50 protein-coding genes, 3 tRNA genes and 2 pseudogenes (1 of these 55 running past the window's edge) are annotated in these 56,264 nt (G+C 70.0%); 23 read left to right on the top strand and 32 right to left on the bottom strand.

Going from position 1 to position 56,264, the window contains the following annotated elements:
- A protein-coding gene (locus tag AC6EUL_RS03815) for an acetamidase/formamidase family protein (protein WP_056349096.1) crosses the window boundary here: on the top strand, window positions 1-639 show its 3' portion. The gene continues 318 nt to the left of window position 1, outside the view; only the last 639 of its 957 coding nucleotides appear in the window; its start codon lies beyond the left edge, outside the window; the stop codon is at window positions 637-639.
- An 87-nt stretch (window positions 640-726) separates the two neighbouring features.
- Here AC6EUL_RS03815 and AC6EUL_RS03810 read toward each other — a convergent pair whose 3' ends face one another.
- The 3 genes from AC6EUL_RS03810 to AC6EUL_RS03800 form a co-directional block, all read right to left on the bottom strand.
- Complete coding sequence (locus tag AC6EUL_RS03810) at window positions 727-1,923, bottom strand: FAD-dependent monooxygenase (protein WP_499868952.1); 1,197 nt, start codon at window positions 1,921-1,923, stop codon at window positions 727-729.
- Between the two features lie 410 nt (window positions 1,924-2,333).
- A complete protein-coding gene (locus AC6EUL_RS03805) occupies window positions 2,334-3,209 on the bottom strand; it encodes a trypsin-like peptidase domain-containing protein (protein WP_499868951.1) in 876 nt (291 codons plus the stop codon).
- Window positions 3,210-3,252: 43 nt separating this feature from the next.
- Complete coding sequence (locus AC6EUL_RS03800; protein WP_499868949.1) at window positions 3,253-3,552, bottom strand: hypothetical protein; 300 nt, start codon at window positions 3,550-3,552, stop codon at window positions 3,253-3,255.
- Window positions 3,553-3,935: 383 nt separating this feature from the next.
- On the opposite strand from AC6EUL_RS03800, the gene AC6EUL_RS03795 reads away from it, so the two are divergent.
- The 17 genes and pseudogenes from AC6EUL_RS03795 (at window position 3,936) to AC6EUL_RS03715 (ending at window position 19,012) form a co-directional block, all read left to right on the top strand.
- A complete protein-coding gene (locus AC6EUL_RS03795; protein ID WP_056215682.1) occupies window positions 3,936-5,819 on the top strand; it encodes a methanol/ethanol family PQQ-dependent dehydrogenase in 1,884 nt (627 codons plus the stop codon).
- Window positions 5,820-6,135: 316 nt separating this feature from the next.
- Window positions 6,136-7,002 (top strand): methanol oxidation system protein MoxJ, encoded by an 867-nt coding sequence (moxJ, locus tag AC6EUL_RS03790; RefSeq protein ID WP_056270035.1) that lies wholly within the window; start codon window positions 6,136-6,138, stop codon window positions 7,000-7,002.
- A gap of 164 nt (window positions 7,003-7,166) precedes the next feature.
- A complete protein-coding gene (gene moxG / locus AC6EUL_RS03785) occupies window positions 7,167-7,760 on the top strand; it encodes a cytochrome c(L), periplasmic (protein WP_056217638.1) in 594 nt (197 codons plus the stop codon).
- A gap of 95 nt (window positions 7,761-7,855) precedes the next feature.
- Entirely contained in the window at window positions 7,856-8,146 is a 291-nt protein-coding gene (locus AC6EUL_RS03780) for a methanol dehydrogenase [cytochrome c] subunit (protein ID WP_056270032.1), read from the top strand.
- 171 nt (window positions 8,147-8,317) lie between these two features.
- Window positions 8,318-9,349 carry an AAA family ATPase gene (locus AC6EUL_RS03775; RefSeq protein WP_056270259.1) on the top strand — a complete coding sequence of 344 codons (1,032 nt, stop codon included), beginning with the start codon at window positions 8,318-8,320 and terminating at the stop codon, window positions 9,347-9,349.
- Window positions 9,346-10,200 (top strand): DUF58 domain-containing protein, encoded by an 855-nt coding sequence (locus AC6EUL_RS03770; RefSeq protein WP_056217650.1) that lies wholly within the window; start codon window positions 9,346-9,348, stop codon window positions 10,198-10,200. Before AC6EUL_RS03775 ends, AC6EUL_RS03770 begins: the two co-directional genes overlap by 4 nt.
- An 8-nt stretch (window positions 10,201-10,208) precedes the next feature.
- The gene (locus AC6EUL_RS03765) at window positions 10,209-11,135 is read left to right on the top strand and encodes a nonribosomal peptide synthetase MxaA (protein ID WP_499868946.1); all 927 of its coding nucleotides are present in this window, start codon (window positions 10,209-10,211) and stop codon (window positions 11,133-11,135) included.
- Window positions 11,132-12,187, top strand: a complete 1,056-nt coding sequence (locus AC6EUL_RS03760) for a vWA domain-containing protein (RefSeq protein WP_056270028.1) — start codon at window positions 11,132-11,134, stop codon at window positions 12,185-12,187. Before AC6EUL_RS03765 ends, AC6EUL_RS03760 begins: the two co-directional genes overlap by 4 nt.
- Window positions 12,184-12,828: an MxaK protein gene (locus AC6EUL_RS03755; RefSeq protein WP_244476290.1), complete on the top strand. Its 645-nt coding sequence runs from the start codon at window positions 12,184-12,186 to the stop codon at window positions 12,826-12,828. The genes AC6EUL_RS03760 and AC6EUL_RS03755 overlap by 4 nt, the downstream gene beginning before the upstream one ends.
- Window positions 12,825-13,814, top strand: coding sequence for a vWA domain-containing protein (locus AC6EUL_RS03750; protein WP_499868944.1), 990 nt, complete (start codon window positions 12,825-12,827; stop codon window positions 13,812-13,814). The genes AC6EUL_RS03755 and AC6EUL_RS03750 overlap by 4 nt, the downstream gene beginning before the upstream one ends.
- Window positions 13,815-13,817: 3 nt before the next feature.
- Entirely contained in the window at window positions 13,818-14,351 is a 534-nt protein-coding gene (locus tag AC6EUL_RS03745; protein ID WP_056349115.1) for an SRPBCC family protein, read from the top strand.
- Window positions 14,348-15,322 (top strand): YncE family protein, encoded by a 975-nt coding sequence (locus tag AC6EUL_RS03740; RefSeq protein ID WP_499868942.1) that lies wholly within the window; start codon window positions 14,348-14,350, stop codon window positions 15,320-15,322. Before AC6EUL_RS03745 ends, AC6EUL_RS03740 begins: the two co-directional genes overlap by 4 nt.
- Window positions 15,319-15,831, top strand: a complete 513-nt coding sequence (locus AC6EUL_RS03735) for a hypothetical protein (RefSeq protein WP_056379304.1) — start codon at window positions 15,319-15,321, stop codon at window positions 15,829-15,831. Before AC6EUL_RS03740 ends, AC6EUL_RS03735 begins: the two co-directional genes overlap by 4 nt.
- Window positions 15,828-16,466 (top strand): response regulator, encoded by a 639-nt coding sequence (locus AC6EUL_RS03730; protein ID WP_499868941.1) that lies wholly within the window; start codon window positions 15,828-15,830, stop codon window positions 16,464-16,466. The genes AC6EUL_RS03735 and AC6EUL_RS03730 overlap by 4 nt, the downstream gene beginning before the upstream one ends.
- A gap of 723 nt (window positions 16,467-17,189) precedes the next feature.
- Window positions 17,190-17,339: a hypothetical protein gene (locus tag AC6EUL_RS03725; RefSeq protein WP_244479918.1), complete on the top strand. Its 150-nt coding sequence runs from the start codon at window positions 17,190-17,192 to the stop codon at window positions 17,337-17,339.
- 69 nt (window positions 17,340-17,408) lie between these two features.
- Window positions 17,409-17,742: pseudogene (locus tag AC6EUL_RS03720) on the top strand (transposase); the annotation flags it as partial.
- Window positions 17,743-17,906: 164 nt separating this feature from the next.
- Window positions 17,907-19,012 (top strand): annotated as a pseudogene (locus tag AC6EUL_RS03715) (IS3 family transposase).
- 30 nt (window positions 19,013-19,042) lie between these two features.
- Here AC6EUL_RS03715 and AC6EUL_RS03710 read toward each other — a convergent pair.
- The 12 genes from AC6EUL_RS03710 to xseA form a co-directional block, all read right to left on the bottom strand.
- Complete coding sequence (locus tag AC6EUL_RS03710; RefSeq protein ID WP_499868939.1) at window positions 19,043-19,528, bottom strand: transposase; 486 nt, start codon at window positions 19,526-19,528, stop codon at window positions 19,043-19,045.
- Window positions 19,529-19,741: 213 nt separating this feature from the next.
- Window positions 19,742-19,818: transfer RNA gene (locus AC6EUL_RS03705), tRNA-Met, on the bottom strand.
- 111 nt (window positions 19,819-19,929) lie between these two features.
- On the bottom strand, window positions 19,930-21,171 hold the full coding sequence (gene trpB / locus AC6EUL_RS03700; RefSeq protein WP_056213099.1) for a tryptophan synthase subunit beta: 1,242 nt from the start codon (window positions 21,169-21,171) through the stop codon (window positions 19,930-19,932).
- Between the two features lie 147 nt (window positions 21,172-21,318).
- On the bottom strand, window positions 21,319-21,960 hold the full coding sequence (locus AC6EUL_RS03695; protein ID WP_056380957.1) for a phosphoribosylanthranilate isomerase: 642 nt from the start codon (window positions 21,958-21,960) through the stop codon (window positions 21,319-21,321).
- Between the two features lie 31 nt (window positions 21,961-21,991).
- The gene (locus tag AC6EUL_RS03690; protein ID WP_499868936.1) at window positions 21,992-22,366 is read right to left on the bottom strand and encodes a lipopolysaccharide assembly protein LapA domain-containing protein; all 375 of its coding nucleotides are present in this window, start codon (window positions 22,364-22,366) and stop codon (window positions 21,992-21,994) included.
- 34 nt (window positions 22,367-22,400) lie between these two features.
- The gene (ihfB, locus tag AC6EUL_RS03685) at window positions 22,401-22,712 is read right to left on the bottom strand and encodes an integration host factor subunit beta (RefSeq protein ID WP_056212948.1); all 312 of its coding nucleotides are present in this window, start codon (window positions 22,710-22,712) and stop codon (window positions 22,401-22,403) included.
- Between the two features lie 46 nt (window positions 22,713-22,758).
- Window positions 22,759-23,745, bottom strand: coding sequence for a signal peptide peptidase SppA (gene sppA, locus AC6EUL_RS03680; protein WP_056212946.1), 987 nt, complete (start codon window positions 23,743-23,745; stop codon window positions 22,759-22,761).
- A gap of 450 nt (window positions 23,746-24,195) precedes the next feature.
- Window positions 24,196-25,926, bottom strand: coding sequence for a 30S ribosomal protein S1 (gene rpsA, locus AC6EUL_RS03675; protein WP_056212944.1), 1,731 nt, complete (start codon window positions 25,924-25,926; stop codon window positions 24,196-24,198).
- 336 nt (window positions 25,927-26,262) lie between these two features.
- Complete coding sequence (locus AC6EUL_RS03670) at window positions 26,263-26,973, bottom strand: DUF1013 domain-containing protein (protein WP_056212942.1); 711 nt, start codon at window positions 26,971-26,973, stop codon at window positions 26,263-26,265.
- A 187-nt stretch (window positions 26,974-27,160) separates the two neighbouring features.
- The gene (locus AC6EUL_RS03665; RefSeq protein WP_055959118.1) at window positions 27,161-28,105 is read right to left on the bottom strand and encodes a ribose-phosphate pyrophosphokinase; all 945 of its coding nucleotides are present in this window, start codon (window positions 28,103-28,105) and stop codon (window positions 27,161-27,163) included.
- A 135-nt stretch (window positions 28,106-28,240) separates the two neighbouring features.
- Window positions 28,241-28,468 (bottom strand): DUF4170 domain-containing protein, encoded by a 228-nt coding sequence (locus AC6EUL_RS03660; RefSeq protein WP_056212940.1) that lies wholly within the window; start codon window positions 28,466-28,468, stop codon window positions 28,241-28,243.
- A gap of 172 nt (window positions 28,469-28,640) precedes the next feature.
- Window positions 28,641-30,362 carry an exodeoxyribonuclease VII large subunit gene (gene xseA / locus AC6EUL_RS03655; protein ID WP_499868932.1) on the bottom strand — a complete coding sequence of 574 codons (1,722 nt, stop codon included), beginning with the start codon at window positions 30,360-30,362 and terminating at the stop codon, window positions 28,641-28,643.
- Between the two features lie 445 nt (window positions 30,363-30,807).
- On the opposite strand from xseA, the gene purD reads away from it, so the two are divergent.
- Window positions 30,808-32,091, top strand: a complete 1,284-nt coding sequence (gene purD, locus AC6EUL_RS03650) for a phosphoribosylamine--glycine ligase (RefSeq protein ID WP_499868930.1) — start codon at window positions 30,808-30,810, stop codon at window positions 32,089-32,091.
- Between the two features lie 10 nt (window positions 32,092-32,101).
- Here purD and rsgA read toward each other — a convergent pair whose 3' ends face one another.
- The 6 genes from rsgA to AC6EUL_RS03620 form a co-directional block, all read right to left on the bottom strand.
- Window positions 32,102-33,100, bottom strand: coding sequence for a ribosome small subunit-dependent GTPase A (gene rsgA, locus AC6EUL_RS03645; RefSeq protein ID WP_499868928.1), 999 nt, complete (start codon window positions 33,098-33,100; stop codon window positions 32,102-32,104).
- Between the two features lie 40 nt (window positions 33,101-33,140).
- Window positions 33,141-35,873, bottom strand: coding sequence for a valine--tRNA ligase (locus tag AC6EUL_RS03640; protein ID WP_499868926.1), 2,733 nt, complete (start codon window positions 35,871-35,873; stop codon window positions 33,141-33,143).
- Window positions 35,874-35,988: 115 nt separating this feature from the next.
- Window positions 35,989-36,594, bottom strand: a complete 606-nt coding sequence (locus AC6EUL_RS03635; RefSeq protein WP_082501193.1) for a PopZ family protein — start codon at window positions 36,592-36,594, stop codon at window positions 35,989-35,991.
- A gap of 189 nt (window positions 36,595-36,783) precedes the next feature.
- Window positions 36,784-38,151: a TolC family outer membrane protein gene (locus AC6EUL_RS03630; protein WP_244472546.1), complete on the bottom strand. Its 1,368-nt coding sequence runs from the start codon at window positions 38,149-38,151 to the stop codon at window positions 36,784-36,786.
- 299 nt (window positions 38,152-38,450) lie between these two features.
- Window positions 38,451-39,101: a protein-L-isoaspartate O-methyltransferase family protein gene (locus AC6EUL_RS03625; protein ID WP_056493678.1), complete on the bottom strand. Its 651-nt coding sequence runs from the start codon at window positions 39,099-39,101 to the stop codon at window positions 38,451-38,453.
- Window positions 39,102-39,374: 273 nt separating this feature from the next.
- Window positions 39,375-39,448, bottom strand: a tRNA-Cys gene (locus AC6EUL_RS03620).
- A 346-nt stretch (window positions 39,449-39,794) separates the two neighbouring features.
- Between AC6EUL_RS03620 and AC6EUL_RS03615 the strand changes: the two genes are divergently transcribed.
- Window positions 39,795-39,870: transfer RNA gene (locus tag AC6EUL_RS03615), tRNA-Asn, on the top strand.
- Between the two features lie 238 nt (window positions 39,871-40,108).
- On the opposite strand, the gene AC6EUL_RS03610 is transcribed toward AC6EUL_RS03615, so the two are convergent.
- From AC6EUL_RS03610 to AC6EUL_RS03560, 11 genes are all read right to left on the bottom strand, one after another.
- Window positions 40,109-40,750, bottom strand: coding sequence for a DedA family protein (locus AC6EUL_RS03610; RefSeq protein WP_499868923.1), 642 nt, complete (start codon window positions 40,748-40,750; stop codon window positions 40,109-40,111).
- 843 nt (window positions 40,751-41,593) lie between these two features.
- Complete coding sequence (locus tag AC6EUL_RS03605) at window positions 41,594-42,715, bottom strand: branched-chain amino acid ABC transporter substrate-binding protein (RefSeq protein WP_056212923.1); 1,122 nt, start codon at window positions 42,713-42,715, stop codon at window positions 41,594-41,596.
- Between the two features lie 86 nt (window positions 42,716-42,801).
- Window positions 42,802-43,167 (bottom strand): DUF6867 family protein, encoded by a 366-nt coding sequence (locus AC6EUL_RS03600; protein ID WP_056212921.1) that lies wholly within the window; start codon window positions 43,165-43,167, stop codon window positions 42,802-42,804.
- A 2-nt stretch (window positions 43,168-43,169) separates the two neighbouring features.
- Window positions 43,170-43,952, bottom strand: coding sequence for an ABC transporter ATP-binding protein (locus AC6EUL_RS03595; protein ID WP_056271855.1), 783 nt, complete (start codon window positions 43,950-43,952; stop codon window positions 43,170-43,172).
- A complete protein-coding gene (locus tag AC6EUL_RS03590; protein WP_244476333.1) occupies window positions 43,949-44,773 on the bottom strand; it encodes an ABC transporter ATP-binding protein in 825 nt (274 codons plus the stop codon). Before AC6EUL_RS03590 ends, AC6EUL_RS03595 begins: the two co-directional genes overlap by 4 nt.
- Window positions 44,774-44,877: 104 nt before the next feature.
- Window positions 44,878-46,263 (bottom strand): high-affinity branched-chain amino acid ABC transporter permease LivM, encoded by a 1,386-nt coding sequence (livM, locus tag AC6EUL_RS03585; RefSeq protein WP_499868920.1) that lies wholly within the window; start codon window positions 46,261-46,263, stop codon window positions 44,878-44,880.
- A 3-nt stretch (window positions 46,264-46,266) separates the two neighbouring features.
- Complete coding sequence (locus AC6EUL_RS03580; RefSeq protein ID WP_055959172.1) at window positions 46,267-47,184, bottom strand: branched-chain amino acid ABC transporter permease; 918 nt, start codon at window positions 47,182-47,184, stop codon at window positions 46,267-46,269.
- A 237-nt stretch (window positions 47,185-47,421) separates the two neighbouring features.
- A complete protein-coding gene (gene lanM, locus AC6EUL_RS03575) occupies window positions 47,422-47,835 on the bottom strand; it encodes a lanmodulin LanM (RefSeq protein ID WP_056349262.1) in 414 nt (137 codons plus the stop codon).
- 133 nt (window positions 47,836-47,968) lie between these two features.
- Entirely contained in the window at window positions 47,969-48,433 is a 465-nt protein-coding gene (locus tag AC6EUL_RS03570; protein WP_499868918.1) for a hypothetical protein, read from the bottom strand.
- An 82-nt stretch (window positions 48,434-48,515) separates the two neighbouring features.
- On the bottom strand, window positions 48,516-48,863 hold the full coding sequence (locus tag AC6EUL_RS03565) for a hypothetical protein (RefSeq protein ID WP_499868916.1): 348 nt from the start codon (window positions 48,861-48,863) through the stop codon (window positions 48,516-48,518).
- 52 nt (window positions 48,864-48,915) lie between these two features.
- Complete coding sequence (locus AC6EUL_RS03560) at window positions 48,916-49,563, bottom strand: DNA-binding protein (protein ID WP_499868914.1); 648 nt, start codon at window positions 49,561-49,563, stop codon at window positions 48,916-48,918.
- A 165-nt stretch (window positions 49,564-49,728) separates the two neighbouring features.
- Here AC6EUL_RS03560 and AC6EUL_RS03555 point away from each other — a divergent pair, with 165 nt between their 5' ends.
- The 3 genes from AC6EUL_RS03555 to AC6EUL_RS03545 all read left to right on the top strand — a co-directional run bounded on the left by AC6EUL_RS03555 (window position 49,729) and on the right by AC6EUL_RS03545 (window position 56,015).
- On the top strand, window positions 49,729-50,397 hold the full coding sequence (locus AC6EUL_RS03555) for a response regulator transcription factor (protein WP_056212909.1): 669 nt from the start codon (window positions 49,729-49,731) through the stop codon (window positions 50,395-50,397).
- Complete coding sequence (locus AC6EUL_RS03550) at window positions 50,394-51,905, top strand: sensor histidine kinase (RefSeq protein WP_499868912.1); 1,512 nt, start codon at window positions 50,394-50,396, stop codon at window positions 51,903-51,905. The genes AC6EUL_RS03555 and AC6EUL_RS03550 overlap by 4 nt, the downstream gene beginning before the upstream one ends.
- Window positions 51,906-52,214: 309 nt before the next feature.
- Window positions 52,215-56,015, top strand: coding sequence for an EAL domain-containing protein (locus tag AC6EUL_RS03545; protein ID WP_499868910.1), 3,801 nt, complete (start codon window positions 52,215-52,217; stop codon window positions 56,013-56,015).
- Window positions 56,016-56,264 lie beyond the last annotated feature (249 nt).

The following is a 56,264-nucleotide window of genomic DNA, read 5'->3' as shown; positions in this document are numbered from 1 at the left end:
GCGATCCTGCCGCTCCTCGGCACCCTGCCGGACGAGTTCACGGACTACGAGACCATCCACCCCGACATCGACCTCGCCCGCGGCGTCGCCGTGCTGCCCTGGGGCACGGAACTCCCCCTCGATCCGTTCTTCGGCATCATGGGCACGGCGCCCCCCGCCGCCTGGGGGCGGGTCGGAACCCCGGTCCCGCGCGGGTTCGGCGGGAACATGGACAACAAGGAGCTCCGGGTCGGCACCACCCTGTACCTGCCGGTCTATAACCCGGGCGCCGGCTTCTACGCGGGCGACGGACACGGCGTGCAGGGCGACGGCGAGGTCTGCATCACGGCCCTGGAGACCGGCCTCACCGGCACGGTCCGCCTCACCGTGCGCAAGGATCTCGGCTACGCGTGGCCCTTCGCCGAGACGCCCACGGACCTGATGTCGATCGGCCTGCACGAGAGCCTGGACGAGGCGATGCGCCAGGCCGTGCGCGAGATGGTGCGCCACGTCTGCGACCGCACGGACCTGACCCGCAACCAGGCCTACATGCTCTGCTCGCTGGCCGGGAACCTGCGCATCACCCAGACGGTGGACGGCAACAAGGGCGTGCACATGCTGATGCCGAAGCGCGCTCTGAAGCCGAAGCGCGCGCTCTGACGTCGAAGCGCGCGTCCCGAAGGCGGCCCTGCCTCGGCCGCCAGACACCGGAGGCGCGGGCTGGAATGGGACCGTCCGGTTGGGGCCTCAACGCACCGGACGGTCGTACGCCGAGAGATCGGGCCCCTTCGGGGGACGCGCGAACAGCGTTCCCGAAGCCCGACGAACCCAGCGCGTGCTGGCCACGCGCAGGGCGCCATGGAGCAGCCGGATCCCGAGCCGGCTCTGCGGGTTGGCCAACCGGGGCGCGATCTTCGGAACGCCCTGGCCCGCCTCGACCATCGGACGCATGGCCCGCTCGTAGGCGGCCAAGCCTGCCCGGACATCGGAGGTCCGCGACAGCTCCTGGGCGAGGACGAAGGCGCCGGTGATGGCCAGGGTGGTGCCGATGCCGGCGAGCGGCGTGGCGCACCAAGCGGCGTCCCCCGTCAGGGCGATGCGGCCCTTCGACCAACGCGGCATTCGCACTTGCCGCAGGACATCGAAGTAGAAGTCCTCGGTGGTGTCCAGGCCCGCCAGGACGCGCCGGGCCTGCCAGCCGGCATCGGCGAACCGCTCATGCAGGAAGGCCTTTTGTCGGCCGACATCCCAGGCCTGCTCGCCCGCGGGCGGCTGCTGGAGGGACAGCATCGCCCGCGTGGTGCCTTTCCGGTCGGGGCGCAGCGACACGCTCCGGCCCCCGGGCGCATTGTACCAGCGCCACAACCGATCATCGTCGGCGACCCGCGGAACGGTGAAGTAGGCGATGGTCAGATCCATCCAGCGCGGGTCGTTCTCCCCGGGGAAGACGAGTTCGCGCGTCGCCGAGCCCACGCCCTCCGCGACCACAACGGCGTCGTACCGCTCCGTGAGGCCGCTGGCGAACGTCACGGTCGCGGCATCGCCGTCCTCGTGGAGGCCCGTGATGCTGTCGCCGAAACGGACGCTTACGGTGTCCCGCGCCGCGTCGAACAGGAGACGCGCCAGGTCCCCGCGGAGGATCTCCATCTCGGCCGTCGGCCCGTCGCCGCCGAGGTCGTCGGTCATGAACGTCGCGACGATCCGGCCGTCGCCGTCGACCCAAGCCGTCCCCGTTTCTCCCGTGCCCTGTTCGAGGGCGGTCTCGTCCAGTCCCATCCGGCGCAACACCGCGCGGCCGACGCCACGCACGTCGATGTTCTGACCCCCGTCCCGGAACGCGGGCGCGCGCTCCACCACCGTGACCTCGTTTCCCAGACGCGCGAGCCACCAGGCGAGGGCTGAACCGGCAACGCTGGCGCCGGTGACCAGGATACGATGGGCCATGGATCCTTCCGGGCGCGGAAAACGGCCGCGACCTCCGCCTATATGCGTCGCCGTCTGGCAGCGGACCAGGGCACGTCCAGCCCATCCGGTCATCGAGCGGACCGGCGGGTCCCGACCTCGCCGTGGGTGGCCAAACCGGGGCGTCTCGAACGCGGTCGTTCGGCGATGGGCGTCGTCTGGGTCGGAGCGCCTCTCGGTTCCGTATCGGGCCTTGCGTCGCGTGCCTCAATGGCCGGTGCGGTGGGCGCGGCCGGGAACCGGGTGGCGGTCGAGCGAAGCGCGGCATGGAACCCCGGGGGCATGGAACCCCGGGGGCATGGAAACCCGGGGGCATGGCGGTGCGGGAAGAAACCGGTGCCGGCGCGGAACGCGACCTCAACGGCCGCCGCGCCCTCCGCTCCGCCCGCCGGTCAGCGGACCGTCGGATCGGCGGCGAGGCGCGCCCGGATGGCATCCGTGAGCCCGCCCTCGAACAGCAGGGCCGAGCCGTAATGGTACTCGATGTCGAAGGCCCGGCGCGAGTTCATGGACAGGGAGGCGCTGTGCAGGGCGAGGAGGCGGCCCTCGGCGTCGAACAGGCCCGAGCCGGAGCCGCCATAGCCGTTGTTGCAATCGTGCCGGACGCGCCGGATCGCGTCCTCGCTCGGCGGGTCGATCCGGTGGATCGTGCAGGGCTCGAGGCTGCTCTGGCCGGGATAGTTCGCGTGGCCGCCGGGGGAGACCATGACGACCGGGACCGGCACGGACCCGGTCGGCAGGTCGGGGAAGGCCGGCACCGGCTGCGGGCGCACGCCCTCGGCCGGCTCCGCCAGCTCGACCAGGGCCCAGTCGTCCGTGATGTGGAGCGACATCGCCCCCGGCACGGTGCCGAGGCGCAGGGTCCCCGGGGCGAAGGCGTAGTTCCGGCCCCCGATCTGGAAGAAGCAGTCGGCGATGTCGCGCGTGGGCTCCAGGTGCCGGCTGCGGAAGTTGTGGGCGTTCAGGACCACGAGGCGCGGGCTGCCGATCAGCCAGGCGGCGGCCGCCTTCCGGGGAATGCCGTCCGACCGGCAGTAGAGCACGCCGGCGCCGGGATAGCGGGCGTAGTCCGCCCCCGCCAGTTCGCGCCGGTCGTCCTGCGGATAGAGCGCCGCCCATCGCTGCGGACCCTCCGCCCGACCCGCACCGCTCCCGCCGAGGTGCAGGAGCCCGGCGCCCACGAGCCCGGCACCGGCGAGCGCGAGGCGCCAGAGCGCCCTGCCCCCTGGGACCCGGGTCCGCGTGAGTCTGGCCCGACCCGACCGCACCGGTCCGCCGCTCCCCTGACCTAAGGGTACCTGGCCCAAGCGCCTACTCGTCGGCGGTCTGGCGGACGGAGACGCAGATCTTCACCGCCTGCTCCAGCTTGGTCTCGCGCGGATTGCCGATGTTGGCCGTCTCTTCGAGGCAGCGGACGAAGTAGTCCCGGTCGAGCTGGGGCGAGAGGCTCGAGAACGCCTTGCCCATCCGGGTCGCGAAATCGACCCGGTCGGCGGTCGGGGTGCGCGACCAGATCGCCACCGGATCGTCGAGCGTCAGGCGCGCGGCCTCGGCGGTCGACGCCGCGCCGACAGCACAACATAATAATATACTAAGACGGCGGATCATCATCGCAAGTCTCTCTCTGGGCGCCCAAGCCTACCGCTGGGCGGCACCATCATTCCACTGGGGAGGCCGTGTCAATTGTCTTGCAGAAATTCATCGGATTGCCGGATCAAAGCTTTCTCAATACCGGATTTCAACCGAATGATTGCCGATTGATCCCGATAAAAAAGTGCCAACTGGCCGCAGACAGCGGGAAAGACAAATGCTTTTATGAATAGCCAGCCGATCAGTAATAAAACTTTCATAAGAAGCTCTATATCTCAAGATAGTCTTATGAATGCGACGGGCTCCTGGGATCAATACAGGAGCTTGTCCTGATCCGGCGAAATCAAAGGCTGTGCCGGACCGGACGGTCGACGGACGCGGCCATCAGGGTAGGAGACGTTGGGATGAACAGGTTTCTGGCTTCGGTCTCGGTGATGGCGCTGGGCGCCCTGGCGCCGATGGGTCTGCCGAGCATGGCCGCCGCGAACGACAAGCTCGTCGAGATGGCGAAGGACGACGCCAACTGGGTGATGCCCGGCAAGAACTACGACTCGGACAATTACAGCCCGCTCAAGCAGATCAACACCAGCAACGTGAAGGACCTGAAGGTGTCCTGGACGTTCTCCACCGGCCTGCTCAACGGCCACGAGGGCGCCCCGGTGGTGGTGGACGGGAAGATGTACGTCCACACCTCCTTCCCCAACAACACCTTCGCGCTGGGCCTCGACGATCCGGGCAGGATCCTCTGGCAGGACAAGCCCAAGCAGAACCCGGCCGCCCGCGCGGTGGCCTGCTGCGATCTCGTGAACCGCGGCCTCGCCTACTGGCCCGGCGACGGCAAGACCCCGGCGCTCATCCTCAAGACGCTCCTCGACGGCAACGTCATGGCCCTCAACGCCGAGACCGGCGAGACGGTCTGGAAGGTCGAGAACTCCGACATCAAGGTCGGCTCGACGCTGACGATCGCGCCCTACGTGGTCAAGGACAAGGTCATCATCGGCTCCTCCGGCGCCGAGCTCGGCGTGCGCGGCTACCTCACCGCCTACGACGTGAAGACCGGCGCCCAGGTCTGGCGCGCCTACGCCACCGGCCCGGACAAGGACCTGCTGCTGGCCGACGACTTCAACATCCGCAACGCCCATTACGGCCAGAAGGGGCTCGGCACCTCCACCTGGGAGGGCGATGCCTGGAAGATCGGCGGCGGCACGAACTGGGGCTGGTACGCCTACGATCCCGGCACCAACCTGATCTACTTCGGCACCGGCAACCCGGCGCCGTGGAACGAGACCATGCGTCCGGGCGACAACAAGTGGACGATGACGATCTTCGGCCGCGACGTCGACACGGGCGAGGCCAAGTTCGGCTACCAGAAGACCCCGCACGACGAGTGGGACTACGCGGGCGTCAACGTGATGATGCTCTCCAACCAGAAGGACAAGGACGGCAAGGACCGCAAGCTCCTGACCCATCCGGACCGGAACGGCATCGTCTACACCCTGGACCGCACGGACGGTTCGCTGGTCTCGGCCAACAAGATCGACGACACCGTCAACGTCTTCAAGTCGGTGGACCTGAAGACCGGCCAGCCGGTGCGCGACCCGGAATACGGCACCCGGATGGACCATCTCGGCAAGGACATCTGTCCCTCGGCGATGGGCTACCACAACCAGGGCCACGATTCCTACGATCCAGAGCGCAAGGCGTTCTTCATGGGCATCAACCACATCTGCATGGATTGGGAGCCCTTCATGCTGCCCTACCGCGCGGGTCAGTTCTTCGTCGGCGCGACGCTGAACATGTATCCGGGTCCGAAGGGCGACCGGCAGAACTACGAGGGCCTCGGCCAGATCAAGAGCTACAACGCCATCACGGGCGCGTTCCAGTGGGAGAAGATGGAGCGCTTCGCGGTCTGGGGCGGCACGACGGCCACCGCCGGCGGGCTGGTGTTCTACGGAACCCTCGACGGCTACATCAAGGCGCGCAACTCGGACACCGGAGACCTCCTCTGGAAGTTCAAGATGCCCTCCGGCGCCATCGGCTACCCGATCACCTACACCCACAAGGGTGAGCAGTACGTGGCGATCTACTACGGCGTCGGCGGCTGGCCGGGCGTCGGCCTGGTCTTCGACCTGCAGGACCCGACCGCCGGCCTCGGCGCAGTGGGCGCCTTCAAGAAGCTCGCCAACTACACCCAGATGGGCGGCGGCGTGATGGTGTTCTCGCTGGGCGGCAAGGGCCCCTACGACGACCCGAACGTCGGCGAGTACCAGACGGCGGCCGCGAAGTAGGCGGCACGACGAGGCCGCGCCCGCAGCGTGCGCGTGTCCCCCTCCCCCCCTGTGGGGAGGGGTCAGGGGTTGGGGGTGGCTCCGCTGGCCTTCGTCCGTCGCGGGGCCTCCGGCCACCCCCACCGCCAACGCCTCCCCGCGCGAGTTGGGTGATCGCATCCGCGATCTGCCTGTCGGCGGCTCTGAATTCCGGGCTCGCCGACGGCGACCCGGAATGACGGTGTGCCTCATCTGTGATCGCCCTGCCGCAACGGGCCGGGGAGCCGCGTCCCGGTCCCACAAGACTCCGACCAACGAGAACAACGGAAACGCTCCCATGTCCTTCGCCACAGGATGCTCCTTCGCCGCAGGATGCCTGTCCGCTGCGGTTCTTCTCGCCCTCGGCGGGGCCGCGCTCGCGCAAGGCGACACGAAATCCGCCCCCGACGACAGGACTCTGCGGGTCTGCGCCGCGAACCAGCCGCCGCTCTCGCTGAAGGACGGCAGCGGCCTCGAGAACCGCATCGCCGCGGCGATCGCCGACGCCATGGGGCGCAAGGCCGAGTTCGTCTGGTCGGACAAGGCGGCGATCTACCTGGTGCGCGACAGCCTCGACAAGAAGCTCTGCGACGTGGTCGTGGGCCTCGACAGCGACGACCAGCGCGTGCTGACCACGAAGCCCTATTACCGAAGCGGCTACGTGTTCGTGACCCGCGCCGACCGCGACCTCGACGTGAAGTCCTGGGCCGACCCGCGGCTCAAGACCGTCGACCACATGGTGGTCGGCTTCGGCACGCCCGGCGAGGTCATGCTGAAGGATATCGGCCGCTACGAGGAGGACATGGCCTACCTCTACTCGCTGGTGAACTTCCGCGCCGCCCGCAACACCTACACGCAGATCGATCCGGCCCGGATGATCAGCGAGGTCGCCACCGGCAAGGCCGACGTGGCGGTCGCTTTCGGCCCGGACGTCGCCCGCTACGTGAAGGACTCGGCCCAGCCCCTGCGCATGACCCTGGTGCCCGACGACACCACCCGCAGCGACGGCCGCAAGATGCCGCAGAGCTTCGACCAGTCCATGGGCGTGCGCCGGGACGACACCGCCCTGAAGGCCGCCCTCGATGCGGCCATCGTCAAGGCGAAGCCGAAGATCGAGGCGATCCTGAAGCAGGACGGCGTGCCCCTGGTCCCCGTCACCAACTGATCCGGTTCCGCCCCGCGCGGCCCCGGTCCGACATCCCCGCTTCCGAGGCGGAGCCCGACGCGGGCGCGCCGGGCTCCGCCCCAAACCCCTCGCCGGCGCCCCGATGGGCGCCCGGTCCAGCCCCGCCCGGCCGGTCAGCCGTCCGGCGTCATCAGGTCGAATTCATGCGTGATTCCCATGGCATCCTGGCCATCTGTTTCAGCCTCGCCGCCGTCCTCGGTGGCGTCGCCGCCCTGGCGCAGCCCGCCGCCGGCCCCCAGACCGGCTTCGTCTTCCGCAACACGGTCACGGGCGAGCAGCTCGACGTCGCCGAAGGCAAGGCGGGCGGCCGCGACACCCCGGCGGTGAAGCAGTTCTTCCAGACGGGCAAGAACAGCTACATCGACGACAAGTCCTGCCTGCGCAACGGAGAGTCCCTCTTCGCGACCTCGTGTTCCGGCTGTCACGGCCACCTGGCCGAGGGCAAGCTCGGGCCGGGCCTCAACGACAACTACTGGACCTATCCCTCGAACACCGAGGACACCGGCCTGTTCGCCACGATCTTCGGCGGCGCCAACGGCATGATGGGCCCGCACAACGAGAACCTGACCCCCGACGAGATGCTCCAGGTCATCGCCTGGATCCGGCACCTCTATACCGGTCCGGTCCAGGACGCCGTCTGGCTCAACGACGCGCAGAAGAAGAATTACACGCCCTACAAGCAGGGCGAGACCTTCCCCAAGGACGTCAAGGGCCAGTGCCCGCCGCTGGAAGACTGACGCCCGAGGAAGTCACGGCGCCATCCGTGAGGCACCACCGCGCGCGAGCCGCGACGCCGATCCACAGACAAGAACGATCAACAGAGGAGACGACCATGCGGACTTTCATCACAGCCCTGGCGATCGGTGCGGGCGCGCTGCTCGCGGCTCCGGCGATGGCCTATGACGGCACCAAGTGCAAGGCGGCCGGCAATTGCTGGGAGCCGAAGCCCGGCTTCCCCGAGAAGATCGCCGGCACGAAGTACGACCCGAAGCACGACCCCAAGGAACTCAACAAGCAGTCCGAGTCGATCAGAGCGATGGAAGAGCGCAACAAGAAGCGCATAGAGGCCGCCAAGAAGACCGGCAAGTTCGAGTACGACGTCACCAAGCTGTCGTCGAACTGATCCCGTCGTCCTGATCCTGGCGGATCGGGGTCGCCCGCCGCGCGGCGGGCGCGCCCCGATGGCGCCGCGACCCGGCGGGGCGACCTCTGGACGCTCCGTCCCGGGTCGCGGCCGTCGGTGGCGCCGGGCCTTCCGGTCCCCCGGGTCTCCGTTTCCTCAAGGCTGAGCATGATGAACCAGGTCCGCTCCGGCGATGCGATGCTCACCGACTGGCGCGCGGCGGCCACCCGCTTCGAGGCGACGGTGGGCGCGGCCGTGCTCGGACAGGCCCGGGCGATCCGGCTCCTCACCATCGCGCTCTTCGCCCGCGGCCACGTGCTGCTGGAGGGCGATGTCGGCGTCGGCAAGACGACCCTGCTGCGCGCCGTGGCGCGGGCGGTCGGCGGCGCCTACGCGCGCGTCGAGGGCACCGTCGACATGATGCCCACCGACCTCGTCTACCACACCTACCTCGCCGAGGACGGCCGCCCCCGGGTCGAGCCGGGCCCGGTGCTGCGGCAATCCGAGGACCTGTCGATCTTCTTCTTCAACGAGATCAACCGGGCCCGGCCCCAGGTCCACGCCCTGCTCCTGCGCCTGATGGCCGAGCGCACGCTCACGGCCTTCGACCGCGAGTACCGGTTTCCCAACCTCCAGGTCTTCGCCGACCGCAACCGGGTCGAGCGGGAGGAGACCTTCGAACTGCCCGCCGCCGCCCGCGACCGCTTCCTCATGGAGATCGGGCTGGAGGCGCCCCAGGACGCCGCGAGCCGGCGCGCCCTGGTCTTCGATCCCCGCTTCCACGACACCGACGCGCTGATCGCCGGCCTCGACGGCGGCGTCCTCGACCACGCCGCCCTCCCGGGCATCGCCGCCGCGATCCAGCACGGCATCCAGGCGAGCCCGGCCATCGAGGCCTACGTGATCGGGCTCTGGGCCGCGCTGGTGCGGCCGGGGGAGGCCGGCATCCGCCTGCCCGGCCTCGACATGGAGGCCCTGGTCCAGGGCGGGGCCTCCCCCCGCGGCGTCGCCTTCCTGGTCCGCGCCGCCCGCGTCCGCGCCTGGCTTGAGGGCCGCGACTGGATGGTGCCGGAGGACGTCCGGGCGGTCTTCCCCGAAGTCATGGCCCACCGGGTCTTCCTGGAGCCGATCTACGAACTGCGCCGGGCCGCCATCATGCCCGACCTCTGCCGGGCCGTGTTCGAGACCGTGCCGGCGCCATGACGGAGACGGCGCAACCCGACATCGTCTACCGCCCGCGCGGGCGCCTGCCCGGGACCCGCCCCGGCGCCCATCGCGGCCGCGAGGCCGGCGGCCTCGGCACGTTCCGCGATCAGGTGCCGTTCCTGCGGATGCCCGATGCCCGGCGCATCGACGTCCGCGCCACCCTGCGCGACCCCTTCGAGGGCACCGTCGTGCGCCGCTTCGAGGCGCGGACCCCGATCGAGGTCTGGGCGCTCCTCGACCTCTCGGCCTCCATGCGCTTTGCCGGAGCGGCCGACCGCATGGCCCTGGCCTGCGCCTTCTGCACCGGCCTCGCCGCCTCGGCCACCCGGATCGGCGATCCCTTCGGCCTCATCGGCTGCGACGAGGACCTGCGGGACGACGTGTTCCTGGCGCCCAGCCGCGCGCCCACCCGGGCCGCCGAGGTGGCGCGGCGCCTCGCGGCCGCCGCCTGTTCCGGCCGGGGCGCCGGAGGCATGGCGGCGGCGGCCCGCCGCCTCGCCGGGCGCCCGAAGATCGTGTTCCTGCTCTCCGACTTCCGCTGGCCGGAGGCGCAGATCGCCGAGGTCTTCGCCGCCCTGAGCCGGCACGACCTCGTCCCGGTGCTCCTCGGCGACGCCGCCGAGGCGGAGGGCCTGCCGGACTGGGGGTTGCTCGAACTCGACGATCTCGAAGGCGCCGGGCGCCGGCTGGTCTTCATGCGCCCCGCCCTGCGCCGGCGCTGGATCGCCCGCGAGGCCGCCCGGATCGAGACCCTCCGGCGCCTCGCGACGGCTCATGGCCGCCCGCCCTTCCGCCTCGCCGGCCGCTTCGATCCCGACGCGGTCAGCCGCCACCTCCTCGGCGCCTGAGGCGGCTCATGCGCATCCGCTTCCTCGCCCCCCTCCTCGCCGGCCTCCTCCTGTCGGGCCCGGCCGGGGCCCAGGTCCGCTCCGTCGAGATCCGCACGCCGCGCCCCTTCGGGTACTTCCTCGGGGACCTCGTCCGGGCCGAGGTCGACCTCGTGGTCGAGCCGGGCTTCCGGCTCCAGGCCGCGTCGCTGCCGCAGCCGGGGGCGCTCACCTACTGGCTCGACCTGCGCGACCTCGACGCGACCGCGTCGGTATACGGCGACGCCCGGCGCGTGCGCCTCGCCCTCACCTACCAGACCTTCTACGCCGCCCTTGATGCCCGGGCCCTGGAGATTCCGGGCTTCACCGTCACCTTCGTGAGCGAGAGCGATCACGGCGCCACCACCGTGAAGGCCGAGGTGCCGGCCTGGTCGTTCAATGTCTCGCCGCTGCGCGAAGTCCAGCCGCCCGCCCGGGACGACCCCCGCGACTACATGCGCCCCGACGGGCAGGTCGGCCCCGGCGATCCGCGGCCCCTGCTCCTCGGTGCCGCCGGCTCGGCCAGCCTCGCCCTCCTGGCGCTGGCGGGCCTCGCCCGGGACCGGAGCTGGTGGCCGTTCCGGGCCCGGCGCGGCCGTCCCTTCGGCCGCGCGGCCCGTCGGATCCGCGTCCTGGCGCGCCGGCCGGACCCGATGCTCCACCACCGCGACGCGCTGCTGGCGCTCCACGACGCCCTCGACACGGTGGCCGGCCGCCGGCTGCTCGCCGACGATCGCAGTGATTTCCTGAAGACCCACCCGGCCTACGCGGCCGAGGGGCCGGACCTCGCCCGGTTCTTCGAGGCGTCCCGCCGGACCTTCTTCGGGCCCGGCCCGGAGGACGGCCTCGCCGTGCTCGACCTCCCCGCCCTCGCCGCCCTCGCGCGGCGCCTCGCCCACGCGGAGCGCGCCGCATGATCGATGCGCTCGCCCGCCTCTCCGCCGACCATCCGGCCCTGCTCTGGCTCCTGCCCCTCGCCCTGCTGCCGCTCCTGGCCTCGGCCCAGCGCAGGGTTCCCGTGGCCGCCATCGCGGCGGCCCCGGCCGACGGCCCGTCGCGGGCGATCGGCGCCCTCCTGCGCACCGCCGGGATCGTCGCCATCGCGGGCCTGATCCTGGCCCTGGCCGGCCCCTACCGTCGGGGCGAGACCCTGACGCGCACCGGGATCGGCGCCCAGGTCTCGATCCTGATCGACCGCTCCGGCAGCATGAACGAGACCTTCGCCGGGCGGCAGCCCTCCGGCCTCGAGGAATCGAAGGCCGCCGCCTCCCGGCGGCTGCTCGCCGCCTTCGTGGGGAGTCGGGCGCACGATCAGTTCGCCGTCACGGCCTTCTCGACGGCCCCCATGCTGGTGGTCCCCATGACCGACCGGCATGCGGCGGTCCGGGCCGCCATCGCGGCGATCGACCGGCCCGGCCTCGACTACACCAACATCGCGCGGGGCCTCGCCATGGGTCTGGCCCAGTTCGGGCCCGCGAGCCCCACCACGTCCCGAGCGCTCCTCCTCGTCTCGGACGGAGCGGCCGTGATCGATCCGCGCGTGCAGGACACCCTGCGCGCCGCGTTCACCCGCCTGCGGCCGAACCTGTACTGGCTCTTCCTGCGCACGAAGGGCTCCCCCTCCATCGCCGACCGGCCGGCGGGTGAGGACACCCCGCAGGCGGCGCCCGAGCGCCACCTCGACCTGTTCTTCCGGAGCTTGCGGACACCCTACCGCGCCTTCGAGGCCGAGGGAGCGGAGGCGGTGGCCGAGGCGATCGCCCAGATCGAGCGGCTGGAGCGCGATCCGATCCCCTACACCGAGCAGCGCCCGCGCCGGGACCTCGCCGGGCTTGCCTATGCCGCCAGCCTTGTCGGGCTCGTGATCCTCGTCGCGGCCAAGCTCGGAGAGGCGGATCTGTCCCGGAGCGGCCTCTCGGCCGCCCGGTCCCGGGCCACCGCGTCCGACCCCGCGAGGCGCGCCGCATGACGACGACCGTGATCCGGCCCGGGCGTACGGCGCCCCGTTCGGCCACCGACCGAGCCCGGTCGCGTGGCACGGGCCTGCGCGTGGGATGGCGGCGGGCCCGGCCGCGCCTCCTCATCCTGTTGCCGATCCTGCTCCTCGGCGCCGCCCTGGGCTGTGCCTCCGGCGCCTGGCGGATCGCCCGCGACACTGCCACGATCCAGGCTCTCGCCGCGGGCCGGGACGTCGCGGTTCCGGTCGATGCCGCTCCGTCCCTCCTGCTCGCCCGCGTCCAGCACCTCGCCCGGCGCGGCGCCGTGGAGGCGATCGAGCCGCTGATCGCGGCACTCGAAGCGCAGGGCGCGCGCGACCGGGCCGCCCGCGCCCGCTTCGCCCTGGCCAACGCCCATCTGCGACAGGCCTTCGACCACCTGGAGCGCGGCGACCTCGACCCGGCCGGACCCCGCATCACCCTGGCGCGCCAGGAGTACCGGCGCGCGCTCCAGGGCCGTCCGGACTACTGGGATGCCAAGTTCAACCTCGACGTGGCGTCACGCCTGTTGCGCGACTTTCCCGACTTCGATCGCAAATCCGGCGATGCCCTCGCGGCGGAGCCGAAGACGATCTGGACCGACATTCCCGGCCAGCCGCGGGGCGAGCCGTGACGCCCCACGGCCTGATCCTGCGGAACCTGACGGACGGACGCCTGCGCCTCCTCGCCGGGGCCCTCGGGCTGGTGGCGCTGGCCCTCGTGATGCGCCCGTTCCCGCTCACCCGCCACGGCGTCGCCATCCTGGCGATCGTCGACATCACCGGCAGCATGAACGTCCGCGACTACGTCGGCGCCGACGGGATGCCGGCGAGCCGTCTCGACACCGCGAAGGCGGCTTTGCGCGACCTCGTCGCCGGCCTGCCCTGCGGATCGCGGGTCGCTTTGGGCCTCTTCACGGAGCGACGGCCCTTCCTCCTGTTCACCCCCATCGAGACCTGCGCGGGCTTCGCGCCCATCGACGGGGCGCTGGCGGCCCTCGACTGGCGCATGGCCTGGGAAGGCGACAGCCGGATCTCCGCCGGGCTGTTCCGCAGCCTCGCCATGGCGGAGGAACTGGGCACCGACCTCGTGTTCATCACCGACGGGCAGGAGGCCCCGCCCCTGCCGAGCCGTGGCGGACCGTCTTTCGAGGGCAGGCCCGGTGCCGTGCGGGGCCTCATCGTGGGGGCCGGGGCACCCGGCCTGTCGCCGATTCCGCGCTACGACGACCGGGGACGCGAGACCGGCTTCTACGCCGCGGGCGACGTCCAGCAGGAGAACCGCTTCGGACCGCCCCCGGCCGATGCCGAGCACCGCGAGGGCTATAACCCGCGCAACGCGCCCTTCGGCGCGACCGCCGCCCGTGGCACCGAGCACCTGTCCTCGGTGCGCGAAGCCTACCTACGCACCCTCGCCGGCGAGACCGGCCTCACCTACGCCCCTCTCGAAGGATCGGCCAGGCTCGTCGCGGCGCTCGAGGGCGCCGCGACGCCACGCCCGGTCCCGGGCCGCTTCGACCCGCGCCCCATACTCGGCGCGTCTGCGCTGCTGCTCCTGCTCGCGACCTTCCTTGCACCCCTGCTCCGCGCCCGCGGAATCCCGACTTGGAAAAAGGCCTGATCGATGCGTCTCGGTGTTCCCGCCCTCGTCCTGATCCTCCTCTCCGGGGCGGCCCTCGCCCACGGCCCGACGCCGCAGAAGGTCGACCAGAGCATCGTCATCGCGGCCAAGCCCGATGCCGTCTGGAAGGTGGTCGGCGAGTTCGCCGGTATCGGGACCTGGCACCCGGATGTCGCCAGAAGCGAGGGCAGCGGCGGCAACGCGTCCGGGGGCCAGCGGAAGGTCACGCTCAAGGCGGGCGGTACCCTGAACGAGGGACTCGACGAGATGAACGCCGCCGGGCGGAGCTATTCGTACCGCCTGTCCGACCCCGACCTGAAGGCGCTTCCGGTCTCGTCCTACTCGGCGACCCTCACGGTCTCCCCCGAGGGCGATGGCGCGAGGGTCGAGTGGCTCGGTCGCTTCTATCGGGGGGATACCGGCAACGAGCCGCCGGACGACCTCAGCGACGAGGCCGGCCGCACCGCCATGAACCGCTACTTCGCGGAGGGTCTCAAAGGCCTGAAGGCGAAGGTCGAGGGGAAAGCCGCGCCATGACGGGCGGCCCGGTGACCGGACGCTTCGTCCTGGCCGCGCTGCTCGTAGGATTCGGACCAGCCCTCGGACCCGGCCCCGGTGCCGCCGCCGCGCGGACCGTGTACGTGGCGAGCCAGGGGGCCGGGACCCTGGTCGCCCTGGCGCCCGATGCGACGGCGGCCGGCGCGTCCCTCCCGGTCGGGCGCAGCCCCGCCCAGGTCGTGGCTGGTCCCGAAGGGCGGCTCTATCTCACCCATCCCGATACGGGGACCATCACGGTCGTCGGTAGCGCCGACGGATCGATCCGGCAGACCTATTCGGTACCCGGTCAGCCGTTCGGGATCGCGACCTCTCCCGACGGTGCGCACCTCTATGTCGGGGACTGGGCGGGCCACCGAGTGATGCACCTGTCCGCCAGGACCGGCGCCCTCGAGGGGGCGGTGGCCGTCGGCCGCGAACCGGCCGGCCTCGTCCTCGACCGGGACGGAACGCTCTACGTGGCCGACCGGGAGAGCCGACAGGTCAGCGTCGTCGACACCCGGACCATGACCCGGAAAGCCACGATCGCGGTGGGGACGGGGCCCTTCGCCCTGGCGCTGAACCCGGCCCGGGACCGTCTCTACGTTGCCAACGTGCGCAGCGGCGACGTGAGCGTCATCGACACGGTCGCGCGCCGGGTCGTCGCAACCTTCACGGTGGGTGGCATGCCCTACGGGGTCGCCGTGAGTCCGGATGGCGGCCGGATCTACGTCACCGACCAGCGCGGCGGCAATCTCGTCGTTCTCGATGCGGAGGACGGCGCGCTGCGCGCGACCGTGCCGGTCGGCCGCTATCCGGAGGGCGTCGCGATCACCGGGCAACAGGCCTACGTCGCCAACTGGTTCTCGGATTCCGTCTCCGTCGTCGACCTCCGGAGCCTTCGCGAGACGGTCCGTATCGCCGTGCCCGACGGCCCCCGCAGCCTCACGGTCGTGCCCGAGGACGAGCGATGAGGTTCCGCACCGCGCCGACGCTCGCTCTCCTTCTGGTTCTGGGGGCCTGCGATGGCGGCGAGCCCGCTCAGGACACGGCCGTCGTGGCCACGAAGTCCGATGCCGAGGTCCCGACATGGCTCTCGCCGACGGACGGGATGGAGCCGGCGGTTTGGCTTGCGCGGCGCGAACCCGGCCAGCCCGTGGCGCGCGCCGCCGCGCGCAGCGATCACCTGCGCCACAGCCTCTCTCGGGCGAAAGAGGTCTTCATCGAAGATCCGCGCATGATCGCCAATCGAACGGTACAGCTCGGACAGATGCTGGCCGAGGCCGGCGAGCCCGAGAGCTACACCGATCTCCTCGAGGGCCTCGAAGGCGCGGCCTCCCCGACCCATCGCAAGCAGCTCTACGGCGAGCTGTGCCAGCATTACTACAACAGCCGACAGCAGGGGTTGGACCGCGCGCAGGCCCTTGCCCGCCTCACCGAACGCTATGCCGCGCAGCCTGCCGCGCCGGATGTCGCCCCATGACATCCGGCGCGACGAGCATCCTCATCGCGGACGACCACCCGGTGATCCTGAGGGGGTTCCGGACCCTCATGGAGGATGCGGGGATGACGGCGATCCACGAGGCGACGACCATCGTGGAGGCCTATCGGGCCTTCTACCGGCAACGCCCGGGCATGGTCGTTGCCGATCTCACGTTCGGCGATCAGGGCTTGAGCGGACTGTCCTTGATCCAGCGCATCCGGACCCTGGAGCGCAAGACCCGGATCCTCGCCTTCAGCATGCACGACGATCCGACGATCATCGCGCGTGCTCCGGCGAACGGAGCGACCGGCTATGTGCTCAAGGATGCGCCGGCCACGGCGTTCCTCGCGGCTTTCGACCAGGTCCGCCACGGAAAAAGCTACCTCGATCACGACATCGCCCTGCGTGTGGCCATGCTCAACGCAACCAGCGAACGGTCGTCGACCGTGAATTTCTCGGAGCGGGAACGACAGGTCCTCTCGCTGATCAAGGACGGAAACTCCTATCAAGCCATCGCTGAAAAGTTGTCGATGAAGTACAAGACCGTTGTAAACGTCATCTCGACGATTCGTCGAAAATCGGGAACCCATAGTCTTGCCGAGCTGATCAATTTCTCGATGTCGATCGATATTTGAGTCTCATCGGACAACAATCGTCGTTCAGGCCGACGAACGGTCGACGGGCCGGCGGAGCTCGCAGTCGCGCAGGCCCGGCCCCGATCCGCTGACCTCCGGGGCGCCGGCCTCCCCGAGGCCGAGGACACGGGCAACGAGGCGTCCGTCGCCGGTGCCCTGCCCTGGGGGGCGCCTCGGGGTTCGAGTGATGCAGGGCGCGGCGCGATCAGGGCGTGAGGCCCGGACAGGGGCGGTCGCTCGCGACGCGTCCACCGGTCAGTTGGTGTCGGCTGCAGGGCCGTCGATGCGGATGGTCGCGCGCGCCGGGTCCGGTCCGCCGGACTGCCGGCAGCTCTGCGCGATCGGGAAAACGGTGCCCTCGTGCGGGACGATGCGGGCCCGGCACTCCCCGGCCTTGGAACTCCCGAGGCCCCGTGGCGCAGCGGAAGTGCGTCGGCGCGGGCCTGGCCGGCGACCAGAACCGAAGCGCATGCGGTCATCGTTCGTGGAAGCGAGCGACGCATCGTCCTTCTCCGACCGGGGCGGCCCATGCCCATTCGTCAGGCCGGGACGCTGACCGTGGAGAGCCAAGCCGCGTACCGGACGGGCCCGTGCGCGCTCGGGGTCCCCGGCCTCCTCATGCCGAAGCCGTGGCCGCCGGGCGCGAGCGTATGGGGCGGCGTCGCTGCTGAAGACCGTGCGCAACGCCGGCTACATCCTAGCCGCAACGGCGAGGCCGGCGCCGTGATGGCCCGCGTCGGCCTGCTCGGGCGCATCATGCTGCTCCTGCTGGGCGCGCTCTCGCTGCTGGTTCTTGCCACCGTCGCGGTGGACACCTGGCAGCGTCGCCAGGAGCGCTCGCCCCACGGCACGCTCTTTCCCCGCGTCGACTAGGCCGCCAGGATCGCGACCCTGAACCGCGCTGGGTTTTCCGGAGGCTCCCAATTTCGAGAGGATGGAGCCATGACGAAGCGAACAGCACCGTATTCCCCTGAGGTCCGTGCCCGCGCGGTGCGGATGGTCCTGGACCATCAAGGCCGAGCATGCTTCGCACTGAGCGGCGATCACCTCGATCGCGGCTCAGATCGGCTGCGCGGGCGAGACGCTCCGGAATTGGATCCGGCAGTCCGAACGGGACACGGGACAACGGAGCGGCCCGAGCACGGACGAGCGCGAGCGGATTTAAGGTGCTGGAGCGGGAGAACCGCGAGTGGCGTCAGGCCAACGAGATCCTCCGGAAGGCCAGCGCGTCTTTTGCGATGGCGGAGCTCGACCGCCCTTTCCAACGATGAAGGCGGTCAAGGAACCGTCGCCCAGATGGTTCGATTAGTTCAACGCTCCATCGCGTCGTCACTCCGATGACCTGACCGGCTGGCTTTGGACCGGGCTGATTGAGAGGATCAGCCAGGATCAAAGGAGTTGGATATGCGGTGAGGCCAGAAGACGAACGCGGAGCAGGTCGTGCTCAAGCTGCGTCAGATTGAGGTGCAGACGACCCAGGGCAAGAGTTTGGCCCTTGCATGCAGGGAGGCGGAGATCTCCGAGCAGAGTTACTACCGCTGGCGCAAGGAGTACGGCGGCCTTTAGGTCGATCAAGCCAGGAAGATGAAGGATCTGGAGCGCGAGAGCGCTCGGCTGCGCCGGCTCGTCGCCGACCTTTCCCTAGAGAAGCAGGTGCTGGCGGACGTTGCCTCGGGAAACTTGTAGCCCCCGAGCGGCGCCGGCAGGCAGTCGACGGCATCCGTGAGAAGTACGGCCCCTCGGAACGTCACGCCTGCCGGATCGTCGGCCAGCACCGGGGCACGCAGCGCTACGTGCCCACCGTACTGACCGATGAGGATGAGCTGACCCAGGCCATCATCGCCTTGGCGTTTGAGTACGGACGCTACGGCTACCGCCGCGTCACCGCGCTGCTTCAGGCAGCTGGCTGGCAGGTAGGCAAAGACCGGGTTCAGCGCATCTGGCGTCGCGAGGGGCTGAAGGTCCCCAGCCGACATAGACCCCGCAGCCGCCTGTGGCTGAACGACGGCTCCTGCGTGCGGCTACGACCACTTCACCGCAATCACGTCTGGAGCTTCGACTTCGTGCAAGCCCAGACGCACGATGGCCGCAGCCTGCGCATCCTGACTCTGATCGACGAGCACAGCCGGGCTTGCCTGGCGCTGAAGGTGGCGCGGCGCATCAACAGCCTCGGTGTGATCGAGGCGCTGGCCGACGCGATGTGCCTGCACGGCATCCCGGAGAACATCCGCTGCGACAATGGTCCTGAGATGATCGCAAAGGCGTTACGGAAGTGGGTCGCCAAAACCGGCTCGCAGATCCAGTACATCGCGCCAGGATCCCCGTGGGGGAATGGTTATTGTGAGAGCTTCAACGGCAAGCTTCGTGATGAGTGTCTACGCCAGGAGATCTTCTACTCGCTGAAGGAAGCGCAGATCGTGATCGGTCTCTGGCAAACCACCTACAACCGCGTCCGACCGCATTCTTCGCTGGGCTATCGGCCGCCCGCGCCCGTCAGCTACCCGGATCTGGCTTTCCGGCTACCCATGGCCGCGACCATGCAGTAGCCTCTCAATTGGCTCGGTCCAAAATACCGGTCAGGTCAGTTGGGCGTTGGCGAGGCTGCGGCGACGACGTTGGCGCTCGTCGTCCATGAGTTGGTGACCAACTCGTTGAAGCACGGAGGACTCTCTCATTCCATCCAATGACGCGGAGCCACGATTTGACGGGGATCCCACGGCGCGTCCGAAGTAGACTTCGGCGGGCGTGAGATTGCCGAGGCTCTCGTGAAACCGGCAGTGCGTGTCATGCTCGACGAAGCCTTCGATCCGCGCTTCGAGTTCGCCGGGAAAGTCGGCGTGTTCGAGCAGGATGCGGGTCTTGAGCGTCTGGGGCCAGCCGTAATGCAATGAGGCGGCGATCCTCACACGGCGGCACAACTCGGCGACGCTGTCCCCGCCGCGCAAGCCTTCCAGCACCACGCGGATCTTCTCCTCGGAGGAGAACTGACGACGGGTGGCCCGGTGGATATCCTTGATCACCGCTTCTGCCGGCGTCTTGGCTGGTCCGGATGGCTGCTTCATCGTCGCTCCTCAGGGGCTACGATGAACCAGCCCTCCACCGTTCGTGAAGACCCTCAATCGGTTCCACGGAGGCTGACGTCGAACCGAAGGAATGGAACCTCGGAAGACATGCGCCGCGACCGACTCGGGACCAAGTCGGTACAGAGAAATTCGTCGCGCCGCCGGGAGACAAGAAAAAGCCCGCTAAGTCATTGACCTAGCAGGCTTAAATCTTGGTAGCGAGGGAGGGATTTGAACCCCCGACACAAGGATTATGATTCCTCTGCTCTAACCAGCTGAGCTACCCCGCCGAACCGCGGCCGCCGAAGATCGTGGCCGCGATGAGATCGGCGGTATAGGGAACCCCGCCGTGACGTGTCAACGGGGTCGGACCGGGGAAAATGGCCGGCCCCGCGTGAAGGTCAGAGCCGGGTGCCGAGGATCTCGGCGACCTGGGGGATGTCCTTGTCGCCACGTCCGCACAGGTTGACGACGAGGAGGTGATCCTGGGGCTTCTGCGGGGCCAGCTCCCCGACCTTCGCGAGGGCGTGGGCCGGCTCCAGGGCCGGGATGATGCCTTCCAGCATCGAGCACTGCTTGAAGGCGTCGAGCGCCTCCTGATCCGTCGCCGAGAGGTAGGTGACGCGGCCGGCCTCGTGCAGCCAGGCGTGCTCGGGGCCGATGCCCGGATAGTCGAGGCCGGCCGAGATCGAATGCGCATCCGCGATCTGGCCGTCGGCGTCCTGGAGCAGGTAGGTGCGGTTGCCGTGCAGCACGCCGGGTTTGCCGCCCGACAGCGAGGCCGCGTGCAGGCCGCTGGAAATGCCGTGACCCGCCGCCTCGACGCCGTACATCGCGACCTCGGGATCGTCGAGGAAGGGATGGAACAGGCCCATGGCGTTGGACCCGCCGCCGATGCAGGCGACGAGGGAATCCGGCAGCCGGCCCTCCATCTCCAGCATCTGCTGCTTGGTCTCGCGGCCGATGATCGACTGGAAGTCGCGCACCATCGCCGGGTAGGGGTGCGGGCCCGCCACCGTGCCGATGCAGTAGAAGGTGTCGGCGACGTTGGTGACCCAATCGCGCAGGGCCTCGTTCATCGCGTCCTTGAGGGTCTTGGTGCCGGACTGCACCGGCACCACCTCGGCGCCCAGCATCTTCATGCGGAACACGTTGGGCGCCTGCCGCGCCACGTCGACGGCGCCCATGTAGACCACGCATTTCAGGCCGAAGCGGGCGCAGAGGGTGGCGGTGGCGACGCCGTGCTGGCCGGCGCCGGTCTCGGCGATGATGCGCGGCTTGCCCATGCGGCGGGCCAGCATGATCTGGCCGAGCACGTTGTTCACCTTGTGCGAGCCGGTGTGGTTCAGCTCGTCGCGCTTGAAGAAGATCTTCGCGCCCTGCCCCGGGGCGGCCTGCGCGCGCAGGTGCTCCGTCAGGCGCTCGGCGTAGTAGAGCGGGCTCGGCCGGCCGACATAGTGGGTCAGGTGGCTGTTCATCTCCGCCTGGAAGGCCGGATCGGCCTTCGCGGCCGTGTAGGCGGCCTCTAGGTCGAGGATCAGCGGCATCAGCGTCTCGGCCACGAAGCGTCCGCCGAAGATGCCGAAGCGGCCGCGCTCGTCCGGGCCGTTGCGGAACGAGTTCGGAGGGGGAGCGATGGTCACGGGCATGGTCCTTGTCAGCTCTGCGTTTGTCGATAGGCCTAGACCCGCGCGGGGGGCGGCGACAATGCGGCCAACGCGTCGAATCGCGAAATCCGGGCCTTTGGGCGCGGAAAGCGAGGGGTTCCCGGCCGGGAGCCCCCTGCCCCCTCAGCCCCGGGCCGCCGCGATGAAGGCGGCGATCCGGTCCGGCGACTTCTCGCCCGGCCGGGTCTCGACGCCCGAGGACACGTCGACGGCGCGCGCGCCGGTGCGGGCGAGCGCCGCCGCCACGGTGCCGGGGGTGAGGCCGCCCGAGAGCATGTAATCCGCCGGCAGGACCGCGCCGTCGAGGAGATCCCAGTCGAAGGCATGGCCGTTGCCGCCGGGCAGCAGGGCCTCCGGGGGCGCCTTCGCGTCGAGGAGGATGCGGTCGGCCACCCCCGTATACAGGGGGACCGCGTCGAGATCCGCCGAGGTGGCGACGCCGATGGCCTTCATCACCCGGCGACCGGTCACGGCGCGGATGGCCGCGACGCGCTCCGGCGTCTCGTGCCCGTGGAGCTGGATCCACTCGGGGTCGAGGGCCGCGACGGCGGCCGCCAACGCAGCGTCGTCCGGGTCGACGAGGAGCACCACCCGCTCGGTCCGGCCCTTCGCGCGCGCCGAGAGGGCACGGCCGGTCTCCAGGTCCACGTGCCGGGGGCTCTTGGGGAAATGCACGAACCCGACGAGATCGGCGCCGGCCTCCAGGGCGGCGTCGAGGGTCGCCGCCGTGCTCAGCCCACAGATCTTGATCGCGATGGTCGCCATGGGTGCCGCGGCTCGGGGCGTGCCGCCGGCCTCAGTGCGGCGCCGACAGGGCGACGCGGTCGGGGGCGTTGCGGTAGATGCCGTTCGGACCCTCGTTGGTCGGCGCCGGCGCGTAGGTCTTCAGGCGGGCGGTCTCGCTCTCCAGGCGGCGGATCTCGCGGCGGCGCGCGGCGCTGGTGCGGCGGGTGCCCGCCTGCCCGAGCCAGGCGCCGCAGCCGCCCAGAAGGACGCCGATCGCCACCGCGATGAACAGCAGCAGGTAGAGCGGCAGCGCCGCGCTGAACACCGGCATGTCGGGCGAGACGGGATCGAAGGACACCCGCACCACGTCGCGGTTGGCCACCGCGAAGGCGACCACCAGGATCGCCACGGGAAGCAGCACCAAGCCCTTGAGGAAGCGGATCATCGAGAGGAACTCCGAGCGTTGGGGACGGGGCGGATCAGGACGCGGCGGCCGCGCCGTCCCCGATACCGGCCTCGTTGAGGCGCAGGCGCATCTCCTTGCCCGTCTTGAACACGGGGATGGCCTTTTCCGAGACGGCAACGGCCGCACCCGTCCGCGGGTTGCGCCCGCGCCGCGCATCGCGGCGCTTCACCGAGAAGGCCCCGAAGCCGCGCAGCTCGACCCGGTCGCCGCGGGCCAGGGCATCCGCGATGGTGTCCAGGATCGCGTTCACCAGGGTCTCGACGTCCCGCTGGTAGAGATGCGGGTTCTGCTCGGCGATCTTGAGCACGAGCTCCGACTTGATCATGCGAGGGCCTTCACGAAGTCATGCACGAATGGGGTGGCGCGAACCCTCAGCGGGCGGCGTCCGCGGGCCCGGGCCGCCAGAGGACCAGGAGTCCGCCCTGGGCCAATCCCGCCGTCTCGTCGCCGACCTGGCGCAGACGCGCCGCGACGCCGTCGAGCCCGACGAGGTCGGCCCCGAGGCCGAGGGCGGACCACAGGCGAAAATCGCTCTTGGCCGTCGGCTTCCAGTCCAGCACCGGCAGGTCCTTGGCCACGCCGCGCTCGGATTCGAGCCAGGCGATGGCCTGCCGTTCGCCGCCGAGACCGTCGACGAGCTTCAGGGGCACGCTCTGGCGGCCGCTGAACACCCGGCCGTCGGAGACGGTGGCGAGTTCCTTCTCGGTCATCTTGCGCCGGTCGGCCACGAGCCCCTTGAACCACGCATAGGTGTCGCCGACGACCGCCGCGAGGGCGGCGCGGGCCTCGGGCGAGGTGGGCGTGAAACCCGACGGTTCGGCCTTGAGGGGGGCCGACTTCACGGATTCGACCTTGACCCCGACCTTGTCGAGGAGGCCCGACAGGTCCGGATACTGGAACAGGACGCCGATGGAGCCGACCAGCGCGGTCTCGCGGGCGACGATGTGGTCGGCGGCGATGGCCGCGATGTAGGCACCGGAGGCGGCGGTGCCGTCGACGAAGGCCACCATGGGCTTCTTCTCGGCGAGCGCCCGCAGGTTGCGGTAGAGTTCCTCGGAGCCCGTGGTGGTGCCGCCCGGCGAGGAGATCGACACCACGACGCCCTGAACGGCGCTCGCGTCGCGGACGCGCGCGATCAGCTTGGTGGTGGATTCGCTGCCGGCGATGAAGCCGCCCACCGAGATCCGGGCGATCTGCGGACGGACGCTGCCGAGGCCCAGGGCCTCGCCGCCGCTGCGAACCCGCAGGCCGACCGCGCCGACCGCGACCACGAGACCGCCGATCCCGAGGACGCGCCAGAGGGAGAGCTTGCGGCGCAGGCGCCGGCGATCGATCAGAAGTTCGGCATCCGCGGCCATGCGCTGGTTACGCTCCCTCACGTGCCGGCTCGGCCGGCTGATGTTTCCGGACGCCGAATTTCGGACGCCCGGTTCCGGGCGCCCGGGTCCGAACGCTCGGCCGGTACGCGCCGGCCTCCGCCTGCGCGCCGAACCTTGTCCCACACTCCCCGCCGATTTGCATCAAGCCTTTGGCAGCTATCGGCCTTTGGCAGCGATCGGCTTCGACACATCCCGGCCCTGGATGCCTCACGCGTCCTCCGGCGTGAGGCCGCGCCCGATCCGTCACGGGCTCGTGTTCTAGCCTTGCCGGACACGGACCGACAAGGGGCTGGCGGCGGCTCCGCGCGGCTCCGGGGGAACGGGGTCCGCGCACGAAAAAACGCCCGCGCGGGAGGCGATCCCGCGCGGGCGTCGATGGAGTCTGCGAGGATCCCCGGTCCCAAGGGACCGGGGGAGACGCGGGACGGATCAGTCCTGCGACTCGTCCTTGTCGTCGCTGGTGCGGGCCTTCTTGAAGGCGGCGCCCAGGATCTCGCCGAGCGAGGCACCCGAATCGGTCGAACCGAACTGGGCCATCGCCTCCTTCTCTTCGGCCATCTCGAGGGCCTTGATCGAGAGCTGGACCCGGCGCGCCTTGCGGTCGAACTGGATCACGCGGGCGTCGAACTTCTCGCCGGCGGCGAAGCGCTCGGGGCGCTGGTCGCCACGGTCGCGGGCGAGCTCGGCCCGGCGGATGAAGGTCGTCAGGTCGGTGTCGACGATCTTCACGTCGACGCCCGAATCCTTCACGTCCACCACTTCGCAGGTCACGATCTGACCCTTCTTGAGGTCGCCGGCTTCCGTGAAGGGGTCGCCGCCGAGCTGCTTCACGCCGAGCGAGATGCGCTCCTTCTCGACGTCGACGTCGAGAACCTGGGCGCGCAGCATGTCGCCCTTCTTGAACTCCTCGATGACCTGCTCGCCGGGACGGTTCCAGTCGAGATCCGACAGGTGGACCATGCCGTCGACATCGCCGTCGAGGCCGATGAACAGGCCGAACTCGGTCTTGTTCTTGACCTCGCCCTCGACCTCGGAGCCCACCGGATGCTGCTCGGCGAAGGCCTCCCAGGGGTTCTGGAGGGTCTGCTTGAGGCCGAGCGAGATGCGGCGCTTGACCGGATCGACCTCGAGGATCTGCACTTCCACTTCCTGCGAGGTGGAGACGATCTTGCCCGGGTGGACGTTCTTCTTCGTCCAGGACATCTCGGAGACGTGGATCAGGCCTTCGATGCCCGGCTCCAGCTCCACGAAGGCGCCGTAGTCGGTGATGTTGGTCACGCGGCCCTTGAGCTTGGCGTCGACCGGGTAGCGCTGGGCGATGCCCTCCCACGGATCGGCCAGCAGCTGCTTGATGCCGAGCGAGATGCGGTGGGTCTCGTGGTTGATCTTGATGATCTTGACCTTGACCGTCTGGCCGATGGTCACGACCTCGGACGGGTGGTTCACGCGGCGCCACGCCATGTCGGTGACGTGGAGCAGGCCGTCGATGCCGCCGAGATCGACGAAGGCGCCGTACTCGGTGATGTTCTTGACGACGCCGTCGATGACCTGGCCTTCCTCGAGGTTGGCCACCAGCTCGGAGCGCTGCTCGGCGCGGCTCTCCTCGAGGACGGTGCGGCGCGACACGACGATGTTGCCGCGGCGGCGATCCATCTTGAGGATCTGGAACGGCTGCGGGGTGCCCAGCAGCGGGGTGACGTCGCGCACGGGGCGGATGTCGACCTGGGAGCGCGGCAGGAACGCCACGGCGCCGTCGAGGTCGACGGTGTAGCCGCCCTTGACCTGGTTGAAGATCGCGCCGGTGACGCGCTCGTTGGCCTCGAAGGCCTTCTCGAGCTTGACCCAGCTCTCCTCGCGGCGCGCCTTGTCGCGCGAGATGACGGCCTCGCCGAGGGCATTCTCGATGCGGTCGACATAGACCTCGACCTCGTCGCCGACGGCGAGTTCGCCTTCGCGGCCGGGGCCGTTAAATTCCTTGAGGGCGACACGGCCTTCCGTCTTGGCGCCGATGTCGATGACGGCCACGTCCTTCTCGATCGCGACGACGCGACCCTTGACGACGGACCCTTCGGTGATCTCGTGTTCGAGGAAGGACTCCTCGAGAAGAGCGGCGAAATCGTCGCGGCTCGGGCTACGCTGCAGGGCGTTACCAGCGGTCATTCTGTCTCCTGACAGGCCTCATCGGGAGGCCGGCATCGGCGGCTCGTGTGACGGGACGCCCTCGACGTCGCCACCCGGGGTCACGGACCCGACGGGCTCAACCTCCCGGAGGAGGGCCGACGCATTCTCAAACGATGGTCGAGAGCGATCCTCCAAACGGAGCGTGGCCCGGCGGGACGGCCGAGCCTCGTGGAATCCATTCGGAGAACGCCGGTTGCATAGCGGATTGCCGACCATCCGGCAACTGGCTGCCGGCCCTCCGCCCCGGAGCCCGGAAACGAAAAATCCCCGCGGCGGGGCCACGGGGATCGGTCGGCGCGGCGCGTGCGGGGCGCCTCAGTCCTCGTCGTCGTCCTCGGTGCTGCGCATGCCCTTGAGCTTCGCGAACACCGAATCGGCGTTGAGCTTCTCGTCGCGGGCGCTGCGGTGATGCGCGTCGGCCTCGGTGTAGTCCGTGGCCGTCGACACCTCGGTCGGCAGCAGCGTCGCGCCGCCATCCACCGGCATGTTGGCCGGACGGTCCTTGGCCGAGCGCTGAACCTCGAAATCGAGGTCGATCTGGGTGCAGAGGCCGAGGGTCACCGGGTCCATCGGCTGAAGGGAGCCGGAATTCCAGTGGGTGCGCTCGCGGATCTGCTGGATCGTCGACTTCGTCGTGCCGACGAGGCGGATGATCTGCGCGTCCTTGAGTTCGGGGTGGTTGCGCAGCAGCCAGAGGATGGCGTTCGGCCGGTCCTGGCGGCGGGAGAGGGGCGTGTAGCGCGGCCCCTTGGTGGTGCGCTTGACCTCGGGCAGCTTCACCTTCGAGACCGCGACCTTGAGCTTGTAGTTGGGGCTCTTCTGCGCCTTCTCGATCTCGTCGCGGGTGAGCTGGCCGGTGGTGATCGGATCGAGGCCCTTGATGCCCGCGGCGACCTCGCCGTCGGCGATCCCCTTTACCTCGAGGGGGTGCAGCTTGCAGAAATCGGCGATCTGCTCGAAGGCCAGCGAGGTGTTCTCCACCAGCCATACGGCGGTGGCCTTCGGCATCAGCGGGCCTTGCGACATCGGGCTACTCCAACTGGTTCGTGCGGGACGGGTCCGGGGCGCCGCCGACAGGGCGTCGCTCGCTCCGGCCTCGACTGGCCGGCAGCATCCCGTCTCAACGCTGCAATAGGGAAGCGCCGTCTATACAGGTTCCGATGGGGTCAGCGCAATTGCGATCCGCTGGTCCCGGACATCCGGGACGCGCGCGTCAGGTGAAGAGGCTCGACACGCTGGATTCCGTCGCCGTCCGTCCGATGGCCTCGCCCAGGAGCGGCGCGATGGTGGCGACCCGGATGTTGCGGGCGAGCTTGACCGCCTGGGTCGGCTGGATCGAGTCGGTGATGACGAGCTCCTTCATCCGCGAGGCGGCGATGCGGGAGACCGCGCCGCCCGAGAGCACCCCGTGCGTGATGTAGGCGGAGACGTCCTTGGCGCCGGCGTTCAGGAGGGCCTCGGCGGCGTTCACCAGGGTGCCGCCGGAATCCACGATGTCGTCGACGAGGATGCAGGAGCGTCCCTCGACCTCGCCGATGATGTTCATCACCTCGGACTCGCCCGGACGCTCGCGGCGCTTGTCGACGATGGCCAGGGTCGCGTCGATGCGCTTGGCGATGGCACGGGCGCGGACGACGCCGCCGACATCCGGCGACACCACCATCCAGTCCCGGGGGTCGAGGCGCTCCTTGATGTCGCGCACCATCACGGGGGCGGCGAACAGGTTGTCGGTCGGGATGTCGAAGAAGCCCTGGATCTGCCCGGCATGGAGATCGAGGGTCATCACGCGGTCGGCCCCGGCCTCGGTGATGAGGTTGGCCACGAGCTTGGCGGAGATCGGGGTGCGGCCCGAGGTGCGCCGGTCCTGGCGGGCATAGCCGAAATACGGGATCACGGCGGTGATCCGCCGCGCCGAGGAGCGGCGCGCGGCGTCGATCATGATGAGCAGTTCCATCAGGTGATCGTTGGCCGGGAACGAGGTCGACTGGACGATGAACACGTCCTCGCCGCGCACGTTCTCCTGGAGTTCGACGAAGATCTCCATGTCGGCGAAGCGCCGCACCATGCACTTGGCCAAGGGCAATTCGAGGTAGGCCGCGATGGCCTCGGCCAGGGGGCGGCTCGCGTTGCCGGCGATGATCTTGATCGAGGACTTCATGCCGGGGTCTTCATCTCGCGATCCTGGAGGGCCGAGCCCGTGCCGAGGTTGAGGCCGTCGTTGCGGCGCTGCATAACAGCCGCAACCCCGGCGTCACAATGCCTTCACGTCCGTTCCGAAGTCAGGTTTCGCACATCAGGGCTCGAGCAGCCGGTGCAGATGCACGATGAAGTAGCGCGTCTGGGCGCTGTCAACCGTCGACTGTGCCTTGGCCTTCCAGGCGGTCTGGGCCGAGGCGTAGTCCGGAAAGATGCCGACGATGTCGAGATCCTTGACGTCGCGGAAATTCACGCCGTCGAGACTCTCCAATTCGCCCCCGAAGACGAGATGCAGTCTCTGTGCGCTGTCGATCGTCGTCGTCATTCCCGCATCTCCTTCCGCCCGGATCCGGCGCCATCCCGGAAGGCACGAGGCGTGCCGCCGGTGCGGTCGCAAACGCCGCCGGGTTCGTCAACCCGATCCGCGTGCCGCGCAACACGCAGGCCCCCTCCCCGCCGGCCACGGTGCACAGGCGTTGCCGCCCGGCAACCGGTCCTCAGAGGTCGAACAGGCTTCCCTGCCGGGCCGGGGGCGCCGGGACGTCCGCCGGCGGCGCCGTCCCGGCAGCCGTCGTCGGGGCGGTCTTGGTTGCCTCCTTGGTCGCGGGGGTCTTGGTTGGGGCGGTCTTGGTCGGGGCGCCCTTCTTCCGCGCGGCCTTCGGGGGAGCCGCCGCGGCGGGGGCCGCGGCGTCGCGGGGCGCGACCTCGACGAAACCGTCTGTGAATTCCAGGGTCATGTGCGGCACGGCCTGCGCCGCCGCGCGGATCGCCCGCCCGTCGGCGTCGCGCACCAGGGCGTAGCCGCGGGCCAGGACGGCCCGGTAGCCGAGCGAGCCGAGGAGGCCGGAGAGGCCTGCCAGGCGGTCGGCGCGGCGCTCCGTCGAGCGGATCCCGGCCCGGACCAGCCGCGCCTGCAGGGCGTCGAGGCGATCGCGGCTGCGGACCTGCTCCGCCCGTGCGCGGCTCACCGTTCCCGCCCGGGCGATGACGAGGCGGCGACCGAGATAGGACAGCCCCTCCCCCTTGCGCGCCATGTCGTGGCGCAGGGCCGCGCCGGGACGGTCGCCGATGCGGGCGACGCGTCCCCGCGCCTGGGCGAGGGCCAGGGTGGGCGGATGCCGGGCGAAGCGCTCGACGAGGTGCGAGACGCGCAGCCGGAACACCCGGGCGTTGCCGGCCAGCGCCGGGCCGAGCCGCGCTTCGGCGAGGTCGAGGCGCTGGTGCTTGGCCGCCAGGAAGGCGTCGACGTCCGGCATCGCCCGCACCAGGGCGCGCAGGTCGCTGCGCTCCCGGTCGAGGCGACGCTGGACCGCCTCACGCTGGCGCCGTCCGAGATCGACCACTGCGGCGACGAGGTCGGCCCGCACCGGAACCGCCATCTCGGCGGCCCCCGTCGGGGTCGGAGCCCGGCGGTCGGAGACGAAGTCGATCAGGGTGGTGTCGGTCTCATGGCCCACCGCGGAGATCAGCGGGATCGTCGAGTCCGCGGCCGCCCGCACCACGCATTCCTCGTTGAAGGCCCAGAGATCTTCGATCGAGCCGCCACCCCGCGCCACGATGAGGACGTCGGGCCGGGGAATCGCGCCGCCGGGCGCCAGCGCATTGAAGCCCCGGATCGCCCCCGCGATCTCCTCGGCCGCCCCCTCCCCCTGAACCCGCACGGGCCAGACCAGGACCGGCCGGGCGAAGCGGTCCGCGAGCCGGTGCAGGATGTCGCGGATGACGGCGCCGGTGGGCGAGGTCACCACGCCGACCACGCGCGGCAGGTACGGGATCGGCCGCTTGCGCTCGGGCGCGAACAGGCCCTCGGCGGCGAGCACGCGCTTGCGCTCGTCCAACAGCGCCATCCAAGCCCCGACGCCGGCGGGTTCCAGGGTCTCGATGACGATCTGGTACGAGGATTTGCCCGGGAAGGTCGTGATCCGCCCGGTGGCGACCACTTCGAGCCCTTCCTGAGGCCGCTGGCGCAGGCGGTTGAAGGTGCCCTTCCAGACCACCGCGTCGATCCGGGCGCTGCCGTCCTTGAGCGAGAAGTAGGCGTGGCCGGAGCTGTGCTGGCCGCGAAAGCCCGAGATCTCCCCGCGCAGGCGGACGTGACCGAAGGCATCCTCCAGCGTCCGTTTCAGCGCGGAGGCAAGGTCTCCGACGGACCATTCCGGCACGTTGGAGACGGGTCCGGATTCGGAGGCGGCTTTGGCGGGCGGAGGAGGAACGGCCATGGCGGCGGACGCTAGGGCCGGCGTCGCCTCAGGTAAAGGGATTGGCCGCGCCACTCCAAGTCACACCCGGCGCATCACATCAGGATGGAGAGGATGACCAGCACGGATGCCACGGGTACGGCGCAGATCGCCAGGGCCATGCGCCAGATCGGCAGATTGTCGAGGTTGCCGTTGTCGTTGCAGGCGCGCACGGGAACGCGTCCGTGCGTGACGTAATGCGCGAGGCTGACACTCCGGGAAGGAGTCGGCGCCACCAAAAACGGAACGGATTTGCGACAGCCTGGCATAATCCTCACAACGTCGTCCGAAGCGGTTCGTTCCATGCGGAAAGTCCGAGAACACACGGAGGCCGAACCCGGTTCGCGGACCGCTTCCCGTGCACAGCGCGAGTGTCGACGGCGAATCGGACTTTTCAACGAACGGCTTTTGGGGAACATCACCCCTCATGAACATCCTCCTCATCGGTTCGGGCGGGCGCGAGCACGCCCTCGCCTTCGCCCTCGCCAAGAGCCCCCTCTGCACCCGCCTGTTCACCGCACCGGGCAATCCCGGCACGGCCGCCTTCGGCGAGAACCGCCCGGAGCTCGACGTGTCCGACCATGCCGCCGTGCGGGCCTTCTGTTCGGGCGAACGCATCCGCCTCGTGGTGGTCGGGCCCGAGGCCCCCCTGGTGGCGGGCCTCGTCGACGACCTGCAGGCTGCGGGCGTCCGGGTGTTCGGCCCGACGAAGGCCGCCGCCCAGCTCGAGGGCTCCAAGGGCTTCACCAAGGACCTGTGCGCCGCAGTCGGCATCCCCACCGCCGCCTTCGCGCGCTTCCAAACTCTCGAGCCGGCCCTGGCCTACCTCGCCGCGCAGGGCGCCCCCATCGTGGTGAAGGCCGACGGTCTGGCTGCCGGCAAGGGTGTGGTCGTGGCCGAGACCCGCGAGCAGGCGGAGAGCGCCGTTCGGGCCTTGTTCGAGGAGCCCGGCGCCGAGATCGTCATCGAGGAGTGCCTGTTCGGCGAGGAGGCGAGCTTCTTCGCCCTGTGCGACGGCACCCGCGCGGTCCCGGTGGGCACGGCCCAGGACCACAAGCGTGTCTTCGACGGCGACCGCGGTCCCAATACGGGCGGCATGGGCGCCTACTCGCCCGCAACCATCCTGACCCCGGCCCTGGAGCGGGAGGTGATGGAGACCATCATCGCTCCGACGCTCGACGGCATGCGTGCGCGGGGCATCCCCTTCACCGGCATCCTCTATGCCGGGCTGATGCTCACCGCCGACGGGCCGAAGCTGATCGAGTACAACACCCGCTTCGGCGACCCGGAGGCCCAGGTGCTAATGCCGCGCCTCGCCTCCGATCTCGTACCGGCGTTGCTGGCGGCCTGCGAGGGCGACGTATCCGGGATCAGCCTTGAATTCGACGAGCGGCGTGCCGCGCTCACGGTGGTCATGGCGGCGGCCGGTTATCCCGGAGCGGTTCTGCGCGGCTCGGAGATCCGCGGGATCGAGGCCGCGGGCGTGAGCGACGAGGTCCTGGTGTTCCAGGCCGGCACCCGCGCCGAGGGCGGGCGCCTGCTCGCCGACGGGGGCCGGGTGCTCGCCGTCACGGCCCTGGGCGAGAGCATGATGGAGGCCCAGGCACGCGCCTACGCGGCGGTGGCCCGGATCGACTGGCCAGAGGGCTTCTGCCGGCGCGATATCGGCCGCCGCGCCGTCGCCCGCGAGGTCGCGGGCGGCGGGATCTGAGGTTCGGCGGTCAGCGCCGCTTGTTGCCGCGGGGGCCGGTGGGCACCACCGTGTTGCCCCGGTTCTCGGCCCGCAGGATGCGCCAGCGCGCCACCCGTTCCGGGTCGAGGCGTCCCTCGGCCACCGCGTCCTGCACGGCGCAGCCGGGCTCGTGGGCATGGGTGCAGTCGCGGAAGCGGCACGCGGGAGCCAGCTCGGTGATCTCGGCGAACAGGGTGTCGATCCCCTCGGCCGCATCTCCGAGCTGGAGCGAGCGGATCCCGGGCGTGTCGATCACCCAGCCGCCGCCCGCGATGGCATGGAGCGAGCGGCTCGTCGTGGTGTGTCGGCCCTTCGCATCATGCTCCCGAATGCCCCCCGTCGCCTGCGGCGCCGCGTGGCCCGGGCCCGCCAGGGTGTTCACGAGGGTCGACTTGCCGACCCCCGAAGAGCCGACCACCGCCACGGTGCGGCCGGGGCCGCACCAGGGGCCGAGCCGCGCCGCTGCTCCAGATTCGCGGGGGTTCACCAGCACCACGGCGAGATCGCGCTGCAGGGCCTCGGCTTCGCGGCGATAGCGCTCCGCATCCTCGCAGACATCCGCTTTGGTCAGGACGATGACCGGCTCGGCGCCACCCTGGTTGGCGAGGGCAAGGTAGCGCTCCAGCCGCGTCGGATTGAAGTCCAAATTGCAGGACGTGACGATGAAGAGCGCGTCGACATTGGCCGCCGCGAGCTGCGGCGCGGCGCTCCCTTCCCGCCGCCGCTCCAGGACGGTGCGGCGGTCCAGGCGTCGGCGCAGCATCTGCGTCCCGGCCTCGACCAGGACCCAGTCGCCGACCGCGTAGTCGCCGGTGTTGGTGTGGACCGGCAGCATGAGTTTGAGCGGCCCCGCCTCCGCGAGGGCGCCCATGCGGGCGCGGTGCACGGTGGCGACGCGCTGGGGCACGAGGGCCGCCTCGTCGGGCCGGCACTGGTCCGCGAAGAAGGCGGACCAGCCGAGTTCGGCCAGGGTATGGACGACCGTCACGACGCGCGACCCAGTCGCGCGCCGAAGGCTCGCGACCCGCTCAAGCGGCGAGCCGCGCCAGCGCCTCCGTGATCTTCTCCAGGCGGGCGGCCTCTGCATCGCGACGCTCGCGCTGCTCGTCCACCACCTCGTCGGGCGCGCGGGCGAGGAAGTCGGCATTGCCGAGCTTGCCCTCGATCTTGGCGATCTCGGCGCCGGCCTTCGCCGCCTCTTTCTTCAGGCGGGCGACCTCTGCGGCGAGGTCCACGATGCCCTCCAGCGGCAGGGCCGCCACCGAGCCGCGCACCAGGAGCTGCACCGAGTTCTTCGGCGCGGCCGCCTCGAAGCGGATCTCGGAGAGCCGCGCCAGCCGCACCAGGGTGTCGCCCCAGCGGATCGCCCGGGCCTGCAGATCCGCATCGGCGCCGACCACCACGAGGGGGATCTGCGCCGCTGCCGGCACGCTGGTCTCGGAGCGGGCCGAGCGAATTTCCGAGACGAGGTCGACGAGCCAGCCGATCTCGGCCTCCGAGGCCGAGTCGTTAAGGGCGGCCAGATCCGGCCAGGGCGCAAGGGCGAGCAGGCCCCGCTCCGGCAGGTCTGCGCCCTTGATCGCCCAGAGCTCTTCCGTGAGGAAGGGCATGAAGGGGTGCAGCAGCTTGGCGATCTGGTCGATCAGGAAGGCCACGGTGGCCTGCGTCTCGGCCTTGGCGGCCGCCGCGACGCCCTCCCCCTGGAGTACGGGCTTGGCCAGTTCCAGGTACCAGTCGCAGAAGATGTTCCAGACGAAGCGGTAGGCTGCCGCCGCCGCGTCGTTGAATCGGTAGGCCTCGAGGGCCGTCGTGACCTCGGCGACCGCTCGCGCGGCCTCGCCGAGGGCCCAGCGGTTCAGGGTCTCGCCAGCGTTTTCCGGCCGGTAGTCGGCCCGCAGGGCGCAGCCGTTCATCTCGGCGAAGCGCGAGGCGTTCCAGAGTTTCGTCGCGAAGTTGCGGTAGCCTTCGACCCGGTTCACCGCCAGCTTGATGTCGCGCCCCTGGGCGGCCATCGCCGCAAGGGTGAAGCGCAGGGCGTCGGCCCCGTACTGGTCGATGAGTCCGAGCGGATCGACGACGTTGCCCTTCGACTTCGACATCTTTGCGCCGGAGGCGTCGCGCACCAGCGTGTGCAGGTAGACGGTGGAGAACGGCACCCGGTCGGTGACGTGGAGCCCGAGCATCATCATCCGGGCGACCCAGAAGAAGATGATATCCTTGCCGGTCACCAGCGTGTCGGTCGGGTAGTAGCGCGCCAGTTCCGGGGTCTCGTCCGGCCAGCCCAGCGTCGAGAACGGCCACAGGGCGGAGGAGAACCAGGTGTCGAGGACGTCCTCGTCCCGACGCAGGGGCGCGGGCGCCCCGCGCTTCGCATCGGCCTGGGTTTGCGCCTCCGCCTCGCTCATGGCGACGTAGATGCCGCCCGCCTCGTCGTACCAGACCGGGATCTGGTGGCCCCACCAGAGCTGGCGCGAGATGCACCAGGGCTCGATGTTCTCGAGCCACTGGAAGAAGGTCCGCTCGTAATTTTCGGGCACGAAACGGGTTTTTCCATCGCGCACCGCCTGCAGGGCGCGCTCGGCCAGGGGCTTCACGTTCACGTACCACTGGTCCGTGAGGTAGGGCTCGATGACGACGTTCGAGCGGTCGCCGTGCGGGACCGCGTGGGTGTTCGGTTCGGTAAGACGCAGGCGCTCGCGCGCCTCCATCAAGGCAACGACCCGCTTGCGCGCCTCGAATCGGTCGAGGCCGTGCAGGGCTAGGGTCTCCGGCTCGGGATCCGAACCGCTCAGGAAAGCCGCATTGCCGTCGAGGCTTATGCGGGCTTCCGGATCCAGAATGTTAATCGGCGTGCAGCCGGCGCGACGGCCGACCTCGAAGTCGTTGAAGTCGTGGGCGGGCGTGATCTTGACGGCACCCGTGCCCTTCTCCGGGTCGGAATAGCTGTCCGCGACGATCGGGATCAGGCGCCCGACCAGGGGCAGGCGCACGCGCCTGCCGACCAGATGGGTGTAGCGCTCGTCCTCCGGATGGACCGCGACCGCGGTGTCGCCCAGCATGGTCTCGGGCCGGGTCGTGGCGACCGTGATGATCTCGCCGGTCTCGGTGCCGCCTGCGTCGACGACCGGGTAGTCGAAGTGCCAGAGATGGCCCTTCACCTCCACCTGCAGGACCTCGAGGTCCGAGATCGCGGTCTGGAACTTCGGATCCCAGTTCACCAGGCGCTTGTCGCGGTAGATCAGGCCCTGGGCGTGGAGGTCGACGAAGGTCCGGGTGACGGCACGGACCATCTGGTCGTCCGGCGCCCCCGAGACGCCCATGGTGAAGCGCTCCCGCGACCAGTCGCAGGAAGCGCCCAGGCGCTTCAATTGGTTGACGATCGCACCGCCCGATTCCGCCTTCCAGGTCCAAACCTTCTCGACGAAGGCCGCGCGGCCGATCTCCCGCCGGCCCGGCTCGTTCGCCTCGGCGAGGCGGCGCTCCACCACCATCTGGGTGGCGATGCCTGCGTGGTCGGTGCCCGGCTGCCAGAGCACGTCGCGGCCGCGCATGCGCTCGAAGCGGCAGAGGATGTCCTGCAGCGTGTTGTTGAGGGCGTGCCCCATATGAAGGCTGCCGGTCACGTTCGGCGGCGGGATCACCATGGTGAAGGGCTTCGCCCCGGCCCGTTCGGGGCGCCCGGCCTTGAAGGCCTCGCCCGATTCCCAGGCGGCGGCGATGCGCGCCTCGACGGCGGCGGGATCGAAGGTCTTGTCCATCATGGGCGGGGTCGGGTCACTGATCGGGGAAAGCGGAGGTTGGTCCGCTTTCAACCCGTCGGGCCCCCTGCGTCAACACGCGAGCCCGGCGATTCGGCCCTGCGACCGCGTTCGGGCCTCAGCGGCCCCGGGCCACCCGCTCGATCTCGGCGCGCACCAGACGCTCGACCATGCCGGGCAGGTTCTCGTCGAGCCAGCCCTTCAGCATGGGCCGGAGCATATCCTGCACGAGGTCCTCCAGGGTGCGGGCCTGGCTGCTCATCACCGTGTTCGAGAGCATGTGGAAGGCCTGGGCGACGCTCGCATCCGTGACGGCCGAGGTCAGGCGCTCGGTGGGTGTCGGCTCCGGCTCGCGCATCGCGGACTGGGGAGCCGGACGCGGCGGCTCGATGGGGGCAGCGGCACGGAGAGGCGGCAGCGGCTCCAGCTCCGGCTCGTCATCGTCGAAGGAGATCGCATCGAAGTCGATCTGCCCGTCCTCGATTGGCTCCTTGCGGAACGCGATCTCGGGCTCGTCGAGGGGGATGGGCTTGCGGACGGGCTGGGCGACCTCGGCGAGGTCCAGCACATCGTCGTTCTCGGGCTGCGGGGCGGATGCCCGCGGCGGGACCACCTCGGCCTTGGCGATCTGATCGTCGGCGATGATGCGCCGGATCGACGCCAGGATCTCCTCCATGGAGGGTTCCTGCGCCTTGTCCGACACCTTGGGGCTCGCTGCACTCATCCGGACGATGCTCGGGATCTGGGGGAAACGGTTGCGACGTGCGGCGAGTATTTCATGCTCCCGCCCCGACACAAGCGCCGGCCGCTGCACGGCACGGGATAAGCTCGCGCCGCCGTGAGACTCTGAGGTACGGCTGCGCCGGCCGGGGCAGCACAGCGCGAATTGCGGCGACCGCGTGGTCGCCGAACCTCAGCGTCCGTCGGGTGTGCGCACGCCGTACCAGAGGTCCTTGACCTGATCGAAGTGTTCCTTCGGGCTGTAGACCGCCACCGGCAGCGCCGTGAAGCGCACCGTCAGGCGGCCGATCGCCTGGACGACCCCGTAGGAGAAGATCACCCGGTTGCGCTGGGCGACGATCAGGTTCGTGCGGGCGTTCAGCAACTCCTGCTGCGCGTTCAGGACGTCGAGGGTGGTGCGCTGGCCCACGCGGGCCTCCTCGCGCACGCCGTTCAGAGCCACCTCGTTGGCCTGCACCTGCGCCTGCGAGGCGATGACCTGGGCCTTGGAGGCCTCGAGCTGGCCCCAGGCCGTCACGATGGCCGAGCGGACCTGATCGCGGGTGTCCTCGGCATCGAGCCGGCGCTGGCCGACCGTCTCCTTGGCCTGGCGGATCTGCGAGTAGGTCTGGCCGCCCTCGTAGAGGGGGATCGACAGGCGCCCGACGATCGAGGCGCTGACCGCGTTGTCGCCCGGGAACTGGCTGTCGTAGCGCTGCTGGACCGAGCCCTGCAGGCCGGCGGTCGGGTACAGCGCGCCTTCCAGGACCTTCACCTGGGCCTCGGCCACATCGACGAGGTGGAGGGACGACAGAATCTGCGGGTGCTCCTTGAGGCCGATATTGATCGCGGCATCGAGGCTGGCGGGAACGTAGCGGTCGAGGGGGCGGCCGGGGGCAAGCTGGCGCGGCTCCACGCCGATGTAGCGGCGGTAGGTGCCGATGCTGGCGCGCAGGGTCGCCTCGGCGCCGCTGACGTCGGAGCGCGCGCCGGCGAGACGGGCCTCGGCCTGGGCGACGTCGGTGCGGGTCACCTCACCGACGTTGAAGCGGTCGCGAGTCTGGCGAAGCTGCTCCTCGAGCACCTCGACGTTGTTCCGGCGCAGCTCTAGGTTCGCCGTGTCGCTGAGGACCGACATGTAGGACTGGGCGGCGTTGAACAGCGTGTTCATTTCGGTGGCACGTAGCGCCTCCCGGACGCGGAGCACGTCCGATTCCGCCTGACGGGTCTGGTTGTCGGTGCGAAAGCCGTTGAACAGGGTCTGATTGACGGTGAGGCCCGCACCCCCTGGCCTCGTGACCTGGTTGAGACGAACCCTCGAGACTTGGCCGTCCGTCTGTGCCAGGCCGATATCGGCATCGAGGCTGACGGTGGGCCGATAACCGGATTTGGCTTGCGCGACGTTCTCGTCGGTGGCGCGCACGCCGGCGCGGCCGGAATTCAAAGTCGGATTGGCGGCGTACGCCCGCGAGAGTGCGCTCTCCAGCGTCTCGGCACCGGCCGGGCTCGCCAGGGCGACCGCCAATACGGCGAGGCCGGCCGGCCGAAGCCTCGTGCGCATCGCAGGTTTCGAATCTCTCACGCTCATCAGCCCTTGCGGTTTCTCGATGAACCGGACGGCCTCACAGAAGGCCGCCGCGCCTGGGCGCGATACCGGGTTGCCCGCCTCGATGCGGAGACTACCCGACCTTGACCGGCAGAGCACCGGCCGCTTGCTGTGCATTGCGTGAATCCGTCAGGGGTGCCGCAAAAAAGCGACACTCCTTTCGGGTTACCTCCGAGGCATGCGGTGCGCGAAACCGGTCTCCGTTCCACGGTATCGATGGCGACGAAGCGGTCCTTTTGGCAGCTCTGCGGAGGTCAGAACGCGAAATCGACCGCGTCCGCGAAGGCGCCGAGGGCCGGGAGCGCGGCATCGAAGAGGGGGCGCGCGCCGAAGGCGTCGCCGGCCCGCACGAACAGGGTCGCTTTCGCGGCCCGGTCCCGGCCCATCACGCAGACGAGGCGACCGCCGTCCTTCAACTGGTCCAGAAGGGGCTGCGGACGCGTCTCCACGCGGCCGTTCACCAGGATCGCATCGTACGGTGCACTCTGCGGGACGCCGGCCTCGAGCGGTCCTTCGACGACCGTGACGCGGTCGAGGCCGGTCAGGCGTTCGCGGGCGCCCGTCGCGAGATCGGCATCGGACTCGAGGGCCACGACGTCGGCACCGAGCCGCGCGAGGATCGCGGCGCCGTAGCCGTAGCCCGTGGCGGCATCGAGGGCGGTGTCGCCCGGCTGGATCGCCAGGGCCTGGATCATGCGGGCGAGCAGCATCGGTGCCGGCATCGCGCGGCCCGTCCGGCCGAGCCGCAGGGTCTGGTCGATATAGGCGAAGTCCTCGCGGCCCGGCGGCACGAAACGCTCGCGGGCAACCTCTCCGAAGGCGTCGAGGACCGGGACGTCGTTCACGTCGAAGGTCCGCAACTGACAATCGACCATGAGGCGTCGTGCCTGCGCGTAATCGAGCATGGATGCCGTCTTCCCTCGACCCTGAGCCGGCGCCGGGCGCCGCTCTGTCCTTCCGGGCGGCCGGGCGGCCACGCCGAAGCTTGCGGGTTGTCGTGGATCAATGGCGAAAACGCAAGGTTCCCGGAGGCGCCCCGCTGACACGCAGGAGCGGATCTTCCGGGCCTCGGCCGCGGCGATCGTTTCTGTCCACCCGGGCCGCCGAACACTTGGCGCCGGTACCGGCGGGATCTCGTTCGTCGAATGGGACGCCGGTCGCGCCGGCAATAGAAAAGTTGGAGGCCTCGGAGGGAATCGAACCCCCGTACAAGGATTTGCAGTCCTCTGCGTAACCACTCCGCCACGAGGCCTCTGTCGCACCGCCCCGAGGGGCTCGTCCGGCGACCCCCGTCCGGGCGGCCGGCTCGGGGAGAGCGGTCTCTAGCAGAGCCCCCCGCGTGAGGGCAACGGCCTTTGAACGATCTCTGCAAATTAGGCTGCACGGACGGATGCGTCCCCCCTTCGCACGCCTCGGTGGGACCATCTTCGGTCCTGCGCCTCGATCCCCCGCCTCCGGTTCCACGCGGCTCCAGTCCGGGTCGCGAGGATTTCCGGCAACGCCCCGGGCGCCGGTCAAAAAATGTGACGGAATCGTCAAATCACCGGTCCAGACACTCTTGCGTCCCGGCGAAGCGCTGTGTAGACCCCCGATCGCGGTCCCCGATAGCTCAGTTGGTAGAGCAAGCGACTGTTAATCGCTTTGTCGCAGGTTCGAGTCCTGCTCGGGGAGCCAATCTTTCTTCAAGACTTGGCTGTACTCTTGATGAGTCAGCTAGAGCGGTTGAGCCGATCCTGGAATCTGGCCCCGCATCCTCGCAGCCGCTGGTTCGACGCCTTCGTCGAGTACGCTGCACGGCGATGTTCTCGGTAAAGCCTGCTCTCTTCCGGCGTCGCGCCTCTCGCACTTGTCCGCGAACGACGAACCCCGCCGGCCTCGGAGGCCGACGGGGTTCGTCTCGGGGGGGCGTCGATCAGGTCAGTGGGCCGGGGATCGCGCTCTCGGCCTCCGCCAGCAGGCGCGTCTCGCGCTTGCGCACGAACAGCCAGAGGGCGAGGCCGCCGAAGATCACCACGGCCAGCAGGGCGAGGCCCACGGGCCCGGCGACATGCTCGATCGAGCGGCCGCAGTAATACGAGCCGAGGCCCATGATCGTTGCCCAGGCGATGCCGCCGAGGCCGTTGAAGATCAGGAAGCGGCGGGCATCGAGCTTGTTCACGCCCGCGAGGACGGCTGCATAGGCGCGCAGCATCGCGGTGAAGCGGCCGAAGAAGACGATCTTCCCGCCATGCTCGCGAAAGAGATACTGCCCGAGCTTGAGGCGGCCGTGATCCAGGGCGATCAGATGGCCATAGCGCAGCAGGAGCGGCATGCCCCAGCGGCGGCCGACCCAGTAGCCGAGATTGTCGCCCAGGATCGCGGCCGCCGCGGCCGCCAGGATGATCAGGCCGATGTTCAACTGGCCGGTGCTGCCGGCATAGACCGCCGACGAAATCAGGATCGTCTCGCCCGGCAGCGGTACGCCCGCGCTCTCCAGGGCGATGACGACGAAGATCGCGATATAACCGTAGCTGGCGATCAGGTCGGCGATGGGCAGGTTCGTGAGGAAGGACATGGGCATTCCCGTTCGGCAATCCCGCGACACAGAGCGGGCGAACATGGCGGGAACGGGGCTCAGCTGTGGCTGAGCCGTGCCTGAAGATTGGGTCACCGCTATCCTGCGGTGCCCGCAACGCCCTGCCCCCGGACCATTGCCGGAGGCGGAGCGCTACTCTGTTGGGGGATCAGCTGAAGGAGCCGAAACCCGCGAAACAGTCGCTTTCGAAGCTCGGGGCGGTCGGCGTATCGGGCGCAGGCACCGGAGCGTCGTCGCCCGGATGCTCTGGACTTGGCAATGGGGACGGATAGATCTCGTGAGAGACGGTTGCGAGCGGCGAGGCAGAGCGATCGTGCTGCACGTCTAGGGTCATCCAGGCTCCTCAAGTGGCGTGCCAGTCCAACGGCACAGCTTGGGGTACCGGAAGCGGACCGGCCCGTTAACCCTCCCGGGGGTTCGGCGAGAACAGGTCTGGCATGCGGCGACCGGGAGCCATGTCGCCTCACGGTCATCGCTCCGTCGTTGGGATGTCGCCTGGGCGCGGAGGTCTCGGAGCCTCCGTCTCCAGCTCGTCAGGCGATCTTGCGTGGACGATGGTCCGGGTCGACGCCGCCCTCGGGGTCGGCGTCACGGGGGACGTCGGTCTTCCGGCGCGTGTGGCTATACCTGCTCCGTCGGGGTGGAATGCGCGCGGACGCGGAGAACCGCCCACGACCCGTTGCGACAACCGGAGCCGACCTGGCGCTGTGGCCGGCTGACGGGGTGTGCAGGTTCGTCGCGCCCGGAGCCTTCGCGGCCCCGCACGAAAAAGGCCGGGGGATCGCGCCCCCGGCCCCGATCGTCGACGACGCTCGGCGGAGCCTACGGCTGCTCGTTCCCGGCGTAGTTGATCGAGCCGTCGGCGCCCTTCTTCCACATGTACATCACGTAGTCCGGGCGGGTGATGTCGCCCTTCTTGTCGTAGGCGATGTCGCCGATCACCGTGTTGAAGGGCTTGCCCTCGTGCATGTAGGCGGCGACCTTCTGGCCGTCGGTGGACTTCGTCGCCTTCATCGCGTCGGCGAGGATCTGCATGGCGGCGTAGGAGTAGAGGGTGTAGCCCTCGGGGTCGAAGTTCATCGCCTTGAAGGCGTCGACGGTGGCCTTCGACTTCGGGTTCTTGCGGGCATCCGGCGAGAAGGTCATCAGGGTGCCGTCGGAGCCCGGGCCTGCCACCTGGGCGAATTCGCGGTCGGCGATGCCGTCGCCGCCCATCAGCGGCGCCTGCAGGCTCTGGTCGCGCATCTGGCGGATCAGCAGGCCGGCCTCGGTGTAGAGACCGCCGAAATAGACCACGTCGACATTGGCCTGCTTCAGCTTCGAGACCAGGGCCGAGAAGTCCTTCTCGCCCGGGTTGATGCCCTCGTACAGCACGTTGGTGCCGCCCTTGGCCTTCAGGGCCTTCAGGGTCTCGTCGGCCAAGCCCTTGCCGTAGGGGGTCTTGTCGTGGACGAAGGCGATCTTTTTGCCCTTGAACTTCTCGGCGAGATACGCCCCCGCCACCGCGCCCTGCTGGTCATCGCGGCCGCAGGTGCGGAAGGTGTTCCAGTTGCCGCGCTCGGTATACTTGATCGCCGTGGAGGCCGGGCTGACCTCGACGATGCCGGCTTCCTGCAGCACGTCCGAGACCGGGATCGAGACGCCCGAGTTGAAGGCGCCGACCACGGCCTTCACGCCCTCGGAGGCGAACTTGTTGGCCACCGAGACGCCCTGCTTCGGATCGGAGGCGTCGTCGCCGACCGTCATCACCAGCTTCTCGCCGTTGACGCCGCCGGCCTTGTTGATGTCGGCGATGGCCTGCTGGGCCCCGGTCTTGATCTGCGCACCGAAGGCGGCGTTGGGACCAGTGACGGGGACCACCACGCCGATCTTGATCTCGGCCTGAGCGGCGGTGGCCGCCAGCATCAGGCTAAGGGCGACGCCGGCTGAAAACAGTGACTTCATGCTCGTTTCCCCTCTTGAGGCGCCGGACCGGGCGTTCGCTTCGCCGGCACGGTCGCCAACACGCGGTGTGGTCTCGCGACGCGCCGTCACGGCGTCGGCGCGCTCGTCCGGTCCCGCCAGCTCAGCGGTCCGGTGCGTTCGTAGAGCCAGGCATATTGCCGGGTCATCTGTCCGGTGCGGGTGTAGCGGTAGGCCACGGCCCCGATGGCGAGGACGACCGCCGCGTCGACAAGGTAAGCCGGCAGCGACAGCAGCGGGTCCTCGAACAGCGCGTAGTGGAGGAACCGCGTCACCGCCGCGATCAGCAGCAGGGCCAGAACGCAGTGCCAGAACGGCCGCCAGCCGCGGGCGAGCCCGCTGCCGGTCATCCAGGCCGCACCCCCGCCCATCGCCACGGTGATGAGGAGGAAGATTCCGAGGGTGCGCAGATCGAGGCTGAAACCGTCGGCCATGCTCAGTGCGATCCCCCCTCGAGATAGGCAGCCTTCACCTGCGGGTCGTCGAGAAGGGCCTGGCCGGTGCCGCTCATCGTGACCGCCCCCGTGACCATGACGTAGCCGCGATGCGCCAGCTTGAGGGCATGATAGGCGTTCTGCTCCACGATGAACACGGTCAGGCCTTCGCGGGCGTTGAGGTCGCGCACGGCGGAGAAGATCTGCTTGACCACCAGGGGCGCCAAGCCCAGCGAGGGCTCGTCGAGCATGAGCAGGCGCGGCCGGCTCATCAGCGCTCGGGCGATGGCGAGCATCTGCTGCTCGCCGCCCGACATGGTGCCGCCGCGCTGGTCGATACGCTCGCGCAGGCGCGGGAACAGGGTGCACATCCGCTCGAGGTCCTCGGCGAAATGCTTCCCCCCGTTGACGGCCGCGCCCATCTGCAGATTCTCGCGCACCGTCATTCGGGAGAAGATCCGCCTTCCCTCGGGAGACTGCGCCAGGTTGAGCCGGGCGATCTCGTGGGTCGGCAGCTTGGTGATGTCCTGCCCTGCGAAGGTGATGGTGCCCTCGCGCGCCTGGGGCTGGCCGAAGATCGTCATCATCAGGGTGGACTTGCCGGCCCCGTTGGCGCCGATCAGGGCGACGATCTCGCCCGCGTGCACGTCGATGTCGACGCCCTTCAGGGCGCGGATGCTGCCGTAATAGGCCGAGACGCCACGCACGCTGAGCAGCGGCGCTTTCGCGGCGTCCATCCGGGCGCGGGTCTCGTCCACCAGCACGTTGATGCCCGCGACGCTCATGCCGTTAATCCCGTAGAGGTTCCGGCAAGTCCGACTTCCGCTTCCACCGCCGCCACCTCCTCGTCGTCGACGCCGAGATAGGCCGCGATCACCCGGGTGTCGTTGCGGATCTCGTCCGGCGTGCCGTCGGCGATCTTGACGCCGTAATCGAGCACCACGATGCGGTCGGAGATCTGCATCACCACCGACATGTCGTGCTCAATGAGCAGCACCGAGGTGCCGTACTCGTCGCGGATCATCCGCAGAAGGGTGTTGAGGTCTGCCGATTCCCGCGGGTTGAGGCCGGCGGCCGGCTCGTCGAGGCAGAGCAGCACCGGGTCCGTGCACATGGCGCGGGCGATCTCCAGGCGGCGCTGGTCGCCATAGGGCAGATCGCCCGCCGGCTCGTCGGCCCGGTGGGTCAGGCCGATGCGCGCGATCCAGCCGGCGGCCTTGGCGATCGCCTCACCTTGCGCCCGGCGATAGCCCGGCAGGCCGAGGATGCCCGCGAGGGAGAAGCCGGAGGCCCGCATCAGGGGCTTGTGCATGGCGACCAGCAGGTTCTCCAGCACGGTCATCTGCGGGAACAGGCGGATGTTCTGGAAGGTGCGGGCGACCCGGGCGAGGCGGTTGACGTCGTGGCCCGGCAGGCGCTCCAGCAGGTAGGTCTCGCCGCCGGCCTGCGCTAAGCGGATCATGCCCTCGGTCGGCTTGTAGAAGCCGGTGATGCAGTTGAAGACCGTGGTCTTGCCGGCGCCGTTCGGGCCGATCAGCGCGGTGATGTCGCCGCGCCCGACCTTGAAGGAGAGGTCGCCGACGGCGGTGAGGCCGCCGAACCGCATGGTCAGGTGGTCGACCACGAGGATCGGGTCGACCGGGCCGCCCGGATTCGCGGCCGGGGGCGCGTCCCGCAGGGTGGCGAGGCGGGTGGTACCAGTGGCGCGCGTCATGCGGTGCGCCCCCCGAGGCGGACCGAGGGCGAGCGCTCGGAGATGAGCCCGCGCGGGCGCCAGACCATCATGCACACCATGGCGAGGCCGAACAGCAGCAGGCGGTACTCGTTCGGGTCGAAGCCCTCGCCGAACACGGCCTTGAGGAAGGACAGGTTGCGCAGCAGTTCCGGGGCGCCGACCATGACGATCGCCGCGATGGCGACGCCGACCTGGCTGCCCATGCCGCCGAGAACCACGATGGCCAGGATGATCGCGCTCTCGAGGAAGTTGAAGCTTTCGGGGCTGACGAAGCCCTGGCGCACGGCGAAGAACGAGCCGGCGAAGCCCGCGAACATCGCGCCGAGCGCGAAGGCGGTGAGCTTCGTCATCGTAGTGTCGATGCCCAGCGAGCGGCAGGCGATCTCGTCCTCGCGCAGGGCCTCCCAGGCACGCCCCAGGGGCAGGCGACGCATGCGCAGGGTGACGAGGTTGGTGATCAGCGCCAGCACCAGGATCAGGTAGTAGAGGAAGACGATCCGGTGCATCGGGCTGAAGCTCAGCCCGAAGGTCTGGGCGAAGCCGCCCTCCCCGGCCGTGAACGGGATGCCGAAGAAGCTGGCGCGGGGAATCGAGGACAGGCCGGCGGCCCCGCCGGAGAAGTCGACCCAGTTGATCAGGACGAGGCGGATGATCTCGCCGAAGGCGAGGGTCACGATGGCGAGGTAGTCGCCCCGCAGGCGCAGCACCGGAAAGCCGAGCAGCACCCCGAAGGCGGCGGCGAACAGGCCGGCCAGCGGCAGGCAGATCCAGAACGAGAGCCCGAACACGGTGGAGAGCAGCGCGTAGGAATAGGCCCCCACCGCGTAGAACGCGACGTAGCCGAGGTCGAGCAGCCCGGCGAGGCCGACGACGATGTTCAAGCCCCATCCGAGCATGACGTAGGTCAGGATGAGGATTCCGAGGTCGATCCAGTAGCGCCCCTCCGACAGGCCGCCCGAGCCGAGGGTGGCAAGCAGCGGCAGGGTGAGCGCGACGGCCAGCGTCAGCGGACCGAGGACGCGGCCGGCCCGGGCGACGACCGGGGTCGCATCGACGGTCGCGAGGCGGTGGGCCTCCCGCCGGCGCGCGACCTCGCCCAGCAGCAGGCGCTGGCCGAGGCGCAGCACGAACACCGCGAGGCAGAGGCCCGCGACGACTCCCCAGCGACCGGTGAGTTCAAGGCCGGTGCCCTGCCCGAGATCGGTGCGGTAGGCCACCACCGGGATGCTCAACCCGAGCGTCACCAGGGCGAAGAGGGCGGAATCCTTGAGCATCTCCGGCAGGGCCGCGGCGGAGCGGCGGCCGACGGTGGGGGACACCGCACCGATGGTCGATCCGTGAGTCGTCGATCCTTGCGCCATGGCTCAGACCTTCTCGACTTCGGGGCGTCCGAGGATGCCGGATGGTTTGAAGATGAGCACCACGATGAGGATCAGGAACGCGGCCACGTCCTTGTACTCGATCGAGAAGTAGGCCGACCAGAAGGTCTCGATCAGGCCGATGATCAGGCCCCCGAGGACCGCGCCGGGCAGCGAGCCGATGCCGCCGAGCACCGCCGCGGTGAAGGCCTTCACGCCGGGCACGAACCCGTCCGAGAACGAGACCACGCCGTAATAGAGGAGGTAGAGGGTGCCGGCGACGGCGGCGAGCGCCGCGCCCAGCACGAAGGTCAGCGAGATCGTCCGGTCGACGTTGATGCCGAGCAAGGCCGCCATCCGCCGGTCCTGCTCGCAGGCGCGCTGGGCGCGGCCGAAGGAGGTGCGCTGCACGAGGTACCAGAAGCCGGCGAGCAGCAGCGCCGTCGTCGTCATGATGATCGCCTGCTTGTAGGACAGGGTCACGGTGTACTGCTCGTTCTGATAGAGCACGATGACGTCTCGGACGAGGGGCGGCACCGGCTTGTTGCGGGCGCCCTGCACCACCTGGACGAAGTTCGACAGGAAGATCGACACGCCGATGGCCGAGATCAGCGGCGCGAGGCGGAAGGAGCCGCGCAGGGGCCGGTAGGCGACCCGCTCGATCGCCCAGCCCCAGAGAGCCGTGAGGATCATGGCGAGCACCAGCACGATCAGGAACACCAGGGCGACCGAGGTCAGCCCGAGCCAGGACGTGAGGATGAGGAAGAAGATCAGGGCAATGAAGGATGAGAGCATGAACACGTCGCCATGGGCGAAGTTCACCATCCCGATGATGCCGAAGACCATGGTGTAGCCCAGGGCGATCAACCCGTAGATCGACCCGAGCGTCAGGCCGTTGATGAACTGCTGGGCGAAAAATTCCATGAACCGGCCTTCGTTTCGACGGCGCAGCCATCGGCGAACGCTGTCTGCGATCGGCAGACGCTGTTTGCGAATGGCGTGCCAGCCTGGAATGTTCTGAACTGCCGCCTCCGGTCAATCCTCGCGGCGAGTCCCGGGGTGAGCTTTCCCGGACCCTGAAACGCGAACGGCCCGGCGCTGGGAGCGCCGGGCCGTCCCGGGAGGTGGGTCGTGCTCCGGTGCCCGAGGCACCGGTCGGACTTACTTGAGGAGGGAGACCAGGGCCTTGCCGGCTGGGGTCTTCAACTCCTTGGCGTCGAGGGTGCCGTCGTTGTCCGGATCGGCGGCCTTGAAGCGGGCCTCGACCAGGGCAAGGAACTCGGTCTTGTCGAGAGTGCCGTCCGAATCCGGGTCGGCGGCCTTGAGGGCCTTCTTGCTGACGCGGCCCTTGAGCTCCTTGGCGTCGACGGTGCCGTCCTTGTCGGATTCCAGCTTGTCGAAGAGGGCGCCGGCCACGGCCTGGGCCTCCTTGAGGTCGATGGTGCCGTCGTTGTCGGTGTCGACCATCGAGATCACCTTCGATGCGCCCGGACCCTTGGCGGAAGCCGGGATGGCCAGGGGAAGCGCGAGGGCGGCGGCACCCAGGACGACGGCGAGGCGGGACAGATGGGACATGCGAAGAGCTCCGTATCAGCAGTAACGATTGCCGATCTATCACGCTGAAATGGAGCGGCGAAAGCTTGCTGTTGCAATGCAGTATCGCGTCCGGGCCGGTGGTCCCCCTTCGGCCCGGCGCCATGACGCTTGGTCAGCCGGTCGGCGCGGCGGCCCCGGACAGGGCCTTCGTCTTGCGGATCACCCCCGCGAAGGTGACGTGCGCCTCGACATACCCGCCGTCCTTCCGGGCACGGATCTCGAAATGCTTTCTCCTGCGTCGGGCCTCCCCCTCGACCTGAAAGCCCGCCTTTCGGAGTGCCGCGAAGGCGACCGTCGGATCGGCCTGACCCGCATCGCCGTCTTCGGGACGCGGCCGGGCGATGGCGTGCCGCGTCCCATCCGGAGCCGTGATGGCGATGGCCTTGATCTCCGAGGGCTTCCGCTCGCCGGTCACCGCGATGGCGTCGCCCGGCGTCAGCGTCACGCCCGCGAGGGCGAGCGCCCTGGCGCCCTCCGGGCCGAGATCTACGAGGACGCGGCCCTCGGGGGACTCGATCGCGAGGCGGTGGCCGAATAGGGCCCAGATCGTTCCGTGCGTGCTGCATGTTGGGGGCATCAGGATAGGGTGCTCTCTGTCGAAGGAGGGAGGTCGCGATGCGGCGGCTCGGGGAGCCGCCGCATCGCTGTTCGGGGTGGGATCAGCGGGCGTCGGGCTTGGCCGCTTCTGGCCTGGACCCGTCGGTCTTCGACGCGTCCGGCTGCGGCAGCGCGGCGAGGCGGTCGAGCATCTGCAGGGTCAGGTCGGCGCAGGCCTTCATGGGCTCCTCGTCGGCGCACTTCACGTCGACGGCGGTCTCGCCCCGCTCCAGGCGGAAATGGGCGGCTTTCGGCGGCGGCGGTGCATCGGGACCGCGCCGGGGGCCGCCGGGAGGAGCGCCGGCTTCCGGCCCGGGGCGCGGACCGCCGGGCAGCGGGGCCGGCTGGGCGACGGCCGCGCCGGCGATCAGGATCGCGGCGGCGCCGAGGAGGGCTGTGGTCTTCGTCATGATGGATGTCCTGCCGGGTGAGATCGAAGGGGGGAGACGGCGCAGGGGACGCTCAGAAGACCCGCTTCTCGCGGACCTGACCGTCGAAGCCGACATGGAGCTGGCGCTCGCGCCCATCGGTGCCGCGTGCGGCGACCTCGAGGTGACGCGGCCCCCGTCCGGTGACCCGGATGTCGGAGTAGCCGGCCGCCTCGACGCGGGCGGTCAGGGCCGGCACGTCGGGCTTCGCCCCGAGGCCCACCTTGTCCTTGGCCCAGTCCAGGGTTCCGGCGGGTGGGCCGCCGGCGGGGCCGACGCGCACCTGGCTGCCATCGGCGCGGGTGATCAGCAGGGCGTGGAGGAAGCCGTTCTCGAACCGGCCCTGCACGGTGATGGCCTCGCCGGGCTTCACCAGGGCGCCCCCCTCCCCCTGGCGGCCGGTCTCGACCAGCGCCTTGCCGGTGCCGTCCTGCATCACGAACTTGTTGCCGTAGATCTCGGCGACGTCGCCCTTGGCGGCGATGGAGCCCGAAGCCTCCAGGGCGGAGATCGCCGTGGGCGCCACCGGCGTCATCACCGAGGCTCCGGTCTGGGCGAGCGACAGGCCGACCGCGCCGAAGGCGAGGGGCGCCGCGATGGCGCCGACGACGAGAGCGCGGCGCGAGGGCTTCGGGGTCGGGGTGAGGCTGGCGGGCGCGGGGGTCTGGGCGGTCTCGGTCATGGTGGCCTGTCCTTCCGGGGTTCGGCGGTTGCCCTCTCGGGTTGACGCCGTTCTAGGTCAGGGCCTCCAACCCGATCTGAACCGCACGGTTCAGCCCCCGTTAAACGACGCGGCGTAGGCCGCTCGCCGGTCCACCTTCGCCCTTCCACCCACGGACACCACGCCATGAAACTCCTGCTGGTGGAGGACGATGCGCCGCTCGCCGCCGAGATCGCCAAGGCCCTGCGGGCCGAGAACTTCGCCCTCGACCACGCGGCGAACGGCGAGGACGCGCAGCATCTCGGAGAGACCGAGACCTACGACGCGGTGGTGCTCGATCTCGGCCTGCCCAGGCGCGACGGGCTCACCGTCCTCCAGGCCTGGCGGGCGGCTGGCCGAACCGTGCCGGTCCTCGTCCTCACGGCGCGGGACGGCTGGAGCGACAAGGTCGCGGGCTTCAAGGCGGGGGCCGACGACTTCCTGGTCAAGCCGTTCCGGGTCGAGGAGCTGGTGATCCGCCTGCGTGCCCTGGTGCGCCGGGCGACCGCGCACGGGGCGTCCCGCGTCACCTGCGGTCCCCTCTCCTACGAATCCGGCCTCGGGACCTTCGAGCGCGACGGCCTGCCCCTGAAGCTCACCGGCCTCGAATGGCGTGTCCTGTCCTGCCTGATCCTGCACAAGGACGGGGTGATGCCGCGCAGCCAGCTCATCGAGCGGGTCTATGACGGCGATGCCGACGTCGATTCGAACTCGGTCGAGGTCATCATCACACGCCTGCGCCGCAAGATCGCCCCCGCCCGGATCGAGGGGGTGCGTGGCCACGGTTATCGCCTGCTCCCGGGCGATCCCGCGTGACCCCGACGAAGCCTCCTGCCGGGCACGCCGGCGCGGTTGGGCACGAACCGCCGGCCAAGCCCGCGCCGTCCGACCGGCCCGGTCCGCCCCCGAAGCCCGTCGGGCTCCTCCATCTCGGCTCCCTGCAGCGGCGCCTGCTCCTGGCCGCCCTCGGCCTCGTCACCGTGGCCCTGCTGGTCGCCGGCCTCGCCATCGGGCTCGTCCTGCACCGCTTCGTCCGGACCCAGCTCGACAGCCGCCTCGACAGCCAGCTCGTCGCCCTGGCGTCGAGCCTGGAGCGCGGCCCCGGCGACCGCCTGCGCCTCGATCGTGCCCTGGACGGGCCGCCCTTCGACCGCCCGCGTTCCGGCTGGTACTGGCAGGTTCGCCAGGGGGGCAGGACCTTGCGGGCCGAGTCCCTCCAGGGGGAATCCCTGGAGACGCGCAACCCGCGCCTGCCGGACCCGTCCGCCCTGGGCGGCTCGGTCCCGGGCGGCTCGGGCTCGGCCCGGCCACCCCGTGACCGGGACCCGGACCGCCCCCAGCCGGGCGACGGCACCGGCCCCTGGGGCGAAGCCCTGATCCTGCGCATCCAGGTCCTGCCCGCCCAGGGGGACACGCCGCCGGCCCTCCTCATCGCCACGGCCCCGGCCAAGGCCCTGAACGGACCCTTGCGCGAGGCCGGTCTGACCCTCGCGGCCATCCTGGGGATCCTCGGTCTCTGCCTGGTGGCCGGCACCGTCCTGCAGGTCCGCCTCGGCCTGCGGCCCCTGGAGCAGCTGCGCCGGGACATCGCCGAGGTCCGGGCCGGACGCCGGCCCCGGATCCCCGGCCCGCAGCCCGCCGAGATCCGTCCCCTGGTGGGCGAGGTGAACGCCCTCCTCGACCAGAACGCTGCAAACCTCGAACGGGCCCGCACCCACGTGGCGAACCTCGCCCATGGCCTGAAGACGCCCCTCGCCACCCTGACCCTCGCCCTCTCGGACCGGACCCGCGACCCGGATGGTCGCCTCGCCGAGCTCGCCGGCGCCATGGACCGGCAGGTGCGCCACCACCTGCGGCGCGCCCGGGCCGCCGCGTTGGGCGGCGCGACCCGCACCCGGACCGAACTCGCCGGTCCCCTCGCCGACCTGCGGACCACCTTCGGGCGCCTCTACGCCGAGAAGCGCCTCGCCCTCGAGCTCGACCTGCCGGCCGGCCTCGCGGTGGCCTGCGATCCGCAGGACATCGACGAGATGCTCGGCAACCTCATCGACAATGCCTGCCAGTGGAGCCGCGGTCGCGTCCGGGTCTCGGCCGCCGCCACGGAGGCGGGAATTGCCGTGACCGTGGCGGATGACGGTCCCGGGTTGGACGCGGAGGCGGCCGCCCGCGCCGTGCGGCCCGGCGGACGCCTCGACGAGAGCGTGCCCGGCCACGGCTTCGGTCTCTCGATCACCCGGGAGCTCGCCGAGCTGTACGGCGGGGGCTTGCGCCTCACGCGCTCGGATCTCGGCGGTCTCAGTGCCCGGTTGCTTTTGCCGGCGTGACGGGCGCCGATGTCTCGCGAAGAACCGACGTCGACGGTGTGCAACGCCGCCTTCCCGGACAAACGAGCCGGTGCGCCACCAAGGAACGCACGGCCGTCGCCGAGACGTCACGGGCATAAAGGAAAGTGAAAGGCTGGCACGGCATGGTCTCGCATCGGGCGGTTTCGTCGCGGGTGTCCGCAAGACCGGTTGATGTTCATCCTGTGCCGGCTCGGACCCGTCATCGACAGCGGGGCCTGCCGGTTTCGGGGTCCTGAGACGCGGATCGCGGCGTTTCCGTGGATTGTGCGTCGGTGAGAAAGGGTTGTCGTGCCGAGCTCCAGCGTCGAGGCGCAGCGTCTGGCCATCCTCAACGACCTGAGACTCTTGGAGTGTACGCCGGAGGCGCATCTCGATGCCGTCTGCCGGACAGCCTGCGCTCTGTTCGGCGTGCCCATCGCCCTCGTGAACCTTGCCGGCAGCGAGACCTATACGCTCAAGGCGCGATGCGGCGTCGCCGAGGGGGGCACCCTCTCCCGGGCCGGTGCCTTCTGCGACCGGACGATCCTGGGGGCGCCCGGCGCGGTGCTGGTCCTGCCCGACATCCTGGCCGATGCCGAGTTCGCGTCGAGCCCCCTGGTCACCGGGGAGCCGCGGGCCCGGTTCTACGCGGGCGTACCCCTCGCCCTGTCGGACGGCCTGCCCCTCGGCACGCTCTGCCTCATCGACACGGTTCCGCGCGACGATTTCGACGCGACCCGCGTGGCGCAACTGCGCGACCTCGGCACCGTCGTCGAGGCCCACCTCCGACTCACCGTCGCGCAGCGCGCGAGTCAGATCGAGCGAGCGGAGCGCCAGCGAACAGAGGTGCTCCTTGCCGCCAAGGCCGCCGATCTCAAGCTCGTGGTCGAGGCCCAGCGGATGACCGAGTCCGTCGCCCATATCGGCTACTGGCGCATCCATGCGCGGGCCCGGACCGTCTCGTGGTCCGAGGGACTATGCGGTGTCTTCGGGCGGCCGATGCCCCCCGGCGGCGAGATTTCCCTCGACGACCACCTCGCCTACTACCATCCGGACGACCGGGCCGCGGTCTCGGCCCGCATCGCCAACGCCCTGGAGAGCGACGGGCCCGAGGGCGCCGCCTACCAGGGGCGGGCCCGCATCGTCCGGCCGGACGGCAGCCTCTGTCACGTGATCGTCCAGGGCGCGGTGGAGCGCGATGCCGGTGGCCGCCTCACGGCGCTCTACGGCCTCGTCCTCGACGTCACCGACCTCGCTGCCTCCGAGGCGCAGCTGCGGGAGAAGGACCTGCGCCTGCGCGCGACCCTGGAGACCATGGACCAGGGCCTGATCATGATGGATGCGCAGGGCTGCGTCCGGCTGCTCAACCCGCGGGCCCTGCAACTGCTGGACCTGCCGGAGGCGATCCTGTGCGAAGGGGCGCTCCTGTCCGACATCCTCGCGCACCTGACGGAGCGCGGCGAGTTTTCGGCGATGCCGACCGCCCAGGACGGCCGGCCGCGCCTGCGCGATGCGACCGGCGCCTGGACGCCCCTGCGGATCGACTGGCCGCGTCCGGACGGGACCACCCTCGAGGTCCGGGGCGTGACCCTGCCCGACGGCGGCATCCTGCACACCTTCACCGACGTCACGGAGCATCGGGCGGCGGAGGCCCGCACCCGAGAGGGCGAGCGGCGGTATCGCATCCTCGCGGATTCCGTCTCCGACATGATCGTCCGGCGCAGCGTCGCGAACGTCCGCACCTACGTCTCTCCGGCCGCCCGCGATCTCCTCGGCTACAGCCCCGAGGAGATGCTGAACCTGCCCCTGGAGGCCTCGCTCCACCCCGAGGATGCGCCCGCCACGCGCGCGTTCCTCGAGGCGTTCCGGGCCGGGCGCACCGAGACGGGCCGCATCACCCATCGCCTGCGCCACCGCGATGGCCGCTGGATCTGGGTGGAGGCGCAGACGCGGCTCGTGCGCGACGAGGCGGGGCGGCCCTTCGAAACCATCACCGCCGCGCGCGACGTCAGCGAGCGCGTCGCCGCCGAGCAGGCCCTGCGCCTGGGCGAGGCCCGGTACCGCGCGCTCGCCGATTCCCTGCCGCAGATCGTCTGGGTCGTCTCCCTCCACGACGGCACCGCCACCTACGTCAACCAGCGGTTCGAGGACTACTACGGACCCATCGGCATCACCCGGGAGGCCCGCCTCGCCCGCAATCACCCGGAGGATGCCGCGCGGATGGAGGCGGTCTTCAGCGAGGCCCGCCGGCTGGGGGATGCCTACGAGATGGAAGGCCGCCTCCTCCGGCACGACGGCGTCTATCGCTGGCACAAGCTCGTCATGCTGCCCATCCGGGAGGACGGCGTGATGGTCGGCTTGCTCGGGACGGCCCTCGACATCGACGACATCGTGACGGCGCGCCAAGCCCTGGAGGAAACCTCGAACCTCCTGCGGCTCGCGCAGGAATCGGCCGGGGCCGGACTCTGGTCCTGGGACCTGAAGGGCGGCACCGTCCGGCACTCCGTCGACAGCGCGCGGATGTACGGCCTCCCGGTGCCGGCGGGCCACGCGGCCGACAGGCCGGTGGAGGTCGGCATCGGCGCGTGGGACCGCCACATCCATGCGGGCGACCTCGCGGTCCTGTACGGACAGGTCTACCGCTGCCTCGCCGAGGGCGGATCCTACAGCGGCGAGTTCCGGCTGGCGGCGCCGGAAGGCGATCCGCCGCGCTGGCTCCAGAGCTTCGCCCGGGTCGTGACCGACCCGGAGTCGAACGAGCCGGTGAAGATCGTGGGGCTCACGATGGATGTCACCGCGCGCAAGCTGGCAGAGGGCCGGATCGCCCATATGGCCCTGCATGACGGGCTGACCGGCCTGCCGAACCGGCTCCTGTTCAAGGAGGGCCTGAGCAACGCCCTCGCCCGCGCCGATCGCCGGGGCGGCCGCTTCGCGGTCCTGGCCTGCGACCTCGATCGCTTCAAGGCCGTCAACGACACCCTCGGTCATCCGGCCGGCGACGCGCTCCTGCGCGTGGTGGCCGACCGCCTGCGCAGCGTGGTCCGGGAGGGCGACACCGTCGCGCGCCTGGGCGGCGACGAATTCGCCATCATCCTGGCCGACCTCGACGATCCCCAGGAAGCGGGGCTCGCGGCGCGCCGCATCATCGAGGCGATGGAGCAGCCCGTCGACCTCGACGGGCACCGGGTCGGGATCGGGGTCAGCGTCGGCATCGGCCTCGGCTCCCAGGACGGCGCCGACGCCGACACGCTGTTCCGCAACGCCGACATCGCCCTGTACCGGGCCAAGGCGGCCGGCCGGAACACCTATCGCTTCTACGAGGCGGCCATGGATGCGGCGACGACCCAGCGCAACCTCCTCGAGCTGGAGATGCGCGAGGCGGTGCGCACGGGCGGCTTCAGCCTGCACTACCAGCCGGTCCTGCACCTCGACAGCGGCGCCGTGAAGGGCTTCGAGGCCCTGCTTCGCTGGCAGCATCCGGTGCGGGGCATGATCGCGCCCGGCGCCTTCATTCCCCTTGCGGAGGAGACCGGGCTGATCCGTCAGCTCGGAAGCTGGGCCCTCCGGGAGGCCTGCACCGAGGCGGCCTCCTGGCCAGGGGACCGGCGCATCGCGGTCAACGTCTCGGCGGTCCAGTTCGGGCAAGCGAACCTGGAGCAGAGCGTGGTCGCCGCCCTGTCGGCCTCCGGGCTGCCGGCGCGGCGCCTGGAACTGGAGATCACCGAAAGCGTGCTGATGCAGGATGCCGAGGCGGTCCTCGCCTGCCTGCACCGCCTGCGGGCTCTCGGGGTCCGGATCGCCCTCGACGATTTCGGCACCGGCTACTCCTCCCTGAGCTACCTGCGCCGCTTTCCCTTCGACCGGATCAAGATCGACCGGTCCTTCATCCGCGAGATCGCCGATCCCGGCACCGCCGCGATCGTCCGGGCGGTGGTCGACCTCGGCACCCAGCTCGGCGCCAGCATCACCGCCGAGGGAATCGAGACGGAAGAGCAGATGGCGCGGGTGCGCCAGGAAGGCTGCACCGAGGCGCAGGGCTTCCTCCTCGGACGTCCCCTCCCGGCCGAGGAGGCACGTCGGTTCCTCGAAGGCCTGCGCGACGCGGCCTGAACGTCGTGTTTCTGTCACAAGGCTGTTGACAGGAGATTCGGGGATCCGTATACCCCGGTTCATCGGCGGGCGGCCAACGGGGTTGGCGGCTTGCTTTTGCATCTCCTGACGATTGGCGGGGTTTGGGCCTGGGGTTCTGGGCGAGCTTTGCTGTTTTGTTTGTGTGTTTGCGGTTCTTTGACAAGTGAATCTGAGAAAGAGAAGCGTGGGCGGCGATTTTGCTCTTGCGGATCCTCTGTGAAGAGGATT

Source organism: Methylobacterium sp. 001424705 (assembly GCF_059816145.1).
Note: the sequence above shows the minus strand (reverse complement) of the source record. Positions and strands in the feature narration are given on the sequence as shown.

Excerpts from the sequence above, each read along its gene's own strand:
- AC6EUL_RS03810 (WP_499868952.1), bottom strand. The coding sequence starts at position 1,923 with ATGGCCCATCGTATCCTGGTCACCGGCGCCAGCGTTGCCGGTTCAGCC.
- AC6EUL_RS03800 (WP_499868949.1), bottom strand. The coding sequence starts at position 3,552 with ATGATGATCCGCCGTCTTAGTATATTATTATGTTGTGCTGTCGGCGCG.
- AC6EUL_RS03795 (WP_056215682.1), top strand. The coding sequence starts at position 3,936 with ATGAACAGGTTTCTGGCTTCGGTCTCGGTGATGGCGCTGGGCGCCCTG.
- moxJ (WP_056270035.1), top strand. The coding sequence starts at position 6,136 with ATGTCCTTCGCCACAGGATGCTCCTTCGCCGCAGGATGCCTGTCCGCT.
- moxG (WP_056217638.1), top strand. The coding sequence starts at position 7,167 with ATGCGTGATTCCCATGGCATCCTGGCCATCTGTTTCAGCCTCGCCGCC.
- AC6EUL_RS03780 (WP_056270032.1), top strand. The coding sequence starts at position 7,856 with ATGCGGACTTTCATCACAGCCCTGGCGATCGGTGCGGGCGCGCTGCTC.
- AC6EUL_RS03775 (WP_056270259.1), top strand. The coding sequence starts at position 8,318 with ATGAACCAGGTCCGCTCCGGCGATGCGATGCTCACCGACTGGCGCGCG.
- AC6EUL_RS03770 (WP_056217650.1), top strand. The coding sequence starts at position 9,346 with ATGACGGAGACGGCGCAACCCGACATCGTCTACCGCCCGCGCGGGCGC.
- AC6EUL_RS03765 (WP_499868946.1), top strand. The coding sequence starts at position 10,209 with ATGCGCATCCGCTTCCTCGCCCCCCTCCTCGCCGGCCTCCTCCTGTCG.
- AC6EUL_RS03760 (WP_056270028.1), top strand. The coding sequence starts at position 11,132 with ATGATCGATGCGCTCGCCCGCCTCTCCGCCGACCATCCGGCCCTGCTC.
- AC6EUL_RS03755 (WP_244476290.1), top strand. The coding sequence starts at position 12,184 with ATGACGACGACCGTGATCCGGCCCGGGCGTACGGCGCCCCGTTCGGCC.
- AC6EUL_RS03745 (WP_056349115.1), top strand. The coding sequence starts at position 13,818 with ATGCGTCTCGGTGTTCCCGCCCTCGTCCTGATCCTCCTCTCCGGGGCG.
- AC6EUL_RS03740 (WP_499868942.1), top strand. The coding sequence starts at position 14,348 with ATGACGGGCGGCCCGGTGACCGGACGCTTCGTCCTGGCCGCGCTGCTC.
- AC6EUL_RS03735 (WP_056379304.1), top strand. The coding sequence starts at position 15,319 with ATGAGGTTCCGCACCGCGCCGACGCTCGCTCTCCTTCTGGTTCTGGGG.
- AC6EUL_RS03730 (WP_499868941.1), top strand. The coding sequence starts at position 15,828 with ATGACATCCGGCGCGACGAGCATCCTCATCGCGGACGACCACCCGGTG.
- AC6EUL_RS03710 (WP_499868939.1), bottom strand. The coding sequence starts at position 19,528 with ATGAAGCAGCCATCCGGACCAGCCAAGACGCCGGCAGAAGCGGTGATC.
- AC6EUL_RS03695 (WP_056380957.1), bottom strand. The coding sequence starts at position 21,960 with ATGGCGACCATCGCGATCAAGATCTGTGGGCTGAGCACGGCGGCGACC.
- AC6EUL_RS03690 (WP_499868936.1), bottom strand. The coding sequence starts at position 22,366 with ATGATCCGCTTCCTCAAGGGCTTGGTGCTGCTTCCCGTGGCGATCCTG.
- ihfB (WP_056212948.1), bottom strand. The coding sequence starts at position 22,712 with ATGATCAAGTCGGAGCTCGTGCTCAAGATCGCCGAGCAGAACCCGCAT.
- sppA (WP_056212946.1), bottom strand. The coding sequence starts at position 23,745 with ATGGCCGCGGATGCCGAACTTCTGATCGATCGCCGGCGCCTGCGCCGC.
- rpsA (WP_056212944.1), bottom strand. The coding sequence starts at position 25,926 with ATGACCGCTGGTAACGCCCTGCAGCGTAGCCCGAGCCGCGACGATTTC.
- AC6EUL_RS03670 (WP_056212942.1), bottom strand. The coding sequence starts at position 26,973 with ATGTCGCAAGGCCCGCTGATGCCGAAGGCCACCGCCGTATGGCTGGTG.
- AC6EUL_RS03665 (WP_055959118.1), bottom strand. The coding sequence starts at position 28,105 with ATGAAGTCCTCGATCAAGATCATCGCCGGCAACGCGAGCCGCCCCCTG.
- AC6EUL_RS03660 (WP_056212940.1), bottom strand. The coding sequence starts at position 28,468 with ATGACGACGACGATCGACAGCGCACAGAGACTGCATCTCGTCTTCGGG.
- xseA (WP_499868932.1), bottom strand. The coding sequence starts at position 30,362 with ATGGCCGTTCCTCCTCCGCCCGCCAAAGCCGCCTCCGAATCCGGACCC.
- purD (WP_499868930.1), top strand. The coding sequence starts at position 30,808 with ATGAACATCCTCCTCATCGGTTCGGGCGGGCGCGAGCACGCCCTCGCC.
- AC6EUL_RS03640 (WP_499868926.1), bottom strand. The coding sequence starts at position 35,873 with ATGATGGACAAGACCTTCGATCCCGCCGCCGTCGAGGCGCGCATCGCC.
- AC6EUL_RS03635 (WP_082501193.1), bottom strand. The coding sequence starts at position 36,594 with ATGAGTGCAGCGAGCCCCAAGGTGTCGGACAAGGCGCAGGAACCCTCC.
- AC6EUL_RS03630 (WP_244472546.1), bottom strand. The coding sequence starts at position 38,151 with ATGCGCACGAGGCTTCGGCCGGCCGGCCTCGCCGTATTGGCGGTCGCC.
- AC6EUL_RS03625 (WP_056493678.1), bottom strand. The coding sequence starts at position 39,101 with ATGCTCGATTACGCGCAGGCACGACGCCTCATGGTCGATTGTCAGTTG.
- AC6EUL_RS03610 (WP_499868923.1), bottom strand. The coding sequence starts at position 40,750 with ATGTCCTTCCTCACGAACCTGCCCATCGCCGACCTGATCGCCAGCTAC.
- AC6EUL_RS03605 (WP_056212923.1), bottom strand. The coding sequence starts at position 42,715 with ATGAAGTCACTGTTTTCAGCCGGCGTCGCCCTTAGCCTGATGCTGGCG.
- AC6EUL_RS03600 (WP_056212921.1), bottom strand. The coding sequence starts at position 43,167 with ATGGCCGACGGTTTCAGCCTCGATCTGCGCACCCTCGGAATCTTCCTC.
- AC6EUL_RS03595 (WP_056271855.1), bottom strand. The coding sequence starts at position 43,952 with ATGAGCGTCGCGGGCATCAACGTGCTGGTGGACGAGACCCGCGCCCGG.
- AC6EUL_RS03590 (WP_244476333.1), bottom strand. The coding sequence starts at position 44,773 with ATGCGGTTCGGCGGCCTCACCGCCGTCGGCGACCTCTCCTTCAAGGTC.
- livM (WP_499868920.1), bottom strand. The coding sequence starts at position 46,263 with ATGGCGCAAGGATCGACGACTCACGGATCGACCATCGGTGCGGTGTCC.
- AC6EUL_RS03580 (WP_055959172.1), bottom strand. The coding sequence starts at position 47,184 with ATGGAATTTTTCGCCCAGCAGTTCATCAACGGCCTGACGCTCGGGTCG.
- lanM (WP_056349262.1), bottom strand. The coding sequence starts at position 47,835 with ATGTCCCATCTGTCCCGCCTCGCCGTCGTCCTGGGTGCCGCCGCCCTC.
- AC6EUL_RS03570 (WP_499868918.1), bottom strand. The coding sequence starts at position 48,433 with ATGCCCCCAACATGCAGCACGCACGGAACGATCTGGGCCCTATTCGGC.
- AC6EUL_RS03565 (WP_499868916.1), bottom strand. The coding sequence starts at position 48,863 with ATGACGAAGACCACAGCCCTCCTCGGCGCCGCCGCGATCCTGATCGCC.
- AC6EUL_RS03560 (WP_499868914.1), bottom strand. The coding sequence starts at position 49,563 with ATGACCGAGACCGCCCAGACCCCCGCGCCCGCCAGCCTCACCCCGACC.
- AC6EUL_RS03555 (WP_056212909.1), top strand. The coding sequence starts at position 49,729 with ATGAAACTCCTGCTGGTGGAGGACGATGCGCCGCTCGCCGCCGAGATC.